The 57,671-nt window shown below is 52.9% G+C and carries 50 protein-coding genes, 7 pseudogenes and 1 riboswitch (2 of these 58 only partly in view); of the genes and pseudogenes, 22 read left to right on the top strand and 35 right to left on the bottom strand.

The window, feature by feature from the left end; genetic code table 11:
- Both GKC68_RS23175 and GKC68_RS23170 read right to left on the bottom strand, forming a co-directional pair.
- Nucleotides 1–86 carry the beginning of an N-acetyltransferase gene (locus GKC68_RS23175; RefSeq protein WP_058707033.1) on the bottom strand. Its footprint begins 415 nt before the window's first position, so only the first 86 of its 501 coding nucleotides appear in the window; its start codon is at nucleotides 84–86; the stop codon falls past the left edge of the window.
- Between the two features lie 39 nt (nucleotides 87–125).
- Nucleotides 126–359 (bottom strand): DUF333 domain-containing protein, encoded by a 234-nt coding sequence (locus GKC68_RS23170; RefSeq protein ID WP_072208328.1) that lies wholly within the window; start codon nucleotides 357–359, stop codon nucleotides 126–128.
- Between the two features lie 87 nt (nucleotides 360–446).
- Between GKC68_RS23170 and GKC68_RS23165 the strand changes: the two genes are divergently transcribed.
- Nucleotides 447–1,019 carry an NADPH-dependent FMN reductase gene (locus GKC68_RS23165; RefSeq protein WP_014598338.1) on the top strand — a complete coding sequence of 191 codons (573 nt, stop codon included), beginning with the start codon at nucleotides 447–449 and terminating at the stop codon, nucleotides 1,017–1,019.
- Nucleotides 1,020–1,080: 61 nt separating this feature from the next.
- On the opposite strand, the gene GKC68_RS23160 is transcribed toward GKC68_RS23165, so the two are convergent.
- The 4 genes from GKC68_RS23160 to GKC68_RS23145 all read right to left on the bottom strand — a co-directional run bounded on the left by GKC68_RS23160 (nucleotide 1,081) and on the right by GKC68_RS23145 (nucleotide 5,645).
- Nucleotides 1,081–2,016 carry a flagellin gene (locus GKC68_RS23160; RefSeq protein ID WP_028722485.1) on the bottom strand — a complete coding sequence of 312 codons (936 nt, stop codon included), beginning with the start codon at nucleotides 2,014–2,016 and terminating at the stop codon, nucleotides 1,081–1,083.
- A 682-nt stretch (nucleotides 2,017–2,698) separates the two neighbouring features.
- Nucleotides 2,699–4,093, bottom strand: a complete 1,395-nt coding sequence (fliD, locus tag GKC68_RS23155) for a flagellar filament capping protein FliD (RefSeq protein ID WP_047713815.1) — start codon at nucleotides 4,091–4,093, stop codon at nucleotides 2,699–2,701.
- Between the two features lie 644 nt (nucleotides 4,094–4,737).
- A complete protein-coding gene (locus GKC68_RS23150) occupies nucleotides 4,738–5,205 on the bottom strand; it encodes an RES family NAD+ phosphorylase (RefSeq protein WP_089528392.1) in 468 nt (155 codons plus the stop codon).
- Complete coding sequence (locus GKC68_RS23145; protein WP_014598335.1) at nucleotides 5,202–5,645, bottom strand: antitoxin Xre/MbcA/ParS toxin-binding domain-containing protein; 444 nt, start codon at nucleotides 5,643–5,645, stop codon at nucleotides 5,202–5,204. The genes GKC68_RS23150 and GKC68_RS23145 overlap by 4 nt, the downstream gene beginning before the upstream one ends.
- Nucleotides 5,646–6,030: 385 nt before the next feature.
- On the opposite strand from GKC68_RS23145, the gene GKC68_RS23140 reads away from it, so the two are divergent.
- Nucleotides 6,031–6,255, top strand: a complete 225-nt coding sequence (locus GKC68_RS23140) for a KTSC domain-containing protein (RefSeq protein WP_013027863.1) — start codon at nucleotides 6,031–6,033, stop codon at nucleotides 6,253–6,255.
- Between the two features lie 184 nt (nucleotides 6,256–6,439).
- The gene (locus GKC68_RS23135) at nucleotides 6,440–7,090 is read left to right on the top strand and encodes a hypothetical protein (RefSeq protein ID WP_241018808.1); all 651 of its coding nucleotides are present in this window, start codon (nucleotides 6,440–6,442) and stop codon (nucleotides 7,088–7,090) included.
- A gap of 75 nt (nucleotides 7,091–7,165) precedes the next feature.
- Here the strand turns inward: GKC68_RS23135 and rutR are convergent, their stop codons facing one another.
- Nucleotides 7,166–7,855 (bottom strand): HTH-type transcriptional regulator RutR, encoded by a 690-nt coding sequence (rutR, locus tag GKC68_RS23130; protein WP_014598333.1) that lies wholly within the window; start codon nucleotides 7,853–7,855, stop codon nucleotides 7,166–7,168.
- Between the two features lie 398 nt (nucleotides 7,856–8,253).
- Here rutR and rutA point away from each other — a divergent pair, with 398 nt between their 5' ends.
- The 8 genes and pseudogenes from rutA to GKC68_RS23090 all read left to right on the top strand — a co-directional run.
- The gene (gene rutA, locus GKC68_RS23125) at nucleotides 8,254–9,345 is read left to right on the top strand and encodes a pyrimidine utilization protein A (protein WP_206116316.1); all 1,092 of its coding nucleotides are present in this window, start codon (nucleotides 8,254–8,256) and stop codon (nucleotides 9,343–9,345) included.
- On the top strand, nucleotides 9,342–10,094 hold the full coding sequence (rutB, locus tag GKC68_RS23120) for a pyrimidine utilization protein B (protein WP_028722713.1): 753 nt from the start codon (nucleotides 9,342–9,344) through the stop codon (nucleotides 10,092–10,094). The genes rutA and rutB overlap by 4 nt, the downstream gene beginning before the upstream one ends.
- Nucleotides 10,095–10,119: 25 nt before the next feature.
- Nucleotides 10,120–10,506, top strand: a complete 387-nt coding sequence (rutC, locus tag GKC68_RS23115) for a pyrimidine utilization protein C (RefSeq protein WP_013027868.1) — start codon at nucleotides 10,120–10,122, stop codon at nucleotides 10,504–10,506.
- Between the two features lie 35 nt (nucleotides 10,507–10,541).
- Entirely contained in the window at nucleotides 10,542–11,369 is an 828-nt protein-coding gene (gene rutD, locus GKC68_RS23110) for a pyrimidine utilization protein D (protein ID WP_206116314.1), read from the top strand.
- The gene (locus GKC68_RS23105; RefSeq protein WP_058707037.1) at nucleotides 11,366–11,956 is read left to right on the top strand and encodes a malonic semialdehyde reductase; all 591 of its coding nucleotides are present in this window, start codon (nucleotides 11,366–11,368) and stop codon (nucleotides 11,954–11,956) included. The genes rutD and GKC68_RS23105 overlap by 4 nt, the downstream gene beginning before the upstream one ends.
- 30 nt (nucleotides 11,957–11,986) lie before the next feature.
- Nucleotides 11,987–12,541, top strand: coding sequence for an NADH-dependent FMN reductase RutF (rutF, locus tag GKC68_RS23100; RefSeq protein ID WP_058707038.1), 555 nt, complete (start codon nucleotides 11,987–11,989; stop codon nucleotides 12,539–12,541).
- Nucleotides 12,542–12,574: 33 nt separating this feature from the next.
- A pseudogene (gene rutG / locus GKC68_RS23095) lies at nucleotides 12,575–13,920 on the top strand (pyrimidine utilization transport protein G).
- Between the two features lie 181 nt (nucleotides 13,921–14,101).
- Nucleotides 14,102–14,518, top strand: a pseudogene (locus GKC68_RS23090) (LysR substrate-binding domain-containing protein); the annotation flags it as partial.
- A 182-nt stretch (nucleotides 14,519–14,700) separates the two neighbouring features.
- Here GKC68_RS23090 and GKC68_RS23085 read toward each other — a convergent pair.
- From GKC68_RS23085 to GKC68_RS23070, 4 genes and pseudogenes are all read right to left on the bottom strand, one after another.
- Entirely contained in the window at nucleotides 14,701–16,758 is a 2,058-nt protein-coding gene (locus GKC68_RS23085; RefSeq protein ID WP_342656929.1) for an EAL domain-containing protein, read from the bottom strand.
- Between the two features lie 862 nt (nucleotides 16,759–17,620).
- Nucleotides 17,621–18,948, bottom strand: a pseudogene (locus GKC68_RS23080) (FAD-binding oxidoreductase).
- A gap of 14 nt (nucleotides 18,949–18,962) precedes the next feature.
- Nucleotides 18,963–19,568 carry a cupin domain-containing protein gene (locus GKC68_RS23075; protein WP_028722706.1) on the bottom strand — a complete coding sequence of 202 codons (606 nt, stop codon included), beginning with the start codon at nucleotides 19,566–19,568 and terminating at the stop codon, nucleotides 18,963–18,965.
- A gap of 45 nt (nucleotides 19,569–19,613) precedes the next feature.
- Nucleotides 19,614–20,365: pseudogene (locus GKC68_RS23070) on the bottom strand (ABC transporter substrate-binding protein).
- Between the two features lie 268 nt (nucleotides 20,366–20,633).
- On the opposite strand from GKC68_RS23070, the gene GKC68_RS23065 reads away from it, so the two are divergent.
- The 3 genes and pseudogenes from GKC68_RS23065 to GKC68_RS23055 all read left to right on the top strand — a co-directional run.
- On the top strand, nucleotides 20,634–21,272 hold the full coding sequence (locus tag GKC68_RS23065; protein ID WP_110982791.1) for an amino acid ABC transporter permease: 639 nt from the start codon (nucleotides 20,634–20,636) through the stop codon (nucleotides 21,270–21,272).
- Nucleotide 21,273: 1 nt separating this feature from the next.
- Nucleotides 21,274–22,020, top strand: a complete 747-nt coding sequence (locus tag GKC68_RS23060; RefSeq protein WP_110982792.1) for an amino acid ABC transporter ATP-binding protein — start codon at nucleotides 21,274–21,276, stop codon at nucleotides 22,018–22,020.
- 547 nt (nucleotides 22,021–22,567) lie between these two features.
- A pseudogene (locus GKC68_RS23055) lies at nucleotides 22,568–23,175 on the top strand (hypothetical protein); the annotation flags it as partial.
- Between the two features lie 163 nt (nucleotides 23,176–23,338).
- Here the strand turns inward: GKC68_RS23055 and GKC68_RS23050 are convergent.
- Both GKC68_RS23050 and GKC68_RS23045 read right to left on the bottom strand, forming a co-directional pair.
- Complete coding sequence (locus GKC68_RS23050) at nucleotides 23,339–23,734, bottom strand: cytoplasmic protein (protein WP_047713690.1); 396 nt, start codon at nucleotides 23,732–23,734, stop codon at nucleotides 23,339–23,341.
- Nucleotides 23,731–25,109, bottom strand: a pseudogene (locus GKC68_RS23045) (MFS transporter). Before GKC68_RS23045 ends, GKC68_RS23050 begins: the two are co-directional and overlap by 4 nt.
- Before the next feature lie 124 nt (nucleotides 25,110–25,233).
- Between GKC68_RS23045 and GKC68_RS23040 the strand changes: the two are divergent.
- Both GKC68_RS23040 and GKC68_RS23035 read left to right on the top strand, forming a co-directional pair.
- Entirely contained in the window at nucleotides 25,234–26,172 is a 939-nt protein-coding gene (locus GKC68_RS23040) for a LysR family transcriptional regulator (protein ID WP_047713688.1), read from the top strand.
- Between the two features lie 922 nt (nucleotides 26,173–27,094).
- A complete protein-coding gene (locus GKC68_RS23035) occupies nucleotides 27,095–28,240 on the top strand; it encodes a lactonase family protein (RefSeq protein ID WP_342656928.1) in 1,146 nt (381 codons plus the stop codon).
- A 157-nt stretch (nucleotides 28,241–28,397) separates the two neighbouring features.
- Here GKC68_RS23035 and uca read toward each other — a convergent pair.
- The 6 genes and pseudogenes from uca to GKC68_RS23005 form a co-directional block, all read right to left on the bottom strand.
- Nucleotides 28,398–32,001, bottom strand: a pseudogene (gene uca / locus GKC68_RS23030) (urea carboxylase).
- Between the two features lie 110 nt (nucleotides 32,002–32,111).
- A complete protein-coding gene (locus GKC68_RS23025) occupies nucleotides 32,112–32,747 on the bottom strand; it encodes an urea amidolyase associated protein UAAP2 (protein WP_342656927.1) in 636 nt (211 codons plus the stop codon).
- 10 nt (nucleotides 32,748–32,757) lie between these two features.
- Nucleotides 32,758–33,486: an urea amidolyase associated protein UAAP1 gene (locus tag GKC68_RS23020; RefSeq protein WP_064367443.1), complete on the bottom strand. Its 729-nt coding sequence runs from the start codon at nucleotides 33,484–33,486 to the stop codon at nucleotides 32,758–32,760.
- Nucleotides 33,483–34,265: an ABC transporter ATP-binding protein gene (locus GKC68_RS23015; RefSeq protein WP_028722696.1), complete on the bottom strand. Its 783-nt coding sequence runs from the start codon at nucleotides 34,263–34,265 to the stop codon at nucleotides 33,483–33,485. The genes GKC68_RS23020 and GKC68_RS23015 overlap by 4 nt, the downstream gene beginning before the upstream one ends.
- Nucleotides 34,262–35,077 (bottom strand): ABC transporter permease, encoded by an 816-nt coding sequence (locus tag GKC68_RS23010; protein ID WP_028722695.1) that lies wholly within the window; start codon nucleotides 35,075–35,077, stop codon nucleotides 34,262–34,264. The genes GKC68_RS23015 and GKC68_RS23010 overlap by 4 nt, the downstream gene beginning before the upstream one ends.
- A 24-nt stretch (nucleotides 35,078–35,101) precedes the next feature.
- On the bottom strand, nucleotides 35,102–36,160 hold the full coding sequence (locus tag GKC68_RS23005) for a putative urea ABC transporter substrate-binding protein (protein ID WP_058706772.1): 1,059 nt from the start codon (nucleotides 36,158–36,160) through the stop codon (nucleotides 35,102–35,104).
- Between the two features lie 55 nt (nucleotides 36,161–36,215).
- Nucleotides 36,216–36,314: riboswitch (guanidine-I (ykkC/yxkD leader) on the bottom strand.
- A 585-nt stretch (nucleotides 36,315–36,899) separates the two neighbouring features.
- Between GKC68_RS23005 and GKC68_RS23000 the strand changes: the two genes are divergently transcribed.
- Nucleotides 36,900–37,559: a DUF1345 domain-containing protein gene (locus tag GKC68_RS23000; RefSeq protein WP_028722693.1), complete on the top strand. Its 660-nt coding sequence runs from the start codon at nucleotides 36,900–36,902 to the stop codon at nucleotides 37,557–37,559.
- Nucleotides 37,560–37,663: 104 nt separating this feature from the next.
- Here the strand turns inward: GKC68_RS23000 and GKC68_RS22995 are convergent, their stop codons facing one another.
- Nucleotides 37,664–37,885: a hypothetical protein gene (locus GKC68_RS22995; RefSeq protein WP_028722692.1), complete on the bottom strand. Its 222-nt coding sequence runs from the start codon at nucleotides 37,883–37,885 to the stop codon at nucleotides 37,664–37,666.
- Nucleotides 37,886–38,914: 1,029 nt separating this feature from the next.
- Between GKC68_RS22995 and GKC68_RS22990 the strand changes: the two genes are divergently transcribed.
- Complete coding sequence (locus tag GKC68_RS22990) at nucleotides 38,915–39,271, top strand: cupin domain-containing protein (RefSeq protein ID WP_110982806.1); 357 nt, start codon at nucleotides 38,915–38,917, stop codon at nucleotides 39,269–39,271.
- Between the two features lie 44 nt (nucleotides 39,272–39,315).
- Here GKC68_RS22990 and GKC68_RS22985 read toward each other — a convergent pair whose 3' ends face one another.
- The 6 genes from GKC68_RS22985 to GKC68_RS22960 form a co-directional block, all read right to left on the bottom strand.
- Entirely contained in the window at nucleotides 39,316–40,008 is a 693-nt protein-coding gene (locus GKC68_RS22985; RefSeq protein ID WP_342656926.1) for an aspartate/glutamate racemase, read from the bottom strand.
- Between the two features lie 124 nt (nucleotides 40,009–40,132).
- Nucleotides 40,133–41,368, bottom strand: a complete 1,236-nt coding sequence (locus GKC68_RS22980) for a thioredoxin family protein (RefSeq protein ID WP_342656925.1) — start codon at nucleotides 41,366–41,368, stop codon at nucleotides 40,133–40,135.
- Between the two features lie 23 nt (nucleotides 41,369–41,391).
- The gene (locus tag GKC68_RS22975) at nucleotides 41,392–41,955 is read right to left on the bottom strand and encodes a peroxiredoxin (RefSeq protein ID WP_342656924.1); all 564 of its coding nucleotides are present in this window, start codon (nucleotides 41,953–41,955) and stop codon (nucleotides 41,392–41,394) included.
- Between the two features lie 213 nt (nucleotides 41,956–42,168).
- Nucleotides 42,169–42,705 carry a DUF4865 family protein gene (locus GKC68_RS22970; RefSeq protein ID WP_028722686.1) on the bottom strand — a complete coding sequence of 179 codons (537 nt, stop codon included), beginning with the start codon at nucleotides 42,703–42,705 and terminating at the stop codon, nucleotides 42,169–42,171.
- Between the two features lie 10 nt (nucleotides 42,706–42,715).
- Nucleotides 42,716–43,123 carry a tautomerase family protein gene (locus tag GKC68_RS22965; protein WP_047713618.1) on the bottom strand — a complete coding sequence of 136 codons (408 nt, stop codon included), beginning with the start codon at nucleotides 43,121–43,123 and terminating at the stop codon, nucleotides 42,716–42,718.
- 9 nt (nucleotides 43,124–43,132) lie between these two features.
- On the bottom strand, nucleotides 43,133–43,447 hold the full coding sequence (locus tag GKC68_RS22960) for a carboxymuconolactone decarboxylase family protein (protein ID WP_263775625.1): 315 nt from the start codon (nucleotides 43,445–43,447) through the stop codon (nucleotides 43,133–43,135).
- A gap of 100 nt (nucleotides 43,448–43,547) precedes the next feature.
- On the opposite strand from GKC68_RS22960, the gene GKC68_RS22955 reads away from it, so the two are divergent.
- Nucleotides 43,548–44,426 (top strand): LysR substrate-binding domain-containing protein, encoded by an 879-nt coding sequence (locus GKC68_RS22955; RefSeq protein ID WP_047713620.1) that lies wholly within the window; start codon nucleotides 43,548–43,550, stop codon nucleotides 44,424–44,426.
- 279 nt (nucleotides 44,427–44,705) lie between these two features.
- Here GKC68_RS22955 and GKC68_RS22950 read toward each other — a convergent pair whose 3' ends face one another.
- From GKC68_RS22950 to GKC68_RS22930, 5 genes are read right to left on the bottom strand one after another with little or no spacing between them, the layout of a single operon-like run.
- Nucleotides 44,706–45,614: a metallophosphoesterase gene (locus tag GKC68_RS22950; RefSeq protein WP_342656923.1), complete on the bottom strand. Its 909-nt coding sequence runs from the start codon at nucleotides 45,612–45,614 to the stop codon at nucleotides 44,706–44,708.
- Nucleotides 45,615–45,625: 11 nt separating this feature from the next.
- Complete coding sequence (locus GKC68_RS22945; protein WP_028722681.1) at nucleotides 45,626–46,444, bottom strand: carbohydrate ABC transporter permease; 819 nt, start codon at nucleotides 46,442–46,444, stop codon at nucleotides 45,626–45,628.
- On the bottom strand, nucleotides 46,441–47,358 hold the full coding sequence (locus tag GKC68_RS22940) for a sugar ABC transporter permease (protein ID WP_028722680.1): 918 nt from the start codon (nucleotides 47,356–47,358) through the stop codon (nucleotides 46,441–46,443). The genes GKC68_RS22945 and GKC68_RS22940 overlap by 4 nt, the downstream gene beginning before the upstream one ends.
- A gap of 4 nt (nucleotides 47,359–47,362) precedes the next feature.
- Nucleotides 47,363–48,640, bottom strand: coding sequence for an ABC transporter substrate-binding protein (locus tag GKC68_RS22935; RefSeq protein ID WP_047713622.1), 1,278 nt, complete (start codon nucleotides 48,638–48,640; stop codon nucleotides 47,363–47,365).
- 24 nt (nucleotides 48,641–48,664) lie between these two features.
- Entirely contained in the window at nucleotides 48,665–49,768 is a 1,104-nt protein-coding gene (locus tag GKC68_RS22930; protein WP_342656922.1) for an ABC transporter ATP-binding protein, read from the bottom strand.
- A 506-nt stretch (nucleotides 49,769–50,274) separates the two neighbouring features.
- Here GKC68_RS22930 and GKC68_RS22925 point away from each other — a divergent pair.
- The 3 genes from GKC68_RS22925 to GKC68_RS22915 all read left to right on the top strand — a co-directional run bounded on the left by GKC68_RS22925 (nucleotide 50,275) and on the right by GKC68_RS22915 (nucleotide 52,794).
- Entirely contained in the window at nucleotides 50,275–50,862 is a 588-nt protein-coding gene (locus GKC68_RS22925) for a TetR/AcrR family transcriptional regulator (RefSeq protein WP_047713632.1), read from the top strand.
- Nucleotides 50,862–51,794 carry an EamA family transporter gene (locus GKC68_RS22920; RefSeq protein WP_342656921.1) on the top strand — a complete coding sequence of 311 codons (933 nt, stop codon included), beginning with the start codon at nucleotides 50,862–50,864 and terminating at the stop codon, nucleotides 51,792–51,794. The genes GKC68_RS22925 and GKC68_RS22920 overlap by 1 nt, the downstream gene beginning before the upstream one ends.
- 259 nt (nucleotides 51,795–52,053) lie before the next feature.
- A complete protein-coding gene (locus GKC68_RS22915; protein WP_028722676.1) occupies nucleotides 52,054–52,794 on the top strand; it encodes a nitroreductase family protein in 741 nt (246 codons plus the stop codon).
- Nucleotides 52,795–52,854: 60 nt separating this feature from the next.
- Here GKC68_RS22915 and GKC68_RS22910 read toward each other — a convergent pair whose 3' ends face one another.
- The 4 genes from GKC68_RS22910 to GKC68_RS22895 form a co-directional block, all read right to left on the bottom strand.
- Nucleotides 52,855–54,396 carry a sensor domain-containing diguanylate cyclase gene (locus GKC68_RS22910; protein ID WP_342656920.1) on the bottom strand — a complete coding sequence of 514 codons (1,542 nt, stop codon included), beginning with the start codon at nucleotides 54,394–54,396 and terminating at the stop codon, nucleotides 52,855–52,857.
- A 263-nt stretch (nucleotides 54,397–54,659) separates the two neighbouring features.
- Nucleotides 54,660–56,018, bottom strand: a complete 1,359-nt coding sequence (locus tag GKC68_RS22905; protein WP_047713626.1) for a cytochrome c — start codon at nucleotides 56,016–56,018, stop codon at nucleotides 54,660–54,662.
- Entirely contained in the window at nucleotides 56,011–57,615 is a 1,605-nt protein-coding gene (locus GKC68_RS22900) for a GMC family oxidoreductase (protein ID WP_342656919.1), read from the bottom strand. The genes GKC68_RS22905 and GKC68_RS22900 overlap by 8 nt, the downstream gene beginning before the upstream one ends.
- A gap of 24 nt (nucleotides 57,616–57,639) precedes the next feature.
- Nucleotides 57,640–57,671: the final stretch of a sugar dehydrogenase complex small subunit gene (locus GKC68_RS22895; RefSeq protein WP_028722672.1), read on the bottom strand. 472 nt of this gene lie beyond the right edge of the window; 32 of the gene's 504 nt are visible here — the last part of the coding sequence; its start codon lies off the right edge, out of view; it ends in the stop codon at nucleotides 57,640–57,642.

The raw sequence follows: 57,671 nt of genomic DNA, 5'->3' as shown, positions 1-57,671 counted from the left end.
GCTGCGTTTTCCTGAAGCAGTGTCGTGATGCCTGCCAGGTCATGCGTTGTTGCTTGCCGGACGAGATAGTTATCCGGGTTAGGCATAATGCGATACTCCCTTAAAGAGGATGCCGCAGTCCGGTTTCACGGGTTATCGCGGCGGTACAATGCCCACTCATCTAGGCGCTCTCCTGAAGGCAAGGTACAGTATCCCGCTTGGCCAGCGGCTGTTTTCACACTGTCAATTTTACCGCCGACAGCAAGGCAATGCCGGGATGCAGGATTAGCCAGCTGTAATGTCGATGTTTCACGCGGTGAGGGTGAGGACAGACAGCCTGAGAGCAGCAAAGAGAGTAAAATCGGTAAAAGGGTTCTCATATAACCTGCTTTTTGTTGAAGAGCGCATTCATATGCTATCCGGATTTATCGGGTAAATTATTATAGCCACGAAAAAGGAGAAGGATGATGTCTGACAAACCGTTAAAAATTGTCACGCTACTGGGAAGCCTGAGACAAGGCTCGTACAATGCAATGATCGCACGTGCACTCCCACAGCTGGCGCCAGAAGGGATGACTATAGATGCGCTGCCATCCATTCGGGATATTCCACTGTACGATGCGGATCTTCAGCAAGAAGAGGGATTTCCGGCCACGGTTGACACGCTGGCTGCACGTATTCGTGAGGCTGATGGCGTCATTATTGTCACACCCGAATATAATTACTCCGTGCCTGGCGGTTTAAAGAATGCCATTGACTGGTTATCTCGCGTGCCGAATCAACCCCTGGCGGGAAAACCGGTGGCGATTCAAACCAGTTCCATGGGCGCTATTGGTGGAGCGCGTTGCCAGTATCACCTGCGTCAGATTCTGGTATTTCTCGATGCTATGGTGCTGAACAAGCCGGAATTTATGGGTGGGGCGATCCAGAATAAAGTCGATGAGCAGGCCGGGAAGGTGATTGAGCAGGGCACGCTGGAACATCTGGCAAAACAGTTAGCCGCGTTCAGTGATTTTATTCGCAGGGTAAGCGAGGGGTGATTTAAGTTAATCCTCTGAGAAGAACCACGCTCTGCAAAAAGCGTGGTTCTTAAAGGGTCGACTAGCGAAGTAAAGACAGCATAGTCTGAGGTACCTGATTGGCCTGGGCCAGTACAGAGGAGCCCGCCTGCTGCAAAATCTGGGCGCGTGACATGTTCGACACTTCTGTCGCATAGTCCGCATCCTGGATGCGGCTTCGTGCTGCAGTCAGGTTAGTCACGGTGTTGTTCAGGTTACTGATTGTTGACTCAAAGCGGTTCTGAGACGCACCCAGCAGGCTACGTTGACTGTCAACGGCTTTGATGGCTTTATCAATATCCGCCAGTGGGGTACTGCCTGTTGCGGAACCGCTGGCCCCCCCGGTTACTGCCCCCTTCAGCACGTCAAAACCAATAGCCGCAGTGCTACGGGCGGTTCCGTTGACTGTCTGGCCAGTGGTCACGCTGGTATTCTGCACGGTGCCTGACGAGGCGTTACCAGCCGCAGCAAGATCGAAGCTGTCACTGGAACTCAGGGTGATACCGATGGTCTGGCCATCCTGCGCACCGACCTGGAAATTGTAAGTGCTGCTACCCGATCCCGTGTTAAGGACTTTCAGACCGTTGAAATCTGTCTGCTTAGTATCGCGGTCAATTTCCTGCATACGCTGGTTAACTTCAGCCTGGATTGAATCGATATCGGATGCTGAGTTAGAGCTGTTCTGAGCCTGAACAGTCAGGTCACGAACGCGCTGCAGGTTGTTGTTTATTTCATCCAGTGCGCCTTCAGCCGTCTGAGACAATGAAATACCGTCATTGGCGTTACGTGCGGCAACCGTCAGGCCGTCAATATTCGATGTGAAGCGGTTAGCAATCGCTTCACCGGCCGCGTCATCTTTGGCGCTGTTGATACGCAGGCCTGATGACAGACGCTCAATAGCCGTACCCAATGATGACTGTGACTTATTCAGGTTGTTTTGAGTAATTAACGACAGAACGTTTGTGTTGATCACTGACATGGTAAATTCCTTCTTATAGAAACGTATTATTTACGCATTATTATTATCGAGCTGACTGCGCCAAACTTTAATGAAAAGACGCCAGTTAAGATTAATTAGTGAATGGTTTTTTTACAGCATGGGGAAGTTGTAAATACAGAAACAAATCAGAAAAAAATTATTATTAGCACACACAAATCTCAATTATAAGAATAACTTTTTTAAGGTTTAAAACCTTTTGTTACAGCATTGCGCAGCTAAAAGCACGGATGATTAAATATTTACATTATTAGCCGCATGGGATGTTGAGTCATGTTTTTTCTGTCACGCAGTCTCTCATTAAGGAAATTACATTAATTCTCCCCAATTGAAAAGTAAGATATATCATTGACTGGTATCACGAAGATAATAATTATTTTTTTCATTTTCCCACAAGAAAGACAAACGTCCGAAATCACGAAAATTGCGGCAAGCGTTAAAACCCGTTTGTCATAAAAAACGACGGGAGTGCAGCCTTGGCTCTCATGCACACAGACATCGGTTAGCGGACGGGTAATAATGTTGAACGGGTTTCTCGTGTTCAGCTTAAGCAGAGAAGGGACTAACGGGTAACCGGTCTGGGAAAAGGCAACATCAAACGCTGTCGCGCTGATGGCACAGTGTACCATCAGCGCGGAAGATAAAAATTTCGGCTAAACCAGAATTACATTTTTGCGAACTGTGCAGAGAGATAATCCCCTGTCTGCGTCATTGAAGACACCAGTGTACTCAGATTGGTGAACTCCGTTTTATACTGCGCCATAACTGCGGTGATCTGATCATTAACGTTGTTATATTGATCAGACAGCTGTTTCAGCGAGGTATTAATTCCTGTTGTCGCGTTTGATACCGTGCCGTTGCTGGCTAACATATCATTAAGTCTGTTGGTCACTTGCGTCGCGAACCCCGTGGTTTTGCCATCACCCGTCAGAAAACTTAAAACATCTGCAGGCTGATTGGTTAAGGCGGCATTCAGCTTGGTGCTGTCGACCGTCAGGTCACCTTTATCGTCCTGGGTAATGCCGAGTTGTGAGAGTACCTGAATGCTTCCGCTACCCTGAGGATCGGAAAACTGGCTGCGCAGGCTGGTCTGGATATTCATTAACGTATTATCCCCCAGCAGATCGCCATTATCGGTACTGGGCGCCTGGCCTTCCTGCACGGGTGTATAATTCGTCTGATCTGCAATGGTTTTTTGCAGGGAATTATAGGCATCAACGTACGTCTGAATCGCCGTTGCCATAGGCGTGGTATCCGTGGCGATAGATAATGTTTCAGGGGAACCGCTGTTAACTTTATTCAGATTCAGTGTGACCCCTTCAGGGGCATCGGTAACGATGTTGCTGCTGCGTGTGATAGACAAGCCGTTTATCTTCAACTGAGCATCCTGAGCAGCAACCTGCTGTGTCATGCCGTTATTACTGCCGCCACTGCTGTAACTGATATATTGCGACAGCGTCGCGTCATTGGTGCTGACGGTCATCGCATTCGCGGTACCGCTATCACGTGCGGTCAGGGACAAATAGTAGGTGTTATCGTTTGCCATAATCACGCTGGCATTAACGCTGCCTTGCTGCTTGTTAATCGCATCACGGATATCTGTCAGGCTGGTCTGATCCTGGTTTAAGGTGACGGTCAGCGGCGATTTCTGCCCAGACTGGCTGATGGTAATCGTACGTGATGCCATGCTGCTGTCACCGAGATCGGTACTTTCGCTGCTGGCAGACTTAGAAAGCAGAGACTGCGCGGCGGCGAGCTGATCGACCTCAACAGAATAGTTTCCGGCTGCGGCACCGCTGGCAAGCGTGGCAGTAAAGGCGGTATTCGAGCTGGTGACTTTGGTTGTGGCAATGTTCGAGGCATTTTCCAGCGCAGAGGCGGCCGTTTGCAATTTCGACATTGAACTCTGAACCACGCCCCAGGCCGTCAGCTGCGCATTATAAGACGCCTGCTGATTAGTAATCGGTGTCAGTTGCGCCTGCTCAGCTGACTGTAAATTATCATATAACGTGTTGAGGTCGAGGTTAGTACCAGCGCCAAGTGTGCTTATGCTTGCCATATTCTTGTCCTGATGAAGTGACACCAGAATTAAAAATACAATGCATTAATCAGGGGTTTTTCTGATTTTAAATGTTGTTGCAAATCGGTTTATTGTTATTACTTGACCATTAATTTTCTGTTAAGGCGGTAAAAAATCATTAACACAATAACAATTTGAAATTCTTCAAGGGCCGTTAATTTGGGTTTGGATTAATCTACATTGGTGCCGTCTGTAAACACATCAGCGATTAATCAGTCATTTAGCCAGCGACATCGGCCTTAAGCCAAATTCATATTTCCTAATCACCATGGCTCAGTTATTCATTCTGCTTATCCTGTTTTAACCACGATCGACAACAAATTGATGCAAAAAACGGAAAAATACTTAATGCAAATTATGCGGTGTCCTGAAAATATCCGTCGCTAATCAATGCGTTTACAGCCTGGCCAGAAAAATGGATGACTGCTTTTTATTGCGTATTCTTCCTTGTTTTCGGTAAAAAAACTTTTCGCTGCGCGTTAACTTTACGATTGTTACATCCATTTACGGCAGCGATCGAAACGTTAACAAAGCTGCACGCTGAAGCACATATCGCCAGGCGGAGCCCGACCCGATGCCAGGGCACAGGTTGACGTGAAGAGGTGCATGGTGATCCGTCGGCCTTATGCCTGTCGGGAGAAGCGTACGTCAAAAAGGAAGGGGATGTTTACCGCCTGTCTGACGATAGCATTGAATTCGGGATGTTCCGGATTGAGAAGATAATTCGACTCTACGGGCGAAAGGGCGCTGGGCACGCGCAGTGCGACCGATCCCCCGCTTTGTATCCAGGCATCACCAAATAAACGCAGCGCTGCAGGCGCTTCCGGTGCGGCCCAGTCGTCAGGAAGTTGCTTGATATCGATCCATTCAATCAGCCTGTCGGGAACGTCAATGCTCATGAGGGTAAAACAGTCCAGCACGCTGGCGCTTTGCAGATGGATAAGCGTCTCCAGCATGGTGAGGGAAGCGGTTTCAGAAGCGTAAACCATTGATACGCCGACGCTGTTCCAGCGCCCGCCGCCTTCGCGGGCACCAAAACCGCTCCAGGCCGACCCCAGATAGCGCGTTTTGGTCATGCGATAGAGCTTCAAGAATACACGCCGTGTTCAAGCCGGGTAATGAGTTTCAGCACTTCGTAAGCCCCGGTTTCTGACGCGACCAGATCGGCCGGTTTTTTATTGCCTAAGGCCCGCGCAGGCTCATTGAGCCACTGCCTTGCCTTTTCTTTGTCGCCTTCAAACAGCTCAACCGCACGATCCATCACGCGAATAAAACGCACCAGCCGTTCGCTCTGCTCCGCAGTAAAGCGGCTCTTAACGCCGCGGGTGAAGGTTGAGCCCGCAATGCCGGTCATACGGCGCAGTTCTGCCTGAGAGATTTGCGCCCAGGTGACAATGCGACTGGCTACCGTGCCATCCAGACCATCATCGATTTGATCCATCAGCATCACGCCGTCAGCACTGCTCAGGCCGGCAAATTGCCACAGACGATCCGGTTCTGCAGCGGATACGGGTAAAGTGAACTGTTTCATCATCACCTCCATTTGGTTATTCTATTATAGCCAAATGGTGATATCGTTCAATCAGCCATTGATGCTCTGTCATCATAAGAAAATAAAGTCGTTTTATCATTTTTCTGGCTGCAGACAGCGCAACGAAGTTATATCGCCTTGACGGTCAGCGCCGAATCTTACAAGAAAAAGTAATAGCGTGACTGAAAACAAAGGAAAAACGGCTTCGAACGACGCATTTGGCTGGACGTCATTACAGGTACATCATGATCAGTGTGGCTTTTACAGACAGGGCCTCATTTTCAACACGGCAAGATTTTTACCCAAGGCAACGCTTATCGATGACTGTGTTATATTGCCGCTCTTAAACGCAGGTACAGGGCTCAACCGATAAGGACTATCCGTTATGAAACGACACGATATTAATTCTTCCTCTCTGTTCCGTAGTGCGGGATTCGACCCGACGTCAGGCGTACTGGAACTTGAATACCGCAATGGCACCTGCCGTCGCTGGCTTGCCGTGCCTGCTCATACCTATCAGGGATTCTGTGCCGCCCTCGATCAGGACGCTTTTTTCCGCGAAAGTATCGACAACCGTTTCTTCTCCATGTATCAGAAAAGTGATGCCTAGCGTGTATTGCTGAGGCCCCGTTTACATTGACCGCCGTCACCGTTTTCAGGGCATTGAGGTGGCAGGGATAACCAGACACATTCGGGTTGCCAGTATTATCCCTGCCGGTTGCTCTTTCTGTCTGTGCAGTGAGGTAACGATGAGAAAATCGCTTATCCGCTTTTTTTTACGTTTAGGCACCCGCATGGCTGTGGTACTCCTTGCACTGACAGGAATAACGGTTGCCGCCGAAAACCTTTCCTTGTCTGCGCGCTCCGCTGAGCAACCCTGCTGTGGCCCCGTCACACCTGCCGCTCAGGCGATCCTCACCGTGCTTGATCGGTCGGACGTTGAGCATTTATGGCTCAATCATCATCACGTCAACTGGGAAACCGGTCAGCCTGACAAGCCGGATAACTATTCAGGCCCCGGCAATCATACTCACTGCAGTGCGTTTGCGGCGGCCATGGGGGCTCGGCTGGGTGTGTATATGCTCAGGCCACCCCAGCACAGCCAGATATTGCTCGCAAGCGCGCAGACGCGTTGGTTTGACAGTCAGGAAGGGCGTCAGGCGGGCTGGATGAGGGCGCCCGATGCACGACATGCACAGCAGCTTGCTAACCAGGGAATGCTGGTGGTGATCTCCTATGAGAGCCCCGACAGGCACAGGCCTGGCCATATCGTTATTGTCCGACCTTCATTAATCACCCTGGAGAGATTGCGCACAGAGGGGCCATACATCACTCAGGCCGGAACCCATAACCTGCTCGTCGGCAATGCAGCCACTGCGTTTGCGGGCCACCCGGGCGCCTGGCCTGACGGCGTGAGGTTTTTTGCGCACGCATTACGGCAATGACGCCGGGAGAGATGCGAGGCCAGTTTAGCCCGTGGTGTAAATGACCGGGAATAGGCGCGTTCTGCCCGCCATTTTTTACGCCCGAATTTGAATCCCTTCGGTAATGATGTGCTGGACACTCTTCACCGTTTGTTCAAAAAACACGGGATCGCTGAGCGTTTTACCGGTAATTGCCTCAACCTGCACCCCGAAATCTGCGTAATGCTGAGTGGTGGCCCACAGCATAAAAATCAACTGCATCGGATCGATGGGTGCGATCAACTCATCTTTAATCCAGCCGCGGATCACATCCGATTTATCTTCCACCAGCGTTTTCAGGCTGCCGCCCAGCTCCTGTTTCAGCAGCGGTGCGCCCTGAACCATCTCCAGACAAAATAATCTTGAGGCCTGGGGATGATCACGGGAGACGCAAAGTTTCAGACGAATATATTCCCGTATTGCTTCCAGAGGATGCTGATCGGACTGCAGTGCTTTAAGCGGTGCCAGCCAGATATCCAGCAGACCTTTGAGCACCGCAATGTATAAATCTTCTTTCGAGGGAAAGTAGTAGAACAGGTTGGTTTTCGAGACATCCGCGCGTTCAGCAACCTGCTCAAGACGAGTGCCGTGAAAGCCATAAAGTGAGAAGAATTCCAGTGCAGCGGCCATGATAGCGCCACGTTTGGCAGCAACCGCTCGCGAACGTCGCGTCACAGATTTCGATGGCGTTTTCGCGGCGAGGTTTTCCCCGGCGTCAGATCCCGGGTTTTCGGACAATGGCTTCACAACATTTTCCTGATACACACAACAAGGTCAAAAGCATAACAAATAGGCATTAAGGCGACTATCGTCATACGCATTATTTATAAACACAACCTGACAACAACCCAGCACAACCAATATTTAACAAAACTGCACCATTTGCGCTCAACTCTGCCTGTTAAACGTGCAGTTATTTTTGAGTAAATGGTCTGTTTTAGACCATTTGCTCCATTAGAAATCCACAAAGTCTTATAACCATCTGTTTTAAATAATTTTTTAAAAACTGGCATCCGCTTTGCACATGTCCCTACGTCAGGAGATTTCAGCACGGTACAACAGGAACCCGCAGGACGCACTTAAGCCGCGCAGAGATTTTCGCAAGCCCTTGTTGTTGTCCCAATTATTTTCAATCGAGGTGAGCTATGAAAATCGGTGTCTTTATTCCTATCGGTAACAACGGATGGCTAATTTCAGAAACTGCGCCGCAGTACAAGCCAACCTTCGAACTGAATAAAACCATTGTGCAGAAAGCAGAGCACTACCATTTCGACTTCGCGCTCTCGATGATCAAACTGCGCGGCTTCGGCGGTAAAACGGAATTCTGGGAACACAACATGGAGTCATTCACGTTGATGGCCGGTCTGGCCGCCGTAACGTCCCGCATTCAGCTCTACGCCACCGCTGCCACCCTGGTCATGCCACCGGCAATCGTTGCGCGCATGGCTGCCACAATTGACTCCATCTCCAACGGCCGGTTCGGCGTGAACGTGGTAACCGGCTGGCAGAAACCGGAATACGAACAAATGGGCATGTGGCCTGGCGATGACTATTTTACCCGCCGCTACGATTACCTGACCGAATATGTCAGCGTACTGCGCGATCTGTGGGGAACGGGGCACTGCACGCTTGACGGCGAATTTTTCAAAATGGATGACTGTCGCGTCAGTCCACGTCCGCAAAGCGAAATGAAAGTCATCTGCGCCGGACAAAGTGACGCAGGCATGGCGTTTTCCGCCAAACACGCCGATTTCAACTTCTGCTTTGGCAAAGGCGTCAACACGCCAACCGCTTTTGCACCTACCGCTGCCCGCATGAAAACAGCGGCTGACGCTGAAAACCGTGACGTGTCCTCTTACGTGTTGTTCATGGTGATTGCTGATGAAACCGACGAGGCCGCGCGCGCCAAATGGGAGCTGTATAAAGCCGGTGCTGATGCGGAAGCCCTGTCATGGCTCACCGATCAGAGCAGTAAAGATACCCGCTCCGGCAGCGATACCAATGTTCGCCAGATGGCCGATCCTACGTCAGCGGTCAACATCAACATGGGGACGCTGGTCGGCTCCTGGGCCAGCGTCGCCAGAATGCTTGATGAGATCGATACGGTTCCCGGTGCGGGCGGCGTATTGCTGACCTTTGACGATTTCGTTGAAGGCATTGAAAACTTTGGTCGTTACATCCAGCCGTTAATGAAAACGCGCCAGCAGATCGGCATTGCGCAGAAAGAGGTCGCATGATGAATATTGTTGAAAATCAAACTGTGGTTCGCCGCGCGCCCAACAATACCGGCGAGGAAAGGGTGCTTGCCGCGCGTCCTGAAGCCATTGGTTTCACCCCGCAGCAGACGGCGCTTATTGTCGTGGATATGCAAAACGCTTATGCCTCGCAGGGCGGTTATCTTGATCTGGCAGGCTTTGACGTGTCCGCCACCGCGCCGGTTATCGCCAATATCAAAGTGGCGATTGCCGCTGCTCGCGCAGCAGGCATTAAAGTGATTTTTTTCCAGAACGGCTGGGACAATCAGTATGTTGAAGCCGGGGGCGCGGGTTCGCCCAATTTTCATAAATCCAATGCGCTGAAAACAATGCGCAAACGTCCCGAGCTGATGGGCAAACTGCTGGCGAAAGGGGACTGGGATTACGATCTGGTCGATGAACTGCAACCTCAACCGGGCGATATTGTGCTGCCAAAACCACGCTACAGCGGCTTCTTTAATACCCAGTTGGATAGCCTGCTGCGCAGCTACGGCATTCATCATCTGGTTTTCACCGGCATCGCCACCAACGTGTGTGTCGAGTCCACCCTGCGTGACGGCTTCTTTTTGGAATATTTTGGCGTCGTGCTGGAAGACGCGACACATCAGGCTGGCCCCGAGTTTGCGCAAAAAGCCGCGATTTATAACATCGAAACGTTTTTTGGTTGGGTCTCCAACGTAAGCCACTTCTGCGACGCGGTGGGTTACAAAACTGAACAAAACGCGGCCTGACCGCTTGTAAAAAGGACAATGAACGATGCCTAAACGCGCCATTATTCCAGCTGGCAGCGGTGTTCCGCTGGCGCCATTTGTTCCCGGTACGCTTGCCGATGGCGTCCTGTACGTTTCCGGTACTTTGCCTTTTGATAAAGACAACAACGTCGTACATGTGGGCGATGCGGCAGCACAAACCCGCCATGTACTGGAGATCATCAAAAGCGTGATCGAAACCGCAGGTGGCAGCATGGATGACGTCACCATGAACTCGATTTTTATCACTGACTGGGCGAATTACGGGGCAGTGAATCAGGTCTATGCGGAGTACTTCCCGGGCGAAAAACCGGCAAGATTTTGCATTCAGTGTGGGCTGGTGAAACCGGATGCGCTGATCGAAATCGCATCAATTGCCCACCTTGGCAAATAATTTGTTCGGTGATGTATTTCATCTGAGGAAACAGTATGTATTACAAGGTATTGGGTCAGCAAAAGGCTGATGCAGAAACCGTTGTGCTCTCCTCGGGTCTGGGCGGTTCCTGGGGATTCTGGCAGCCCCAGTTGGCAATGCTCTCAGCGCATTTTCGGGTGGTGGTTTATGACCAGTACGGCACCGGCGCCAGTCAGGGTAACGTACCCGCCGGGTACCGGATGGAGGATATGGCCGATGAGCTGGCAGGCTTACTTAACGCGCTGGGTATCAGCCGCTGTCATCTGGTCGGTCATGCACTGGGCGGCATTATGGGTCTGCATCTTGCCCTGCGTTATCCCGCGCTGCTGCAAAGTCTGGTGGTGATTAATGGCTGGAGAGTTCTTAACAGCCAGACGCGCCGCTGCTTCGACGTCCGTCGGAACCTGCTGCTAAACAGCGGCGTAGATGCCTACGTGCAGGCGCAGCCGCTGTTTCTGTACCCGGGTGACTGGCTTTCTGAACATGAGGCTCTGCTGCAGGAAGAGCGCCAGCATCAGGTGGCGCATTTTCAGGGGATGGAAAACCTGCTGCATCGCCTGCAGGCGTTGATGGACTCCGATCTGACCACCTCGCTTAAAGGCGTCATCGCGCCGACGCTGGCGTTGAGCGCTAAAGATGATTTGCTGGTGCCCTGGTCCTGTTCAGCCGATCTCGCCTCACGTCTTCCCCATGGCGAGCACCTGCAAATGGGCTACGGCGGACATGCCATGAGCGTGACGGACCCCGATACGTTTAACCCGATTTTACTGGACTGGCTGCAGCGGCAGGCTTCGCATGCATCCGGAACACCGCCTGCTTTCATATCTGTGGAGACGCCATGACCGACGCATTAACCGCCAGCGCGCTGGCCACCTTGTTCACCGAAGCCCGCACCCATAACGGCTGGCTGGATAGACCGGTAACAGGCAAACAACTGAAAACGATTTACGAACTGGCGCGCATGGGGCCGACCTCGGCGAACTGCAGCCCGGTGCGCATCGTATTTATTCAGAGCCAGGAAGCGAAACAGAAACTGGCGCCGGCACTTTCCAGTGGCAATCTGAAGAAAACGATGACCGCTCCTGTGACGGCGATTATTGCCTGGGATCCGGAATTTTATGAGCTGCTACCTGAACTGTTTCCGTCCGGCGATGCCCGCTCATGGTTCACTTCCAGCCCACAGCTGGCACAGGATACCGCGTTCCGCAACAGCAGTTTACAGGCTGCGTATCTGATTATGGCCTGTCGCGCGATCGGCCTGGATACCGGACCGATGTCCGGTTTTGACAATGCCAAAGTTGATGAAACCTTTCTGGCGCAGGAAGGCTGGAAATCGAATTTTCTGATTAACATAGGTTACGGCGACAGCAGCAAAGTCTATCCGCGCGCACCGCGCCTTGACTTTGACCGCGCCTGTCGCGTGCTGTAAGCATCACCGATCATCACTGAGGACACGAGCATGCAATCAACCCTGAACGTCACACTGCCCGCGACCGACATGCCCCTTGCTGAAAAAGAGGCTGCCGTTGAGAAACAGGAATACCGCAATGCCATGGCGCGCCTCGGCTCTGCCGTCAACATTATCACCACTGACGGCCCCGGCGGTCGGGCAGGTTTCACCGCCTCTGCTGTGTGCAGCGTCACCGATACGCCACCGACACTGCTGGTGTGCCTGAACCGTTCTGCATCGGTACATCCGGCGTTTACGCAAAATCAGGTGCTGTGCGTAAACACGCTGGCCGACAGCCACGAATCGCTTTCTAATTTATTCGGCGGAAAAACGCCGATGGAACAACGCTTCGACGCCGCCGAATGGACAGATCTCGCCACCGGCTCCCCGATCCTTACTAACGCGCTGGTGTCATTTGACTGCAAGGTCACGCAGATCACCCCGGTCGGTACCCACGATATTATGTTTTGTGAAGTTGTTGCACTCCGTTGCAACGATGACTGCCACGGACTGGCGTATTTCGACCGACGCTATCATCCGCTGATGCGTCAGATAGCCTGTTAACTCAATCCGCATTCAACTTAGTAAGGATCGTACATGGCACATTCCTGGTTTCCGCAATGGCGTAAAAGAGAAGGTAATCTGGATGGCGCGGTGATCGCGCCGGATGAACGGCTACCGTTTGGCGCGACGGTGATCATGGGACTGCAACATACGGTGGCGATGTTTGGCGCCACGGTACTCATGCCATTACTGATGGGGTTTGACGCCAATATGGCGATTCTGATGTCGGGCATCGGCACGCTGCTGTTCTTCCTGGTCGTGGGCGGGCGCGTGCCGAGTTATCTCGGTTCCAGTGCTGCATTTGTCGGGTTAGTGATTGCCGTGACCGGCTACAGCGGCCACGGCACGAACCCGAATATCGGCGTCGCGCTGGGCGGGATTATCGCCTGTGGCCTGATTTACATGCTGATCGGTTTTGTGGTCATGGCGGTCGGCACGCGCTGGATTGAGCGTCTGATGCCGCCGGTGGTGACCGGCGCGGTGGTGATGGCGATTGGACTCAATCTGGCACCGATTGCGATAAACAGCGTATCCGCTTCATCGTTTGACAGCTGGATGGCGGTGATGACGGTGCTGTGTATCGGATCGGTGGCGGTGTTTACACGCGGTCTGGTACAGCGACTGTTATTGTTGCTGGGTCTGGTGGCGGCGTACCTGATTTATATGGCGATCACCAACGGCCTCGGGCTGGGCACGCCGGTGAATTTCAGCGCCGTGGCGCAGGCGCCCTGGTTCGGCGTACCCACCGTCACTACGCCGGTATTCAGCACGCACGCTATGCTGATGATTGCGCCGGTGGCGGTGATCCTGGTTGCGGAAAACCTTGGCCACATTAAAGCCGTGGCGGGATGACCGGTAAAAATCTCGATCCCTACATGGGCCGCGCCTTTATCGGGGATGGCCTGGCGACCTTGCTGTCGGCTTCGGCGGGCGGCACCGGCGTGACAACCTATGCCGAAAATATCGGCGTCATGGCCGTCACTAAAATTTACTCTACGCTGATTTTTGTCGCCGCCGCAATCATGGCCATTGTGTTGGGTTTTTCACCTAAATTTGGTGCATTGATCCACACCATTCCTGGCCCGGTGCTCGGTGGAGCATCCATCGTGGTATTTGGCTTGATTGCCGTGGCTGGCGCCCGCATCTGGGTACAAAACCACGTTGATTTGGGCCTGAATGGCAATCTCATCATGGTGGCCGTCACGCTGGTACTGGGCGCGGGCAACTTCACACTGAGCCTGGGCGGCTTCAGCATGGGCGGCATTGGCACCGCGACCTTTGGGGCGATTTTACTCAATGCTTTCCTGAGCCGCAGCAAAATGGCAAAGACGCCGCCTGAGATTAAGGCAGCTACAGAAGCTGCGCTGAGAGAGCCCTGACCTTTTATTGCTTCGTCTGTCGTCAGTGGGTGTTAAGGGTGCCTGGTGATCGTTTCATAACACTCACCAGGCATTTTTCACCGCCTTTGCGTGCCTGACATATTATCTTTTCCTGTGCATTCCCCGCAAACTGGGCTGCTTTTCGCCCAGAATCCTTAATTATCGTGGGTGCTGCGGTTATATCCTCCAACTAAATCATCCCCAGCATGAATCCGTTTCGCTGGCGTGGTTATGCAGCAATAATCTGCTGATGATGCAGCCCCAGGATAAGCCTGGGCGCGTATTACACCGCGCGCTGCGTGATCAAAAACTGAACCCCGCCGTGTCACTGTCGATTAAAACCTGTTCGGTGATTGCGGATAGGGTTCTGGCAGGCGGCGGTGTGGGCGTCGTGGATCTGTTCACGGCATGCCGCTATGCCGATCAGTTAAAATTGCTCCCCGTCGCGCAACCGTTGCCGTTTGAAGTGATGCTGATCAGCCGTCGTGATAAACCCCAGTCACAGTCCACTCTGCAACTTAAGCAGGTAATACGTAACAGACTGTGGGAGATTGCCCGACAGTGCGAAGCACAGTTTCTGGTCGAGAAAGCAAGCTAAAAACGGCTTCTGGTGAATCTAATGGCACACCTGCTGTCGGCACAGGTTTGCGTTACTGTTTTGCCTTTTGAAACCAGTTCTGGTCGCCCCTTAGCCGTCAGGGATACTTATTTCTTTTGAAGGCATCCGGCGCTTTTTGTACCCGTCAGTCGTTCCGGCAGGGACTGAAAAGGGCATTCGCGTTACTTCTGAATCCAGCAAGGCCCCGGCCTGCCAAAGAGGTATCCCTGCATTAACGGACATTCATTCGTCTTTAGCCACTCAGCCTGTGCAGGCGTTTCCACGCCCTCTGCGGTGACTTCAACCTGGAGTTGACGGCAGAGTGAAAGAACCGAGCTGACGATGGCAGCCGCACCGGAGCCCAGGTGCAAATCGTTGATAAACGACCTGTCTATTTTTATCCTGCTAAACAGTCCGGAACTGAGGTGGTTCAGTGAAGAAAAGCCCGTACCAAAATCATCCAGTACGATATGAATCCCGGTATCCCTGAACCTGCGAATCATTTCGTAACTGCCTTCGGGGTTGTCGAAAAGCGCCGACTCGGTGATTTCGAGCTCCAGCCGGTTTGGGGGCAGCCCACTCTCAATGAGAACCATTTTCACCCTGCTCGCCAGCTGTGGATCACGAAACTGACGGGGGGAGATATTGACTGCCACGCGTTCGTGTCCTGACCACTCCGCCATATCGTTGCAGGCTCGCTCAAGTGCGAATGCACCAATATCATGAATAAGCCCGGTTTTTTCAGCAAGTGGGATGAACACGTCAGGCGAAACGTTTCCCCTTACAGGATGATTCCAGCGCAGCAGGGCTTCATAGGAAACCACTTCCTCACTGATGCTACAGACGACGGGCTGGTAAAAAATTTGCAGCTCACCGTTCTCCAGCGCACCACGCAAGTCATTTTCAAGGCTAAAGCGCTCTGCCGCCGACCTGGCTAGCTCATCGGTAAAAATTACCCAGCCTTTGCGCCCGGCTGACTTGGCAGCGTAGAGGGCGATATCGGCTGCTGACAACATGCTTTCGGCATCTCGCGCAAAGCCCGGAAAGAGGCAAACCCCGAAGCTGCAACCCGAGGTGACTTTCCGCTCTTTCAGCATGAAGGGCTCCTTTAGGGCCATCGTCAGGCGTGATGCTGTTTCGCTTGCGGCGGCTGCCGAGCTAATCCCGGGCAAAACGGCAACAAATTCGTCCCCGCCCGTCCGGGCCAGAATGTCGCCCGGGCGCAGGACTGACAGCAGCCGTGCTGAAACCTCAATGAGCAAGGTATCGCCCGCAGCGTGACCCAGAACGTCATTGACGCTTTTGAACCTGTCTATGTCAGACACCATGACCGCAAAGGGTTCGTCACCATCCAGAAGGGTTTCAAGCTCAGGCATCAGGCCACGGCGGTTGAGAAGCCCTGTCAGCGGATCATGCAGGGCCAGATGATTCGCGCTGACCGCAGCCTGATACTCTGCCGTGACGTCCAGTATGGTATACAGAAGATAGTCATCGCCACCGCCCGAATTCAGCCTTTCAGCGGAAATTCGTAGTGAAAATTCCGGCTCATTATCGCCCGAAGAGACCGTTTCACTAAACCCCTGGTCGGGGAGGAGGTGAAATGCCTGCCTGAACACAGCCGCGAGATTGTCTGGCAGGCCCGCAGGCAGGGCGGTTCGGGTATTCCCACTGCGTACCCGTTCCTGTAGACAGGACAAATTCATGGCCGTCGGGTTCGCGCGTATGATGTCCCCCGATGCAAAGTCACACAGGATGAGCGCGCAGGGCGTGTGGCTGAATACGGCGTCGAGCACCTTATTTGTGTCTGATAACTCGGTTTCCCTTTTCAGGATAACTTTTTGAGCGATGCGGAGCGCCGCCCTTTCCTGATAGCCTTGTGAAACGTCGCGCACGATTTTGATAAAAGCCGCATTATCTTCATCGGACGGATTAAGAAATTCTATTTCAACTGATGCCCGAAATGCGCTGCCGTTTTTGCGCAGGCGCCAGCCCTCTCCTGTGAACTTACCGTGCTCACGGGCCTCCCTCAGGTTGGCCTCAGGAACATTCCTGGCCTGCTCATCTTCATCATAAAAAACCGAAATATGCTGCCCTCGGATATCGCGGCTATCCCATCCCTTGATCTCACGGCATCCAAGATTCCAGCTCATCACTTCTCCGGTGGAAGACAGCAGATATATCGCACAAAGAGACGTTCTGGCCACGGCGGCCCCCAGTTGGTCATTGGTTACGGATGTCATGTGGCTATCCTTGATGAGTTCATCGACCTGTTCGGAGATGATCTGGCGTTAAAAACGATTATCGGCGCCGTTAGCCAGAAACAGAGACAAAAATTTGTAAAAATTTAGCCAGAGGCAACATGACGCCACCGCGCTGTACCAGCCCAATCATAATGCACAGGAGACTTAACAGCGTTCGCTTTTCGCTGTACAGGCAAACGTTTCACGCACAATTATTTTTTTAAAAGTCTGCCGGAAGTAACTTAATGCAAATCTAAAAAGCGCTATCTGTTGTGCGCATTCCGTCTGCAGAGACCACTTCGCCACCATTCCAGACCTGTGCTTAGGCCAGCGCTGCCTGAAAACCAACCAGTCTGGCACCCGCACTGGTCATAGTTTCAGCCCGCAGGTAGTTTGCTGTGCCACGGGCATCTCAATATGCTCGGCCATTATTCCTTCACACTGGCAGAACAGGTGAAAAGAACATCTGTGGCCATTAAAAGAGGCGTCAGAGGAAGAAAACATTGCTTAACGTGAGTTTTCGTTCCACTGAGCCACAGCCCCTGGAACCGGCAGTAATGAGCACCATTGATGCAGTACAAAGGTCGGGTGCCCCTTTGTCGTACTCACCTGCTCACCGCTGTGTTCATCGATTTTACGCCTTTCTATCCGGTAATGACTGATGACCTTTCTCTCACGCCTCACCACAGAAGACTTAATCAGAATAGGGGAATAAGGGGCTCATTTTTACACCGTGCAAATGAAGCGTGCTCAGAAAGGGGGCAATCGCCCGGTAGATCACTAACAGATCGTGGCTATGTTGACGAGACAGGCCAATGCAGGCCATGCACGTCCGCATAGCCTGTCTCAGTGGTCTGCACCGCTACATCATTTGCGGCTGGCGAATCGCGTTACCTTTCTCAAAGCGTGAGAGCCGATAAGGCGTGAGGTCCGTATAAACGGGCTTATTCGTCAACATCTGTGCACACATCAATCCCGCGCCCGGGCCGATGGCAAAACCATGACCACTAAAGCCAGAGGCAATAAACATGCCGGGTATCTGGCTCACTTCATCGATAACCGGCACCAAATCCGGTGTGGTATCAATCCAGCCCGCCCAGGCATAATCGACTTTTACTCCCTCCAGCGCGGGAACAAGCGGGTCAACTCTGCCAGACCATCATTAACGATGCGTTTATCCGGTGTGGGATCCAGGACCCGGATCTTTTCAAAGGGGGAAGGTTTGTCGGGAGACCAGCGTCCGGACGCTTCAGGGCCAGAAAAGAACGAGCCGTTCAGTCGGATTTTTAGTTTTTTAGCCACCTTGCTGCGGAACATAGGGTAAAACTTTGCGGCATAGCGGATGTTCTGCGGCGCTAAATCAATCTGTCCCAGGCCCGGAACAGCAACCGTATAACTGCCGTCCAGACGGCGGCGAAGACAGAGATTTGGCGTGCTCAGGCAGCCCTGGACGACCTCCGGGGCTACCGTTGTTTTGAATACCGTGCCCAGAATATTGGCCGCGGGGAGTTCAACGCCATATTGTCTGCAAAAACGCGAGCTCCATGCACCGCCGCAACAGATCACCCGGCTGGCTTTGACTAACCCGCGCTCTGTCCAGACGCCAGAAACGCGTCCTGCGCTGATATCCAGTGCACGCACGGCGCAATGCTGGAAAATGCTGGCCCCCAAATTTTGCGCACCTTTTGCGATGGCGGGTACCGCCTGTGACGGTTCTGCGCGTCCATCCGTTGGCGACCACACGCCGCCACGCCAGGCTGTTTTGTCACCAATACGTTCCTGAGCTTCACGCGCGGATAACAACTGGCTGGTAAAGCCAATCTGCTTTGCCTGCTGGCCCCATTTTTCCCAACGCGCCAGGTCAGCGTCATTTAGGGTGCCATACAGAATGCCGCTGCGCCTGAAGCCCAGATCCATTCCGATTTCAGTACTGAGTTCATCCCAGCGCTGCAGGCTTCGCATCGCCATCGGCAGCTCATGCAAATCACGGTTCTGTTGGCGCACCCAGCCCCAGTTTCTGCCTGACTGCTCACCGGCAATCACGCCTTTTTCAAACAGCGCAACAGAAACGCCTTGTTTCGCCAGTTCATAAGCCGTCGACGTACCCACAACGCCGCCCCCTATTACAACAACATCGACAGAGGTGGGGAAGACGGTACTGTTATTGACGCTATCGACCTTAATTCGCATGGGTTAACCTTGTTTCAAATATGATGTCGGGGCGGAATATGCATAATCCACAACACGCGGGCTTCGGTGTCGCTGTCGTTAAAAATGTTATGCGGCAGATGGCTTTTAAACTGAAAGCTGTCGCCCGCTTCGATGAAAGTCGTTTCACCATTCACCTCAAGCGCAAGCCGGCCCTCCATGACCACACCTGCTTTTTCACCTATCCCCGTCAGCATCTCTTCAGAACGCGTACGGGGAGGGATGCTGATATACATGAACTGGATATCGTGTTCGCCGGACGGCGATAACATCTCTTTGCTAATACCCTGCTTGCCGACCTGAAAATGCGGTCGCTCACGCCAGCGGCGAACATAGTGTTCAGCACCTGGCCGCATCACCTCATGTTGTTCAAGAAAAGCGGTCAAGGGGACATTCAAGACCACCCGAAGTTGCTCCAGTACCCGTACCGTCGGGTTAGCCAGATTACGTTCAATCTGGCTAATTGCCCCTGCCGACACATTGGCCTGTTGCGCCAGTGCTTTGATAGTCATATTGCGAGACTTGCGTAGTAATTTTAACCGTACGCCAATATTGATCTCGACGGCACTCAGATCCTCAGAGTGCATTAACGCTGTTTTCATCACCATGTTCCTTAAGGTTTCGTGCCTCCGTGCATGAAAGCGCGATTAGGGCATTCCCCACTTAGCTTTGATTTTTTGCAAAGTGCCATCCGCTTTCATCGCCGTCAGGGCGGTATTGATATCGGCAAGCAGCTTATCGTTGCCTATTTTCACACCAAAGGCCATGGGCGCGATATGCTCAGGCTTATAACCATCCACCACATGCATGCCTTTGTACACACCTGATTTTTCCTGATATTTCATGACAGGGTAATCGTTCATGCCCGCCGCGATACGACCCAGCGACAGATCACGCATCATGTCTGCCGGACTGTCGTACACTTTCACCTCTTTCGGGATACCGCTCTTAATCAGAGCCTGCGTGTAATCGGTGCCTGTCATGGTGCCAACGATGTCACCCTTCAGATCCTGCTGAGAGCGATAGACTTTTTTGTTGTCATCACGCACGACCAACCCGGGTCCAAACGCGGTAACCGGCTGTGAGAACGAGATACGTTTTTCACGCTCGGGTGTGGGTGTCATCCCGGCCACGATCATGTCAATTTTGCCAGCAACACAGACTGAATAAGCGTAGAGAAGGGCACAGCCGTAAAGTTAACATCCAGGTGCTGCCGTTTAGCCACTTCGGCAGCCACATCCGGCATGAAGCCTTCAATCTTACCGGTTTTCGTATCCAGAAATGTCGTTGGCGCACTGGAGGGCGGTGAGCCTGCCGTTAGCGTGTCAGCGTGCGCACTGTAAGTGACGCCGAGGGCAACAGACAATAAAGCCCTAGTAACGTGCGACCGAACAGACATCACTCACTCCTGATTAACATGCAAACAATTAAATTCACTATAATGAAATTAAATCCCCACTTGTCAATCTTTTCTTTCTAAAGATGCAGCGCCTCACAAATTAACATAACACCCTTTTATTTCGGCGAAAATTGAGCTTTCAATCCATTTTTACGTAAATAAGTTAATGCTATGACGTCATCAGATGAAAAGTTTGACAATATTTACGGGTAGCCATATTCATTAAAATGAATTTTAGCCTCACACTCTACACCGGTGGGAGCGCATATTGGACTGGAGCAGTGTTCACGTTTACCTTCCCTTTCTTTTGCAAGGGGCGGAAATGACAATTTATATCACGATCTTGTCCTTGCTCATCAGCACGCCGTTAGGTCTGGTGCTTGCTGCAGCAAAAATGTGTCCTTTTAAAATCATCTCCTGGCCCGTGAGCGTCATCATCAATATCACGCGTGACTTACCGATGATTGTGGTGCTGTTTTATATCTATTTCGTTTTCCCCGATATCGGCATTACCCTGACATCGTTTCAGGCCAGCGTGGTCGGGATCGCTTTCTGCTTTTCCACCTTCCTCGCAGAGATTTTTCGCTCGGGTATTGAATCGGTCGATCGTGGTCAGCTTGAAGCGGCGCGTTCGATGGGCATGAGCTTCTTTAAAGCGATGCGACGCGTCATCCTGCCTCAGGCTTTTCATGTCGCGCTGCCGCCGTACAGCAATACGCTGGTGATGATGCTGAAAGATTCTGCGCTGGCATCAACGATCGCGGTGACCGAAATGACCCGGCAGGCCGCCTCAACCTTTGATAACACCACCGTGTATACGCTGGTGGCGTTACTTTATCTGACGTTGTGCATGCCACTGCTGGCTTTCACTAAGCACCTTGAAAATCGTCAGAAAAAAGGAGCCTGAGATGATTGAAATTCGTGATGTCCATAAGCGGTTTGGTGCTGTTGAAGTGCTCAAAGGGGTCAGTTTCCGCGTCGATGAGGGCGAAGTGGTGTGCCTGGTGGGGCCCTCCGGTTCCGGAAAATCGACTGTGCTGCGTTGTATTAACGGGCTTGAAACCTATGAAAACGGTACCATTCGCGTGCTCGACCAGCATGTTGACAGTAAAAGTAAAAATATCAATGCGCTTCGTCGGCAGATAGGAATGGTTTTTCAACGATTTAACCTCTTTCCGCACCGTAGCGTGCTGGAAAACGTGATGGAAGGTCCGATTTACGTTAACGGTGAATCGCGCAGTAAAGCCGAAAAGATAGCCAAAGAGTTGCTGGAAAGAGTCGGGCTGGCCGACAAAGTCGCCGCCTGGCCGTCGCAGCTTTCCGGTGGTCAGCAGCAGCGCGTGGCCATCGCCCGAACGCTGGCATTGCAGCCGAAAGCCATTCTTTTCGACGAACCAACATCAGCACTCGATCCTGAGTTAGTTGGCGAGGTTCTGCAGGTCATGCGCAACCTGGCACAGCAGGGAATGACCATGATCGTGGTTACGCATGAGATGCAGTTTGCAAGAGAGGTCGCCGATCGCGTCTGTTTCCTGCACAGCGGACAAATTGTGGAGCAGGGCCACGCTGAACAGGTGCTGTTGCGCCCTCAGGGGGCGCGCACGCAAGATTTCCTGCGGCGGGTGCTGGGAACATCTGCGTCCGGAACAGGATGAGACAGGAGCAATCCGGGCTATTCGATTCTGTCACTCCTGAGACTTTTTAGCGCTGAAACTACAGTGCCGAAATCTGTGAAACGGCAGTTTGCGTGCGGATGATGATTCTTATTGTGTTGGTACGATTGCTTATTGATGAGCACGCGCACGAGCAGCCTGAACGACCAAGGCGCATGAGGCGTAGACAACGGAGTATGATGACGCTGCCGTGCAGCTAAAAGTGGGCAGGGGTCAGATCCTGACAGGCAACGCTACGTGAATTCTGCATAACCCTCAGGGGTTGTGTGCGCCAGTTTTCACGAAGCGCGTCCGGTGATCAACGGGCTTCAGACCCGTAGGGGACGCAGGTGAGGTGCCGGTGTGTAACCGGGTACGTGGCGGGATATATTATTTAACATAAGATGTATTATACGCACTATAATTGTAGTCGCAAAGTTGTAGTGTCCGCCTCTGGCTATATTGAGATGTACGCTTTATCGTCCTTTTTTCCAGGGTTTACCGGCTGAGGACGCAACTGATAACGGCTTAGGGTTCGAAGTGCTTTACGATGAATGAAGTTAACCGCCTCAAAATCCTGAAGGATGTCATTGATGGCAGGCTCACCACTTCGCTCGTATCACAACGACCCGGCCTTACGGATCGCCACTGCCGGCGTCTGCTTGCACGTTATCAGTTCACGTTCACCTATTTTGACGCCACGCGCGGCTATCTGGAACTGCACGGTAAGCCGCTGGTATTCTATAGCGACAAAGCCAGCATTTTTCGCAGTATTAACAAAAATGCGGCTGGCGGTGGCGGCCAGACGCAGTTCGGCGCGCGATGAACGAGCTGAACATCACCAGTATCTGTGCTAATACCTGTTCAGCCAGGGGCCGTGTTTAACGTGCACATCTGACGCTTCAGGACAGGCTGGTTAGGGAGATGCGGCTGCGCAAAATCAGCACACCGGAAGCAGCTAATGCCTTTGCCGCTGAGTTCATGACGGACTACAACCGGCGTTTTGTTGAAGAATCGCGACATGATTTTAACGTTCACCGGGCATTTGATGCAGGCGATAATCTGGATCTGATATTCACCTGGCGCGAGCCAAGGCGCGTCTCAAAATCGCTTACAGTCCAGTGTGATAAAACGCTTTATCTACCTGAAAAAAATGATAATTAAGAGGAGTTGATTTTATTATTTATAACCATGAAGCGATTTTATAAATCTCAAGTTAATATCCTTTATTCCCATATTTATGAAGACGTCTCGCTTATTCATACTCGTGTTCGTGTGAGAACAAGCTCTCACACGTCAGAGGACACGATTACAAACGTTGTTAAGACTGCGGTAACGATGTCTCGTGAAGGTGACGCCAGATCACCTGACCATTATTATTCAATTCGAATACAACAGTTGAAAAACGGAGAGTGGGGTTTTGCTCAGGAAGATGTTGCAACTCTTTATAAACAACAGTTGCTCCCTTTTCACTCTCAGCAATAACCTGCATATCGTTGATATCAATCTCTAAACCCGGGCGTGCTCCACGCTGAGTGCGGAAAAATGAGTTTAATGTAGTGAAATCCAGTAAAGTGCCGCTTGGCGTAACCATGGAATATTCAGGGCTAAAGCGCGCTAAGAGATCCTTACAAACCTCATCATTTGCATCTTTATTCCCTAGCCAGCTTCGAATTAATACATGGGCGTCCAAGACTTCTTTAAAATAACGGTTCATTTTTTCTCCTTATTAAGCGTAAAGATCACTTGATCATTTGCAATGCGGAAACAACACAGGACAGGAATGACAGCACTGCATGCTGCCAGCACAAAGCAAAGATGATAAGACTGCTCCATGGGCATACCTGTATTAGCAATGAGGTTAAACAGGAGGCTGATCAGCGTAACACCCAGACAAAAACTGAGCTGGCGATTGATATTCCACAATGCACTGGCATCAGCGAGTTCACTATCTGCGATTTGGATAAAAGCAGAACTTTGAGCGGTGCTGCTACACAAGCTTCCACCAAATCCCATTAATACGAAAGCCAGCACACAAATAATGGCATCCGCTGCCTGGCCGGTTAGCGCCAACATGCCAATACCGTAGCCTGAACCAGGCACCCGGTTATAAATAGCGGGCGTGGCCCCCAGAGGTTGAATTTCTTACCTGTCAAACTGATGGCAGCAAATGAAGCCAGTGACCATGGCAGCATGAGCGCTCCAACAAAGCTTGCATGCATGCCCAATTGGTTTTGTAGATAAAGCGTGGTGATCATACTGACGCCGGTGAACACACCCGGTATGAACTGATAAATCAGCATGGCAGTTTGTAAGAGTGGATCTTTAATCAGATGAAGATTAATCAGTGGACGGTTTTTATTTAGCGCGTTCCATACATAGCCAACTAATGCAAAGACACCAACAAGAAGCATCAACGCCCCCTGGTCAAGTCTGCCTGCTTCGCCCAAATTTGTCAGTCCGAGGAGGATCAGTGTGAGCGCTGCACAACCGCTTATCAAACCCACAAAATCCAAAGGATCTGATTCCTTCACCTGGCTTTCAGCTTTGAGCCAGAAAGCGGCTAATACAAATGCGATTATCGCCAGTGGCAGGCTGACAAGAAATACCCACCGCCAGCTAAGGTTTTCTACCAACACGCCTCCAATAGCTGGCGATAAGGCTGGTGCCAGTAATGCCACCAACATCACAACTGAGGATAACTTCGCGCGTTCATTACTCGTGTATAAGGCATAGGTCATCGTCTGTCCGATGGGGATCAATAACCCGCCTCCAATGCCCTGCATCCCGCGCCACGCGATAAGCTGAGTAACCGATGTTGATGCACCGACGCCGCAGGTACCTAAGATAAAAATAAGCAAGGAGAGCATAAAAAGGCGTTTGGCCCCCATACGTCTTGCCAGCCAGCGGCTAAGCGGTATGACCAACGTCAGGCCCAGGATGTAGCCATTACTTATCCATGCCAACTGGCTAACGGGTGCATCAAAACGTCGGCCAATTTCAGGATAAGCAACGTTAGCGATAAACATGTTCACCAAATCGATAAAGAATCCCAGCAAATACACACTGGCTACGCGCACTCGATAAGTCATATTTTTCTCGGAAAAGACTGCATATGGCGCGCAGTATAGGGTCATAAATAATCATGATAAATTCATTTTGCGTTGTTACACTGTCAAAAAATTTTTGACAGTTAGCTTTGAGGAAGTTGCCCTAATGATCAATATGCAACGGCTGGGAATCTTTGTAGCAGTGGTAGAGGCAGGCAGTTTTACCGGCGCAGCCCATACGCTCGGATTAACCAAAGCGGTGGTGAGTTTTAATATTAAACATCTCGAAGAAGAACTCGGTGTATCGCTACTCACCAGAAGTACCCGCCGAGTTTCAGCAACTGACACCGGTGAAAGATTTTACCATCGCTGTCTTCAGTTGCTTCAGGATGCGGAAAGCCTGCTGGAGGATGTCCGGCGCGATCACTCGGGACTAAACGGTTTACTCAGAATAACAACAACACCAGAATATGGTGCCCGCGTCATAGTGCCTGCACTGTCTGCCTTTGCTGCTAAACACCCTCAGTTGCGCATCCAGCACGAGTCATCATCAAAAAATGACGATCTGATTGCTGGCCGCTTTGATGTAGCCATCCGACTTGGCCATCTTTCCGACTCAAATCATCACGCACGCCTCATCGATCAATTTGAAATTCTGGCGGTAGCGGCTCCCGGGTATCTGAATAACTTGGGTAAAGAGCCAGTCCAGGACCTTGAACAACTTGCGTCGGCAAAATGGATTGGGCATAGCCGATTATCGACGCCATTAAGATGGCAGGTGACCACTCCAAAGGGAGAAAACGTACTTCTGAACGTACATAATCCGGCCATGATCACGGCTGACAGTGCATCTTCGTTGCTGGCTTTCGTTTTGGCAGGCACCGGTGTTGCGCTTTTGCCAGCCTGGTTGGTGCAGGATGAAGTAGCTAAAGGGAAATTAACTCAACTGCTGCCAGATCATCACTTCCCCCGACAGGGCATTTATGCGCTTTACCCAAATACACGTCATGTACCAGAGAAAGTACGGACGTTTATAGAATTCCTGCATGATCGCTTAGGAGGCATCAACACTACAGGGCCCTCTGTTAAAATTCAAAAAAACTAATAGTTGCATCTGATGATTAGCGCTTTATTTAGCCAATTTAAAACCTGTCAACTCGATTATCTCACCTCAAATGACGTAATATCCTTAATTTATTTAATGATCTTTCCTCATCTGTCGGTGATTGAATGGCATACCGTTCTGCTTTTAAAATTTTTGCTTGAAGCATCTAGAAAATAACAAAAGACATGGCAAAAAATATATCTAGATTATAACTTTAAAAAATATGAAGTTAAATATTTTTGACTGTTACTTATCAAGTATCAAGTCAATCCGACCACGTGCACATAAATTATCCAAAAATGATTATTGAGACTATTTTGGATTGAAAATTTTATAGAACGGCATTCGTAAATATTAAATTTTTTATTGACATCGAAAGTATACCTATTGATTCTTGTCGCCGATTTTAGAGGAGAAAAGCCGGAAACCGATCTCTGGCGGATCCGGCGCGGATCGATTAATTCTCATTGAAAACCCTTTAAAAATGCGCGAAATACTGTCCACACCCGCAGATAACGGAGAGTAAAAGTTGGAGTACTTGCCTCTCCTGTGACATCTCTCACTCCCTGCCAAAACATTTCCGTTTAGTTCTGGAAAAACACTCGCTGTATCCGGCCAGACATTGCTGATAATTTGTCCAGACTCTGGTTTAACATAGCTGACACAACGCTTAACGGACGCATCAGAAAACCAACAACATCAACGTAAGGTTTTGTGCCACGTGGGCCGTTTCTGACATTCCAAAAAGCGACATGACAAACAGCAAACGAATATCGCTCATCTCCCTTTTCTGGCAACCGTTTCGATATGAAGACAGAACATATTACTGAAACGCGACGCTCTGCCCTTTTGCTTACTAAGCATTCATTACCCGGATGTTCAGGCGACCGTAAAAATTAACGACACTGGCGAGTAGGAAAAAATGATGAATAAAACGATTCTGGCTGTAGCCGCCGTTGCAAGTATTTCGGCCATTGTGCCGCTGATGGCTCAGGCATCTTACGCGTATGTGGGAACCTATAATCCCAATGGCGAAGGGGTTTATCGATTTATCCTCAATGCGCAGGGTGAACTGTCGGGAAAAACATTGGTGAGTCAACTGCCCAACCAGGCACAGATGGTGGCGTCAACCGATGGTAAACATCTTTATGTGGCGAGTGAGACTGAGAAAGGCAGCATCACTGCTTATCAGATTGGTACGGACGGTTCGCTCACGGCATTAAATCAGGTCGACACGCAAGGCAAAGGACCGGTATACCTGTCCCTGTCACCCGATCAGCGTTACCTGATGGTCGCCAATTATGTCAGCGGCAGTATTACAGTGTTTGCGGTGACGCCAGAAGGCAAGCTGAGTGAGGCTGTCGATCATCATCAGGACAGCGGCCCAGCTGGCGCAAGCAAACCGGCCGCAGCGGTAGAAGGCAGCTTTGCCATCAGCGATCACAATGGTCCGCATGCACATATGGTCGCCAGCGACCCTACGGGCAAGTTTGTTTACTCGACGGATTTGGGGCTGGACCGCATTTACCAATACCACCTGAATAAAGACGGTACGCTGACGCCCGGCAAACCCGCATGGATAAACGCCTCGTCTACCGGTGCAGGCCCCCGCCATTTCGTTTTTAGCGCTGAGGGTCATGCGCTCTGGTTAGTGAACGAAGAAGCCTCCACGCTCACGCATTACCTCATTAATCCGCAAAGCGGTGCTTTGCAGGAAAAGGCCACGGTGTCTACGCTGCCTGCCGGTTATAAAGGTACCAGTTTTGCAGCCGGGTTAGTCATTGATAAGGCAGGGAAAAATCTTTACGTGGCCAATCGTCTGCATGACAGCATTGCACACTTTGAGGTCAATGCTAATGGCACACTGACGCATAAAGATGATGTGTGGACGCGCGGAGATTACCCGCGAACGCTGACATTATCCCCTGACGGCAGCATGATTTACGTGATGAATCAGCGTAGCGATAACATCACCAGCTTTAGGGTGGATAAAGCGAGTGGCGCAATCAATTTTACCGGGAACTATGTTGCCGTAGGCGCGCCTTCACAGATGGTTATTGTTCCCTGAAAAAAACATGCACCTCACGCTGTGGTGCGTGTTACCGACGCAGCGTGCAGGTGCACGAGGAAGTCAGCCTCGCGCACCTGCACGTTCAAGATCACTAACGGGCGTGACCGATAAGCACTCAGGCCCAGCGATTATCGCTGCCAGAGCCAACGCAAAATCAGGTGTTATCCTCCACAATCACCGCAACCCGCTGTCCGGCGCGCACGGCACTGCCGGGCTGTACGTTAACCTGCTGGATGATCCCATCGCAGGGTGCCAGCAGCGGAATCTCCATTTTCATGGATTCCAGCACCACCAGAACATCTCCCGCCTGAACCCGACTTCCTGCCGTGGTGTGCACTTGCCAAAGGTTGCCGGAAACCGGACTTTCAACACCCTGCTCGCCCTGCTGTAGCGGTGCGTCACCGCCCTCTTCTGCCACGTTCTCCTGGCTGTCGAAATGGGCCTGACCGCTGGCGATCCAGCGATCGCGTTCCGCACTGAACGCCTGCTGCTGGTGGTCACGAAACGCCGCGATGCTTTGCGCCTCGATAGCGAGAAACTGCTGATAATCACGCAACCGCAGCGTACTGGGCTCAATGCGCAGCGGATAACGTCCCAGCGGGAAATCGCGGCGGATTTGCACCAGTTCCTCGGCGGATACGGGATAAAACTGCAGTTGATCAAAGAAGCGCAGCAGCCAGGGTTTACCTGCAAAATCAGCAACCTCTCGATAGCGATTCCACATCTGAAGCGTGCGCCCCACAAACTGATAGCCGCCAGGCCCTTCCATGCCGTAAACGCACAGGTAAGCGCCGCCGATACCGACCGAGTTCTCTGCCGTCCAGGTGCGCGCCGGGTTGTATTTTGTGGTGACCAGGCGATGGCGCGGATCCAGCGGTGTCGCAACCGGCGCCCCCAGATAGACATCGCCCAGCCCCATAACCAGATAGCTGGCCTCAAACACCGTCTTCCAGACCGCCTGTTCGTCAGGCAGATCGTTAATGCGGCGAATGAATTCAAGGTTACTGGGGCACCACGGCGCATCAGGGCGTACCGTCGTCATGTACTTTTCAATCGCCTGGCGACAGGCGGGATCGTCCCAGGAAAGCGGCAGATGCACTACGCGGGTTGGCACCTGCAGATCATCACTCAGGCAAACCCTGAGCCACTCGCCACGTACCCAGTCCAGCAGCGCGTCATGGGTGAGGATTTCAGGCTGAAAATGGATCTGCAACGAACGAATCCCAGGTGTGATATCAATCACCCCGTCTTTTGCATGCGCTTCCAGCGCCTGCATCAGGGCATGAATGCGAAAACGCAGAACCAGATCCAGCTCCGGCTCCCCGGCTTCGAGTAGCAGATGCGTATCGCCAGAAAGTCGCGCGACCAGGCGCTTATCGGCCTCACCGCAGGTCATCACGATCGGCGAGGTCAGCGGCGCAGGTTGCCAGGCTGTCGCCTGGCCACAGAGTGTTACCAGTTCCTGGCCTCGCGCTTTAGCCAACTGGCGCGCGGTGGGCAAATCCACCGAGGTAAAGCGCACTTTATCACCGGCTTTTAACTGCCCTAACTGCCAGAGATCGGCTTCGATGACTGTGACCGGACAAACGAATCCCCCGAGGCTGGGTCCATCCGGGCCCAGAATCACCGGCATATCGCCGGTAAAATCAACCGCACCTACCGCGTACGGATTGTCGTGAATGTTTGACGGATGCAGTCCGGCTTCGCCCCCGCTATCTCGGCTCCAGATGGGCTTGGGCCCAATCAGGCGGACGCCCGTGCGGCTGGAGTTAAAATGCACTTCCCAGTCCGTGGCAAAAAAAGTGGTGATATAGTCCGGCGCGAAGAACTCCGGCGCACCGTGTGGACCATAAATTACCCGCAGGGTGCGGATTTGCGGAAGATCCGTGCGCAATGCCTCAGGAAGTGCCGCGCCAGCTTCCGTTGCCGCCTGTGGGGCCAGGTGCAGCACATCGCCGCTACGCAGTGCGCGTCCGGCGTGGCCGCCAAACTGACCAAGCGTAAAGGTGCTTTTACTGCCTAAATACGTTGGCACCTGAATGCCGCCGCTCAGGCAGAGATAGCTTCGCACGCCCGCTCCACTCACAGCACCCAGCTTTAACGTCGCCCCGGCGGAGATAGTAAAAACACAATCCATCGGCACGGGCTGGCCATCCAGGGTAGCGCTTAGTGGTGCACCGCAGATGACGGCCTGGATGGCGGTATTGAATTTCAGAGTGGGTCCGGTGAGGGTCATTTCCAGTGCGGCTTCCCCTCGTCATTGCCCAGCAGCCGATTGCCTGAACGCAGGGCGCGGTCGTCCATCGGCCCCGATGGCGGTACGCCGACCGCCCAGTAGCCCAGACGGCCCGGATAATCCTGCACGCTGGTTTGCGTACCGGCGCTCAGCACCTCAACGGTCGCTGCCTGATAGCTCAGCTGTTCCAGACAACGGGTCCAGGGTTCTCCCTGAACAAAGGGCGCAAATGCCAAAATTTGCTGCAGATAGAGGCGGTTGGTTTCAACACCGTACAAACGCGTTTCTGCCAACGCCTGCGCCAGTGCGGCAATGGCCTCCGGGCGGCTGGGCCGCCAGGCGATCGTTTTCGCCAGCAGCGGATCAAAAAAGGGCGGCACTTCGCAACCGGCTTCAATCCAGTGATCAATGCGCAGGCGAGCATCCTGTTGGTCGGGAAAGGCAACGTCTGTCAGCAGGCCCGGGGAAGGCTGAAACTGCCGTCCCGGATCTTCCGCATAAATGCGTGCCTGGATAGCATGGCCTTGTGGCGCAAGCCCGGCAGCCAGCTCGCGCAGGGGCGGCAAGGTATCTGCAGCCAGTTCAATCATCCATTTCACCAGGTCAACGCCCCAGACCTGCTCTGTTACGCCATGCTCGACCTGAAGGCGAGTGTTAACCTCCAGGAAGTAGAATTGTTGGTTCAGGCTGTCATAGACAAACTCCACGGTGCCCGCGCTGCGATAGTTCACTGCTTTACCCAGCGCAACGGCCGCCTCGCAGAGCGCCTGTGCCATGCCTTCAGGCAAGTTGGGGGCAGGTGTTTCCTCGATGACCTTCTGGTTACGCCGCTGCACCGAGCAGTCACGCACGCCCAGCGCGATAACGTCTCCCCGCCCGTCACCAAAGATTTGCACCTCAAGATGACGTGCGCGTTCGATATAGTTCTCGAGAAACACGCCGGCATCACTAAAGTTGTTCTGCCCCAGCCGCTGCACGGTATCAAACGCTTCCGTCAGTTCATGCGCATCGCGACAAACGCGCATGCCAATCCCGCCGCCTCCCGCCGTACTTTTCAGCATCACCGGATAACCCACGGTCTCGGCGACGCGGCAGGCTTCAGCTGCATCGGCCAGTAATTCGCTCCCTTCCAGCAAGGGCACCCCTCGGCTTTTGCCAGAGCACGGGCCGTGTGCTTCAGGCCAAAAGTCCGCAACTGCTGTGGCGTTGGGCCAACAAAAACGAGCCCTGCGGCCTCGCAGGCCTCAGCGAACCCGGCGTTTTCAGAGAGAAAACCGTAGCCCGGATGAATCGCCTGTGCACCACTTTGCTGCGCTGCGGCAATAATTTTTTCAGTGACCAGATACGTTTGTGCCGCCGGGCCGTCGCCAAGGGATAACGCTTCATCAGCATCACGAATATGCAGGCTGCCCAGATCGGCCTCGGCATAGACAGCCACCCCCTTTACCTGCATGGCGCGCAGGGTGCGCAAGATGCGGCAGGCGATCGCACCGCGGTTAGCAATCAGTAAGGTATCAAACATAAGCGGAACTCTCAGAAAAGCGGGTCGTCCCGCAGAAAGTCGACATGTCCCCTGGGGCCGTCCCCGGGCTTCTCCTGTTCAGGCGTGCGTATTGTTCAGTCGCACCAGGCTCAGTTCCATACCAATACCTCGGCGGGCGTGGGATTCCAGCCGTTACAGGGGTTATTCAGCTGCGGACAGTTTGAGATCAAGACCACCGCATTACACTCGGCGCGCAGTTCAACATATTTGCCGGCGGCGGAAATACCGTCTTCAAAGGTCAGTCCACCCTGCGGCGTGACGGGAACGTTCATAAAAAAGTTGATGTTGGCGCCGATATCGCGTTTATGCAGACGACCGTCATGCAGGCAGGCACAAAGAAAATTATCCCGGCAGCTGTGCATATAGCGCTTGTCGTGAGCATAACGTACGGTGTTACTTTCCTGCGCACAGGCACCGCCCAATGTATCGTGGCGGCCACAGGTATCGGCGACAATCGTCAGCAGCGGATTGCCCATATTCGAGTAAAGTACGCTGCCGGTGGTCAGGTAAGCATTACCCTGACGGCGCAGCGTACGCTGGGGATCGTAACGTTCGCGCGGATTATCTGCGTTGTAGAACAGCGTATCGATCGCCTGATTCCCTTCCAGGTCGAGCAGACGCAATGTTTGCCCTTGTTTGACCTCAAACAGCCAGGGTTCGCCCGCCGGGATCACATGACGGTAAACCGAATCCTCTGGGCGGCGATCACTGGGAATAATCATCATCACTGACTCCTTACAGGGCAAAAAGTTGGGTGTTATGTATCGCGCGCTGATTTTCATCGCGGATGAACAGCGCTTCTGTGGCAGCCTGTACGTCATCGGCCTGATACCAGCTCAGCTGGATGGGCCGCGGTGCATAGTCAGGGGCAGGATCCATTGGATGAGGGAGCGCGGTCAGGACGATCAGCACGTCCATTGGGGCAAACAGCTCAACAATATCCCCTGCGCGGCTGTGTTCGGTATCGAAGCGAAAGCGGCCATCTTCATCGACGGTGACCTTGCTAAAGAAGTTAACGACCATGAGCAGATCTTCAAGACCCAAGTCCCATTTGCCCATCTCGACCAGCAGATTATCGACACCATTGCGGTAGAACCCATTTCGCAACTCCTGATAGCGCCCTGCGCCATATTTTTCGCGCGTTTCCGCCGCGTTAAGTACGCCACCAAACGGGTCGTGCCAGCCACAACTGTCCGCCACGATCCCGGCGAGTACGCGGCCCATATCGGAATAAAAACAGTGGCCGGTAGTGAGCCGGGCCGTATGCTGGCCCTTCAGCGTATCCGGTAGATTCAGGCGTTCACTTTTCTCATGCGGATTGAGCATCATCATGCTGACGTTCGCGCCGCCATCAATATCGGTCAGGCGCAGGATGTGCCCTTTGCGCAGAATGAATGAAGTATGCGCTCCGCCGGGAAGCCGCTCTTCGCGCAGGCTGGGCGCTGAGTGAAAACGTGCCGTCATTGCTGTCTCCTTAATGCATAAACGTTGTCTTTACTGTCTGTCATCAGCTGTGCCATTCGCGCCTCATTCAGCGGAATGTCATAGGTAATACGCGCGCCCCAGGCATGAGGGGCCTGGGGATCGTGGCGGACTTTGTCAAAGACCAGTAGCCGGGTACCCAGGTTGAAGCCTTCGGTAAGATCGTGGGTGACCATAAAGACCGTCATTCGGGTTTCACTCCACAGTTGAAGCAGCAGCGCGTGCATGTCTTTGCGGATACCGGGATCCAGTGCGCCAAAGGGCTCATCCAACAACAGCACGCGCGGTTGCATGATAAAAGCCTGGGCAATTGCCAGCCTTTGCTGCATTCCGCCGGAGAGCTGTGCCGGATACTTATCCAGCGCATTTCCCAGTCCCACTTTGTCCAGCATCTGTCGTGCCTGCTGCCGGGCCGCGCGTTTTCGGGCGCCGAACAGGCGACCAGACAAGGGCGAAGCAGGCAGTTCGAGCCCTATCGCGACGTTATCCAGTACATTGAGATGGGGAAACACGGAATAGCGTTGAAATACGACGCCGCGGCTGCGGTCGGGTTCTGTCGCCAGTGCCTTACCCTCCAGGGTGATCTCTCCCCGGGTGGGTTTTTCCTGACCCAGCAGCAGGCGCAAAAACGTCGACTTCCCGCAGCCTGATGCACCGACCATAGAGCAGAACTCGCCCGCCTTAACCTGCAAATTGATGCGTTCCAGCACCACGTGGTCGCCGTACTCCTGCCAGATATTGTTGATACTGATAAAACTCATTCCCGGCCTCCTTCCGCCCAAGGGAAACAGGCGTTGTGCAGCTTGCGCAGGCCCAGATCCATCAGCCAGGCCAGCAGCGTGATCCAGATGACATAAGGAATAATCACATCCATCGCCATGTAGCGACGCACCAGGAAAATGCGATAGCCCAGCCCGGCGGTCGCCGAAATCGCTTCGGAGGAAATTAAAAACAGCCAGGCCGATCCCAGCAGCAGCCGTACCGAGGTGATAAGCCGTGATAACAGCTGCGGCAGCACGACCCGCAGCACGACCGTCCAGCTATTTGCCCCCAGGGTTTGCGCTTTGATTAACAGTTCCGCCGGAATTTCCCGTGCCCGTTGTTCAAGGTCGCGTGCCAGCATCGGCGTAATGCCAATGACGATGAGCATGACCTTCGACAGCTCATCCAGGCCGAAAACAATAAACAGCACGGGCAGAATCGCCAGCGGCGGCACCATTGAGACAACCGTCATCAGGGGTGACAGTGCGGCGCGGGACGTCGGAAAAACGCCCGCGGCAATGCCGAGGCACAGACCAATCAGCGAGGATAACGCCAGCCCCATGAGCAGACGGCTCAGGCTGATAAACGTGTCGGCCCACAGCAGGTATTCACCACTGCGCTTATCTGGCGTGAAGGCCATCCGGTCAATCGCCTCAATCATCTGCGACAGTCCGGGTAGCAGTTTGTCCTGCGGATTGGCCTCCAGCCGCACCGCTGATCCGATAAACCAGGCGGCGATGATCAGCACGAAGGGCAACAGCATCAGCGTCAGTCGCATGCCCTGGCGGGGATAGCGGTTGATGTAGCGCATGACATGAACTCCCGTGGTCAGTGGTTACAACTTGCCCGCAGCGGCCAGCTTGAGATAGCTGTCGTCAAAGCGCAGTTTGCTGTTAGCACTATCGCCAACGGTAACGTTGCCCGGGAACGTCATGCCGATAAAATCAGCGCTCTGTGCGCCCTGACCCAGCAGACCTTTGTCAAACGAGAAGTTCGCCACGCGTTGCATGGTCTTTGGCAGATCGGGCGAGGAAATAAAGGCCAATGTCTCAGCAGGGGTCCAGAACAGATGCGTTGTTTTAAGCTGAGCCTGATAGCCCGCGAGGTCGGTACCGGAATCTGCCGCCATCGCACTCAGTGCTTGTTTATCACCCGCCTGCATTTTTGCCATCATTTCAAACCACGCACCGGTCAGCGCTTTGCCAAGGGCGGGATTATCTTTCAGCGTTTGGGTGTTCACGACCATCATATCGATGAGTTCGCCGGGCACCTGGGTGGAGCTAAACACTTCGGTGGTTTGTGGCGTCTTTTTAATGACGGACAACTGCGGGTTCCAGGCTACCGCTGCCCGCACATTGCTGGTGCCAAAGGCCGAGACGATGTCCGCATCGGATGTGTTAACCACTTTCACATCTTTTTCCTGCAGTCCGGCTTTTTCCAGCCCGCGAACCAGGAGATAGTGCGATACCGAGAGTTCGGGCAGATAAACCGACATCCCTTTCAGATCGCTGAGTTTTTTATTCACCCCTTTTAGCACGACGCCGTCGTTGCCATCGGAATAGCTGCCGGTGATGAGTGCTGTCGAATCTACCCCACCTGCTGCCGGGATAGTCAGCGCATCCATGTTGGTCATGGTGCAGCCGTCAAACTGCCCTGCCGTGTACTGGTTGATGGATTCGATGTAGTCGTTGAGTTGAACAATATTGATTTTGATGCCGTATTTGCTGGCCCATTTATCAATAATTTTTTCATTGCTGATGGTGCCCCACGGCATCCAGCCCGCATAAATCGTCCAGCAGATGTTGAATTCTTTTTTAACCGTGGCGAAGGAAGAAAAGCTGATCAGCAAGGTGAGTGACAGCAAAAGCGTGCGGATGAACGGCGTTGTTTTCATGGTTAACCTCTGGTTGGCACAAAAAAGGAGCAGCGCGACACCTGACGGTGCTGCTGTCTCCCGGGCTTTTGTCCCGCCGTGTAACCTCACAGAGGTCGCCAGCTCTCGGACCAGACATTCACCTGCGTGAACCGGAACCCTAGCCAGCTATTTATTTCAGATTATGTGTTGCGCTGCTTACCGATCAGGTTTTTGCAATTGGCGTGCCAGAATTTCTCACGATAAAAATCAGTGAGTTAGCATTATTTCCGGTGACGAAGCACCAGAATGATGAGTGACGGAGGGGCATTGCACATAATCAGTGCTGACGGGCACACCAAAGACGCTGTGCAGTCCTCACATCTCTCTGCGCGGTTTCCTGGGCGACGTTGTAGCGGTAATGTCCAGCCTGGATAATACGTGACAGTGTAACGTATGACGCACCGCAGCTGACCGCGCGAGGTCCTTTAACCTGAACATGTCGCGCGGCCAAAGGGGATCCACCATTGCGCAATAGCCATCCTTGTGGCTTAAGGGATCCTAAACGCTTTTAATGGTGACCCTCCGCACTTCTGGTTTGTTGACCCTTCATTGCTGCTGTTGATGCTCGCACGCGGGTATGGCAATGGCGTGCGACACAGAGACTGGCTTTGCGTTCTGCCGGTTCTTTAACCCGCCATAAACGTCGCGCGTTTTTTGCAGCAGGGTCATCCGGCCTGCACTACAGTTAACTGACTCAGTAACCAGTAAAAACACGACCATGTCCTCTTCTCTTCGCTCAAATCTGTTTGCCCGGTTTCGCCTGCTGATCTCAGTGATGGCTGGTCTCGTTTGCTATGTTTTACTGCCTGAGCATCTGGGACAAATGCAGAGATTGTTAATCAGTTGGAACGTGCTGGCATGGCTCTATCTGTGGTTTATCTGGTTTCGCATGTTACGTACCGCGCCTGATGAAATTAAACGAATCGCCCAGATGCAGGATCAAAGTGCCGGGCTGGTACTGGGGCTGGTCATCGTGGCCTGTATGATCAGTATGGTGGCGATCATGAGCGAGCTTCCCACGTTAAAAAGCCTGACGGGCTCGTCGCGGGCTCTGCATTTACTTTTGACTGCCATGACGCTCATCGGCTCATGGGCCTTACTGCCCAGCGCATTTGCGATGCATTATGCGCATCAGCATTACCTGCATCACAACAACAGTATGACGCCGATGATCTTTCCGGAGAAACCGACGCATCCGGCTTACTGGGATTTCCTCTATTTCTCTTTCACCATCGCGGTGGCATCCCAGACCGCAGATGTGGCGACGGGCACGACAGAAATGCGCAAGATCGCCCTGTTGCAGTCGGTTATCTCTTTTATTTTTAATCTGGCGATTCTGGGTTTATCCGTAAACGTAGCCGCCAGCCTGTTAAGTTAACGCCTGGCAACACTGAAAAGAGAGGGATTATTCCTGCGCAGAAATGACAGCCTGATTTGTTCAACTTCGCCCGTCAGGAGACGGGCGATGTCGAAACGCGTTGATTATTGCTGCCCCTGCTGCTGTGCATCAGCCTGCTTTTGTTTTTTCTTCGCCATGTGGTGTCCAACGGCACAACCTGCTGCTGCACCGGCAACGCCGTGATTTTTCATGTGTCCGGCCACACCGCCCACCGCTGCGCCTTTCAGGCACCCTTTCGCTTCCACCTGAGCACTCATTGCCATGAGCAGCCCTGCAGTAATAACAACAAGAGAAAGTTTATGCATCTTTTGACTCCCTGAATATTATCAATAATGGTCAACCCTTATTAAGCATAGCTACATTGCACGTATTTTCCGTTCAGGTTTTATTGTGTTTATAAGACGTTTAGTTTTCGTTAAGATTGTTATTTTGGCGCAGTGATAAACGCGCGAACGGTCAGCATCAGGCAGTAAAATTTGCCAGTAGCATTCTGAATGCCCTGTTTTTTATTATGCCATCCGGGAAAACTATTTCTGCGCATATCAAAATTTAAAATGTTTTTCTGCGTGGTTATTTTTTAATAAAATAATAAGGTAAAAGTAAAAAAATTGACGATGCCCTGACAGGCTTGCGCATGTCAACCCACTCTCATCATCACCCGTTTTTCACAACGCCAGTCCATCTGATCAGCATGGTCTTACTGCGCATCGTGACTACTGCATGTAATGCCCCACTTCTGCATCGGAAAATGAATCAGCGAGATCGGGATGTCCTGCTACTGGCACTTTTTTAAACCTGTATTCATTAGCATATTTTTGATATGCAAACCCGTTTACCGATAAGCGGTTATTCCGCCTCACTGCATGAAAAGAAGTAGTGGACGATTCTGCGCAACGCCTGTGTTGAGCCCTCATATCCTCATTACCTTTTATATGAAGAGTGAATTTTCAGTGGCATTTTTAAATAACGCCCTCGTAAATTAATGCTCAACATCGTTAAACATCATAATGTTGTTCTGTTGACAGAGCCCTGCTCCTGGCACCATTTGCAAACGCGTTAATTTTCTTTGTAATAAACGCAGGTGCTTTTTCCACGCAACCGGTCGCGTGCAGAAAACGGGCCGTGCAAATAGCAGCATCCCTCTGCCTCTCATCTGGGTGAGCCGTCATGCTGTGACAGACCTTATCAGGCATTTCCTGCTTTTAGAACGACGGCGACTGAGCAGAAGTTTTTTACACGACAAGTTAAAGCGCGCTTTGTTTTTCTGCTTTTGTTTAAGCTGAGGGTAACGCCCAATGTTTGCCATAACCATGACACTCGCTCAGGAAAAAAAAATGAAAGTCCAAAAATTTGAACAGTCCGCGTCGATCACCGCTCTCGAATCCTGGGGAACCGTAGAGGGTTTGCCCGGTTCACCGGAGATCGTGCTCGCCGGGCTGCAGACGGTGATCCCCGGCCACGAGAGTATTGATATGGGCATTTTTGAATGTACGGCGGGCAGTTATCGTCGCGGCGTTAAGCAGGCCGAAATGATGCACTTCCTCTCTGGAACAGGGTCATTTACCGCTGATGGCGAAGCGCCACAGCATTTCAAACCCGGTGACACGTTATTTTTTGAAGCAAACACGCAAGGTACCTGGGTGATGGATACCACGATGCGCAAGCTCTATGTGATTTTTGACACGCCCTGATCATCGCGCCAGATGTGCGTCCTGACTGGCTGGACAACGGACGATCAGGACAGCATAAAGTCGACGGCATCGCTGGCATGGAGCCGGGTGGTGTCAAAGACCGGTAAAACGCTTTTCTCCTCCGGCACCAGTAGGCCAATTTCGGTACAGCCAAAAATTACCGCCTGTGCCCCCTGGTCGCGCAATTGTGCGATCACTCCAAGGTAATACTGGCGCGCGCTTTCGGTAAATTTCCCGACGCAAAGTTCATCAAAAATAATGTGGTTGACGGCAGCGCGCTGTTCTGCCTCGGGGACAATCGTGTCAATTGAAAAGTGCTGCTGCAGTCGTCCCAGATAAAAATCCTGTTCCATCGTATAGCGGGTTCCCAGCAACGCGGCCCGCGTTATCCCTTTGGCTCTTATCGCCCTGCCCGTCGCATCCGCGATATGTAAAAAAGGCAAATGACAGCGAGATTCAATCGCCCCGGCAACCTTGTGCATCGTGTTGGTACATAAGACGATGGCGTCAGCACCGGCGCCCGCCAGACCCACGGCCGCCTCCGCCAGTAGTTCACCAGCCCGATCCCAGTCGCCACTGCGCTGGCAGGCTTCAATTTCATGAAAATCCACGCTGTGCAGAAGCAGTTTTGCAGAGTGTAGCCCGCCGAGCCTGTCCCGAATGCCTTCATTGATTAAGCGATAGTAGGGGACGGTGGATTCCCAGCTCATCCCGCCGATCAGTCCAATGGTTTTCATTTTCATCCTTTTACATGCCGTGCTGAATCTGGATGACATTGCCCAGCAGCGCGGGTCTCCCGGCAGGTGTAAAGGCCACATCGCGCATCTCACGCAGGTATCCGAACACCCAGTGCTTATGTCATCAGGTTTTTTTACCCTGTTCACTGGCCTGCTGCAATGCCGTGATGACAATACCTGGCGTTAACACCTGAGGCAGGACAACGGGTTTTCCGCCATCTGCCGGGTACACGACGTACAACGGTAGACCGCCACGGCCAAAATCACTGAGTGCCTGCTCAACATCCGGATTGTATTTGGTGGAGTCCGCAATCATATAAATGGTGTTGGTACGCGCCATCGCTTGCTTTACGGCCTGGGTGGACAGTGACGTCCGTTCATTAACCTGACAGGTAATGCACCATGAGGCCGTAAAATTCACCAGCACGGGTTTGCCCTGACCTTTTATCGCGTCCACATTTTGTGGTGACCATGCCACCGCAGCCGCGGCGACAGTTTCAGGTGAATCCGGTGTGGCCGTGGCGGTTTTCAATGTCAAGAGCGGCGGAACCAACAGAACGACCATCGCGGCAGTAGCACTATGCAATGCCCAATGCCGTTTTCCCATCATCTGTCGCTTCTGCGCCATGCCGTATAACCAGCCTGCAAAACTTAACATCAGGCAGCACGTCAGGATAGCGGCCAGCGCTGTCGAACCGGCCTGACGCTCCAAAACCCAAATCAACCACCCCGCCGCGCCCAGCATCGGAAAAGCCAGTCCGTGTTTGAGCGTGATCATCCAGGCACCCGGCGCAGGTAAGCGGCGGGCAAACACAGGGAAAAAGGAGATCAGCGTGAACGGTGCAGCAAACCCGAGCGCCAGTGAAAGGAAAATAACCACGCTAATAGCGGGTGGCTGCGTAAAGGCATAGCCGATAGCACTGGCCATAAAGGGCGCGCTGCATGGCGTCGCCACGATGATGGCCAGGGCTCCCGTTAATGCCGAGCCCGTTAACCCGCCTCGTTCGCCGCCGACTTCGCCGGCCCGCTGGAGAGACAAGCCAACTTCAAACAGACCGAACAGATTCAGGGCCGATGCCACCATGATCAGCACCAGCAGCGCTATCACCAACGGCGATTGCAACTGGAAACCCCAGCCGACGGAAGCGCCGCCCATCCTTGCCAACAGCAGCACGCTGACCAGTAACACCATCGTAACGACCACGCCCGCCAGAAAGGTCAGCCCTTCGGCCCGCGCATGTGCCGGGTGGGCATTGTGGCGCAACAGACTCAGGGCTTTCAGCGAGATTACCGGAAACACACAGGGCATAAGATTAAGTATGATGCCGCCCAGAAAAGCGGCGGCGATTGCAGTCAACATGATAGCGCTGTCCAGATTTGAGATTAGGCCGGATTGGCCTGACGGTATTTTTTCACGGCATCCAGCGTTTTCTGGATATGCGCTTCTGGGTTTTTGTCCGTATAACTCAACAGAATTTTGCCATCCGGTGCAATCACATAAGACGTACGATCGGAAAGCGTTTTACCTTTCATCTCCATCGTACTTTTGTATTCTGCAGCCACTTTTGCGCCCGGATCGGCAGCAACGGTGAATTTATCGCGGCATTCAAGTTTAGAGAATTTCTCAATCTGATCAGTATTACCTGCGGTAACGCCGATTACTGTTGCGCCCTCTTTTTTGAAGTCATCTGTCGCTTCTGCAAAGGCATGCGCCTCTAATGTACAGCCTGCACTAAACGCCGCCGGGAAAAAATAAAGAACGACCAGGCCTTTTTGCAGTGCCTGCTGTAAAGAGAAGGTGGTTTCTTTACCTGCCAATGCGGCTTCCAGTTTGAAATCCGGCGCCTGTGCACCCACCGGCAGTGCTGCGAACGCGGAGGTCATCGGAAGGCTCAGTGACAGTAATGTTGCAGCCGTAAGCATTTTCAGGTGATTCTTAATACGCATTCTCTTTTCTCCGTCGACAAGCAGGCCTAAGTGCCTCTTGCACGTTAATACTAGTTTCATTCACTAAAAATGAAAAAGTGTGCGTCATGGAATAACGCGTTACCGTTACCAGAGCGTTCATGCAAACCTGTCTGGCCTCTACAGTAAGATAGTCTTACAACCGCTCATTTAGATATGCGGTTGAGCGGTAATTTTGTGTCAGACGGTAAATATTCAGGGAACAGAGAGATGCCCAACCTGATAACGCTGAAAATGGCCCGAATCTTGCGCAGGCGCCGTCGCCCAGAGGCAAAAATCTATGTGGCGCCAGTGAAAGGTATCCAGAGCTGATACGCGTGCTAACACCACGGCTTCTTTTGGGGGCTGCATCAATCCGGCGAGATCGGCGTAAGCAGGAACGGTGCTGACGTCCAGGGAAGCAAAACCGGCTTGAACGAACTCTGGCGACAGCCTGGCCGATAATACCGGGAAGGTATGCACCTGCGGCCAGCCAAAATCCTCAGTAAGCTTTTTAAAACCTGCCCCAGACAAAAAACCGTGCATGCTCTCTGCGTCCTGCCATAGATAAAAGGGCGCATAGACATTTTCATCCGTGTTTATGGGGTCTTTGGCTTTGCACGCATAAAGCCAGGCTTTGAATATGAGACCCGGAAATCCCGCCATCTTATATCCGTTGTCATCAATCCGGCGCTGAATAATCGTCATGTCGTAATCAGCGGGAAGAACAAAACGGTATTGCATAGCAAGCATGGTTTTCTCCTTAAAGTTTGGGAATATCCGCCAGGTCAAACATCTTCCCGTGACTAAAAGACCAGTCTTCTGGCTGAGTGAAATGAAGAACGATCATGACATCATGGGGTTTTATGCCCATCGATTGTTCAAGACGCCGGGTGAGATCCTCATAAAAGGCCTGTTTCTGTTGCCTGTTACGCGCTTTACCTGCGGTAATGGTAAAAAGAAGAAAGTCATTGCTGCGGCCCGCCTCAGCACCACAAAGATAATGCCGATCAAAAATCCGGCTGTGCGCGTCATAACAATTAAAAAACTGAAAACAGTCTCCGTGCGGAACGGAAAATGAAGCTTCAAGCGATTGTTGCAACGCAGCAGAAATTTTCTCTCGCCACTGCTGAAAACGCCGTGCTGAGATGGCTATATGGCTTACAGGCATCGGTATCCCTCACTCAGGCTGTGTGTTTTTGAAGACGGTCAACGCGGAAACCGCGTTGGGCCAGCCGCAATAAAAGGCAAGATGCGTTATCACTTCGATAATTTCATCGTCTGAAATGCCATTTTGGCGAGCAAATTCCAGATGCCAGCCCAGCTGTTCATTTCGATACAGGGCAATGAGGGCGCTGACCGTGATCAGACTTCTGTCCCGTGGCGACAGCCCGTCCCGCTGCCAGATATCGCCAAACAAGACCTCTTCACTGAGACGTGCCAGCTTGGGTGCTATCCCGGCCATATTTTCCCGACTCACCTTTGTCGTGTTCATTTTTGTTTCTCCTTGAGGATGTGGTAGAAAGATAGAATGCTTTGACGATCTATAAAATCAGAAATATTGGGACTCTTAATCCCATAAAACGGGATGAAAAATGGCGAAAAGACCCGTTACCTTTGATGCTGAAACATTACGAACCTTTGTCACCGGTATTGAGCTGGGAAGCTTTGCTGCTGCTGCAGAGCGCCTGGGGCGTTCAACATCGGCGGTAAGCGCTCAGCTTAAAAAGCTTGAGCAGCAGGCAGGCGCCGCGCTGGTGCAAAAGTCAGGACGACATCTGGTCCTGACTGCCCAGGGTGAAATGATGCTTGCCTATGCGCGCAGGCTGATGAGTCTCAACGACGAAGCTTACCAGGCGGTGAAATCGGTGGGCATCCGTGGCGAGGTTCGGCTGGGATTGCAGGAAGATTTTGGAGAATCACTTCTCCCTTCTCTTCTAGGGCAATTTTCACGTGCGCACCCCGACGTACAGGTCTCCGCGACCGTGACCCGCAACAAGCCTCTGCTGGATGCAATAGGTCGCAATGAACTTGATGTTGCCCTGAGCTGGCAGGGTGACGAGGACACCGCTTACAGCGAGTCGCTCGGGTCATTACCACTCTGCTGGATTGGCGCAAAAGATTTCGATATCGGCGCATTTATCGGTCGGAACCGACCTCTGCCGTTACTGGTTTTTGACGCACCCTGTCTGATGCGTAGCGCGGCGACAGCCGCCCTGGACAGCATGAATATCCCCTGGCGCATTGCGTTTACCAGCAGAAGCCTGAGTGGGATATGGGCGGCCGCGGCGGCCGGGCTCGGAATGACGTTGCGAACACAAACGGGCATGCCGTCATCACTCGCAATATTTGAACAGCAAAAATTGCCAGATACAGGCGCGATTGGCGTTCGTCTGCACCAGTCTGAAAAAAACCTATCAGCCGCAGCAGCCTCGCTTTGCCAGATGATAAAAACGCACTTTCATGGCACATAAGCCCACTACCGCGCCTGATGAAATCCAGCCTACAGACAGCATCAATCGATGACCGGGCAGGCAGGTATTTTTGGCGGTTGAGGCTGAGCACAGGGCTGTCAGATTGTGGTCGTTTAAACAACGCCCTGCCTTTTGTCCGGCCTGGCCTGGCACCTGTCCTGCTTGCTGCACTAATCCTGACGTGGGCACCTGAGTAAGGTCGCTTACAGTATGATGTAACTAAAATCGTTACAGAAAATATTGTGCTCACACTTTTGTGACACTCATCGCCAATGCTGTTTACCCCCGGCTTATCTCTCCACCATAGCCTTCTACTCTGAGCATCTCACCGTCTGCTTCCACCCACGCAAAGGGCACGTCCAGAGGGCCGTCGAGCATGCCCTTCATGATAAAAAAGTCGGTGTCCAGAATACGGGCATAGCCTCCGCGATGATCGTGTCCGGCAAAACAGGCGCGCACCCGGTATCGGGTGAATAAATCCACCAGCGCGTCGGCGTTCATTAACATATGCGTGTTCCCGGGAGCCAGCGGATAATGCCCGAATACCACGATGCTTTCTCCGCACTGCTGTGCCGCCTGTAACTGCTGCTCAATCCACACCAACTGTTGCGCACCCACGGCACCGTTCCAGGGCTGTGCGTGGGGCAGATGCTCATGTTGCAGCCGGGTCAGCAAGGCTGCAGCCTGTTGGCGATCGGTGCCGTTGAGCGCATTGCAGTAAAGACTCATATCATTGCCATCGTAGACAATGAAGCGCCAGCCGTTAAAACGGAAAGCGTAATAGCTCTTGGGTAATGCAACCTTCCCTTCAAGTCGTGTGGCAATCGTCTGCGCATCATGATTACCCAGCACCACAGCATGAGGATGCTTTAATTCTTGATATACCGGCAGTACCGCAGCATAGCTGTGCCAGTCGCGATCGACGAGATCGCCCAGCGTCACCACAAAATCGAGCGGCTGAGCGTTGAGCGCCGTGATGGCCTGGTGCAGTTTTAGCAGGCCGTTGCGATAGTAAAGATGGTTGTCAACATCCGGTGCGATATCCGCGTATTGCGGATCGGCCATCAAACCAAAACGAACACCGTTGTCCCGCGCAGGCAAGGGACGCAGCAACGGCGGTTGATACAGCGCTGCGACATCCGCCAGCAGTTCGCGCTGCTGCAGACTAAGTGAGTGAGGCGTTAACATTGGCGTTCACCTTAACGTATACCGGCACGCATGAAAGACTGAATAAACTGACGCTGAAATAGCAGAAAGAGCAGCAAAAGCGGCAGCGTTGTCATCAATGTTGCTGCACCAATAAGCGCCCACTGCACGCCCTGCTCTGGCGCGGAAAATAGCTGCAGCCCGACGGTTAAGGGCCGTACCTTAACCGAGTCGGTAATCACCAGCGGCCAGAGAAAATCATTCCAGTGAAAGCTGACAGAGACTAACGCAAAGGCGATATAAATCGGTCTGGCCAGCGGGATGTAGATCTTACGTAAGATATAAAACCGGCTGGCGCCTTCCACGATCGCCGCCTCTTCCAGCACTAAGGGGATGCTTTTAAATGTCTGGCGCAGCAGGAAGATAGCAAAGGCAGACGCAAAATACGGTAAGGCAATGCCGGTCAATGTATCGCGCAGGCCCAGCGCGCCAATGGTTTTATAGTTATTCAGGATCAGCACATCGGGGCTGATCATGAGCTGCAACAGAATAAGGGCAAACAACATGCCCGAATACTTCAGGCGAAAACGGACCAGTGCGTAAGCCGCCATTGTGGCCAATACCAGCTGGACTGTAACGATCATCAATACCAGCAAAATCGTATTCATGAAGTAACGGGCAAAGGGCGCAGCATGCCAGGCGTTAATAAAATTTTGCAGCGTCAGCGGCGCAAAAAGCCTGAAGCTGCCCTGCTCGGCCGCAGGATGCACCGCAACCCACAGCGCCACCAGGATAGGAAGCAGCCATAGCAGCGCCGCCAACCAGATAATCAGATTCAGGCCGAGGCGGCCAACAGAAAAGGGAGGTTTCATTGATAATGGGCTCGTTTATCCATCAACTTAAATTTAACTAGCGCAATCGCCGCCAAAATCAGCAGCAACACCACGGTCATGGCCGCGGCTGCCGGTAAATCCCAGTAACTGAATGCTGTGCGATAGATGTAAAACAGCAGCAGGCTACTGCTGTTGTCCGGGCCGCCGTTCGTCATCGCAATAACCTGATCGACGATGCGAAACGCATTCATGGATGCATTGATCAAGACAAATAACGTGGTCGGCATCAGCAATGGCCACTGGACGCGCCGGAAGAAATAGCCCTTTGATGCCCCTTCGATTTCCGCCGCTTCACGCAGGCGCGGATCAATCTGCTGCAGGGCAGCCAGATAGAAAATCATAAAGAAACCGGCCTCACGCCACACGGAGACCGCCATCAGGCACCACAGGGAGGTGCCCGGCTCGCCAAGCCAGTTAACCGGGGCAATGGAAAACAGCGACAGAAGTTTGTTCAGCAAGCCCAACTGTGGCGTGTAAAAAAACAGCCACAGATTAGCAATGGCAATCATTGGCAGAAGAGAGGGAATAAAAAAAGCCGCACGTATCACGGCGTTAGCCGCCAGTCGTCGGTTAACGGCCAATGCCATGAGCAGCGCCAGCATCACCGCCAAAGGGATAGTGACCAGGGCATAGAGCAGATTGTTCCACAACGACCGGATAAACACATCGTCATCCAGCAGCGCAGCGTAGTTATCCAGCCCAACAAACTGGGCCGGATGACCGTTACGTGAGGCGCTGAACAGACTTTCCCACACCGTTGCCAGAGCAGGATAATGAGTAAACAGCAATAAAAAACCCAGTGCCGGTAAGATCAGCAAATAGCCGCAAAGCTGTAATGACCTGACGCCTGAGCGCAAAGCAGGAGATGCTGTTGCAAGTGTGTTCATCGCCATCGTATTACTGGTAAGCCTTCAGCAAACGATCGGCCTGCTTCTGGGCGGCTTCCAGTGCTTCTGCCGGTGTTTTCGTCTGGGTTATCGCGGCTTCAATGGCGTGGTTCAGCGCCTCCTGAATTTGCACGCTGTTATAGGTCGAGAGTTCTGGCTGGGCATAATTAAGTTGCTCACGTGCCACCAGCGCCTGCGGGACCTGTTTCACATAGTCTTTCATGGCTGGCGTTTCCCAGGCGGCGGGTGAAGTTGCGACATAACCGGTGGCAATACTCCAGCGGGCAGCCTGTTCAGGGGCGGTGACCCAACGGATAAACGCCATGGCGGCTTTCTGCTGTGCCGGGGATGCATTTTTGAAGACATACAGATTACCGCCACCGGTCGGGCTTCCGCGCTGTGTCTTTTCAGGAAGCATCGCGACACCAAACGGGAATGTAGCATTTTTGCGCACCACGCTCAGGTTACCCGTGGTGGTCACCATCATCGCGGTTTTGCCACTCAAAAAATCTTGTGGCGTGGTGCCCCATGCAACGGCGCCTTTAGGTGAAACGCCCTCTTTCTGACCGAGATCGGTTAACCACTGCAACGTTTCAATGTTCCCGGGCGTATTAAAATACACGGCCGTGCCCTTGCCATTATCAAGATGCGCGCCATTGGTCGCAGCAAACCCCTGAAACACCCAATAACCATTTGGCGTAGTCGGGATTTCGATGCCCCACTGGCTGACGTTTTGCCCGTCTTTCACGACCAGCTTTTTGCCAAAGTCCACCACCTGCTGCCAGTTCGCAGGCGGCGTATCAGCATCCAGACCCGCTTTTTCAAACGCCTGCTTATTCCAGTACAGCACCACGGTCGAGCGCTGAAAAGGCACGCCCCAGACTTTTCCGTTGATATGGCGCAAGAAAGCAGGATAGAAACTGTCGATCCATTTCTTACCCTCATCGTCTTTGGCCAGATCGCTGGCCGCGACAATCGCCCCCGCATCCATCAGTGAATAAGCTTCGATATCGCCAATAACGGCCATTTGTGGCGCATTACCGCCGCGAAAAGCGGTCAACGCTTTGGTCACCGTTGTGGCGTAGTCACCGGTATAGACCGGCTGAATACTGACTTCGGGATGAATTTTTTCGAAATCGGCAACCAGTGCTTCAACGGTGTGGCTGATCTCGCCTCCCACTGCGATGGGATAATACATCTGCAGTTTTACCGGATCGGCAGCAAAAACTGACGCGCTGGTTGCGATAAGCAATGCAGGAAGCAGATGTGACAGACGAATAGCAGGCATGATTTTCCCTTAGGTAAAAGATCGTTAAACCGCGTATTTTTTGGACGAAACAGACATCAGCTGTTCTGCATGCAAACAGCGTTTACCGCTATCGGTGGAAAACAGGTATTGCTTATCAGCAGGCCATTGCAGCCCCACCAGGCTTCCCTCACTGAACCGTTTCATTCCCGCTACCGTCACCGTTAATGTTTCGTGGCTGTGAGCAAGCTGGCACAGTAATAAGGTATCAGCCCCCATATATTCGTAACTCACCACGCTGGCCGTCAGCACTGCGCCCGCAGCATTAATAAGCTGAATATCTTCAGCCCGAATGCCCAGACTGAGTGCGCCGTCGGTGAAGCCTTCGACGACAGGCGCCCTGAGCGGACTCAGATAGTGGTTCGCGTTGTGGCAGGCGAGCGGCAGGATGTTCATGGGCGGTGCGCCAATAAACTGTGCCGCGAACACGCTGGCAGGGTTGTTGTAGAGATTATCAGGTGTGTCGTGCTGCTCAATTCGCCCTGCGTTCAGCAAAATAATGCTGTCCGCCATGCTCATGGCTTCCGTCTGATCGTGGGTGACATAGATCATTGTCAGACCCAGCTTCTTCTGTAAGGCACGGATCTCACGGCGCATGCTTTGGCGTAGCTTGGCATCGAGGTTAGAAAGGGGTTCATCCATCAGGCAGAGCGTATTGTTGGCGATAACGGCCCGCCCCAGTGCCACCCGCTGTTGTTGACCACCGGACAGCTGGGACGGCAAACGATCCAGCAACGCCTCCAGTTCCATCAGTTTACTGACCCGACTCAGGCGATCGGCAAACGTAAGCTTATCTTCACCGCGGGCTTTTAAGCCAAATAACAAATTTTCTTTAACGCTCAGGTGAGGAAAAAGCGCATAAGACTGAAACACCATGGAGAGCTTGCGTTGGGAGGGGGGCAAATGGGTGATATCCACATGATTGAAACTCACTGAACCTGTGTCGGCCGTCTCCAGGCCGGCAATAGTGCGCAGCAGCGTCGATTTACCACAGCCGGAAGGCCCCAACAGCGCAACGAACGTTCCTTCGGCGGCGTCAAAATGGATATTATCCAGTGCGATTTTCTCGCCCCAGCTTTTGGTAATGTGATGAAGCGCCAGATGGCTCATACATGCGCCGCTTTGCAAATAAGAATTGCAGTAAGCTAGCCGAGAAAAATGAACGATTTATGGCTGAAAAATGACAGAAAAAAGATCCACCCGTTGATTAATCATGCGGGCTTACCCTTCCTTACCCGTTCGCCGTCGCGACCGCGCTTTTCCTCTTGTTCCTGACCGTGAATGAACGCCGCAAGCGGCATTCTGACAACCTGTCGTGCCCATGAGTGACGTTGAACGTCTTGATGGTATGTTGACCAGCCGATGTTGACTACATGCGGCTCTGCTGCACGACAGGGCCAGGGCTAACGTAATACGTTCGGCGGCATCCTGAATGCATAAGAAATGATCAGACGCACGCGAAGCGCCAGAGACTCACACAACGTCTCGCAATCCTCGCTGTAACCACTGAGAAAGGGCTGCAACGACGGTTCACTGCCGGAAACAGGCGCAGGTTGATTACTTTCGCTGAGTAGGTAGACTGGTATACATACATGTTGCTAACAAAGGTTATCGTCATGCCAGCTCAATCTCCCAGCGCAGAAACTGCTTATGATAAGTTGCTCAGTGCGGCGCGGGTGCTGTTTTACCACCACGGCATCAACGGGACAGGTATCGATGCCATCGTAAAGCGGGCCGGCGTTGCCAAAAAAAGCCTGTATAACAACTTTGCCTCTAAAGATGAGCTGGTTGCGATTTATCTCAGGGTTCGTCACGAGGAATGGCTTGCTTTGTACAAACATCGTCTGGACCTTGCCATGACGCCGAAAGAACGGGTCCTTGCCGTGTTCGCGGCTTATGAGGACCATGCTGAATTGGCCTATGAAAACGGGTTTCGCGGATGTGGGCTGCTGAACGCAGCGGCAGAGTTGCCTGCCAGCGCGCCGGGACGACAGGCCGTTCGTGAGCACAAGGAGGAAGTGGAGTCGATTCTGACCGTGCATCTGACAGACCTGATGAAGGGAGACGCAGAAAGCGCGCGCAAAATGGCACGGCACTTTGCTTTTCTACTGGAAGGCAGCATTTCACGAGCCGGGCTGGAAGGTAACAGCGACTGCGTGATCCAGGCCGGTATGATTGCTGAGCAACTGATGGAGGCATACTGATGCCTGCATCTGGACACCAAACGGGTGGCGCAACGGCCGTCATTATCGCGGCTGTGCTCTGGGGAACGACGGGAACAGCTGCCACCTTTGCTCCGGCTTTAAGCCCGCTGGCCGTAGGGTCAGTGGCAATGGGTATCGGTGGACTGTTGCAGGGACTTATCGCTGCAGCCCCGCTTATTCGGCAGCGGCAACTGATTTTTCGGCATTGGCCGTTTCTGCTGACGGGTGTTCTCGCAGTGGCGATTTATCCGCTCGCTTTTTATGCGTCTATGCGCTATGCCGGCGTCACTGTTGGCACCGTCGTTTCCATCGGCTCCGCCCCGCTACTGTCAGCACTCATTGAGCACCGTCTTGAAGGCGTACGCCTGACAAAGCAGTGGGCAGGCGGTGCCGCTATAGGGCTTGGCGGGATGATCCTGCTTTGCCTTGCGGAAAGGGGTGGGCACAGTACTGGACAAGGTTCTGCAATGACGGGCATTACGCTGGGGCTGCTGGCTGGTTTTACCTATGCCCTTTATTCGTGGTCTGCGCGGCGATTAATGCAGGGCGGCGTGGCGCCACGCGCGGCAATGGGGGCGACCTTTGGGGCGGGCGGTATCCTGCTTGTCCCTGTCCTTCTGATGACCGGCGCACCGCTTCTGGAAACCTGGAATAATGCTGCCGTCGGGATATATATGGCGCTGGTTCCAATGTTTCTGGGCTATCTCTGCTATGGCTACGGACTGGCGCGCATCCCGGCCAGCATGGCAACCACGATCACGCTGCTGGAGCCGGTCGTCGCCGCTCTGCTGGCCGTACTGCTTGTCGGGGAAAGGCTGCCGCTCTCAGGTTGGGCCGGTGCAGGGCTCATTATTGCCTGCCTGGGTGTGATCACCTTTCCGGCGAGCAAGCGCGCCTCTCCTATAACCCAGCACCGGGCTGATAACCATTAATCCAGGGACAGGAAAAAAGAAGGAAAAAGCGGTCTTTAATGCATGCTTTTCTCTCGGCAGATGCACGGACACTCTCATCAGGCCTGAGAAAAGCAAAATCCGCTCCTTAATACCTTTGCTGGTTATCCACGAACTGCCTGACTCACCTGTTAAATTTATTATTAATCGGCAGCTTAAGGCCAGTGCGGTTAAACAGGTGCCCGTCTGTATTTGCTATCCTTGGGAAACGAATTCTTGGGTTACCCTTTTTGGAGTAATAATGAGCGATATTATTAATCTGTTCACCAGCCATAAAAGTGAGCGCAGCTTCACCGATAAACCTGTTGACGATGCCATCCTTGATCGCATTATCAGCACCGCCTATCGCGCCCCTACCTCCGTTAACTCACAACAGGTTTCACTGGTCGTTACGCGGGATGCCGCTCAACGTCAGGCCATTTCTGAGATTGCCGGTGGACAGCCCTGGATTGCCAAAGCGCCTGTGTTTATCACCGTCGTTCTGGATATGCATAAATCCCGGGTCGCCATGGCGGCTGTGGGCAAAGAGCAGGTTGCTCAGGACAGCATTGAAAGTATCGTTTCTGGCGCGACGGACGTAGGCATTGCACTAGGCAGTATTATGGCCGCTGCGCGGGCAGAAGGTTTAGGCATCGTGCCCATCGGGGGAATCCGCCGCGATCCTGACGCGATGATCGAACTGCTTAATTTGCCGGAATATACTTTCCCTGTCGCAGGCGTCGTTATCGGTTACGTCGATCAGCCTGCTTTCCAGAAGCCGCGCCTGCCTCTGCAGACCTTCCGTCACGAAGAAAGCTATCACACCGAAGGTCTGGAACAACAGATCGCCGCTTACAATGCCGAAATGGTGCAGCACTGGAAAAACACGGGACGCACCGACGGCGAAAGCTGGAGCGACAGCGTGAGCGGATATTATCAGCACATCTATTTCCCAAAAGTCCTGCCAGCCCTGCACAAGCAAGGATTTGGTAGCGACAAATAACCATCATCCGTCCGGGCAATGCCCGGGCGATGTCTTCCCGTCTGGCTCAACGCTCACAGGCTACCCCCTTGCCCCGTTTCGCCCCTCGTGTTTGGCACGATAAAGCGCTTCATCCGCCCGTTTAATTAATCGTTCCGCCCTGTCTGGTCCTTCCCCTGCCACCGTTGTTGCTACGCCGGCACTCAGCGTGACGCACCCGGTTTTCAGCCCTGTCGAGCTGTGCGGTATCGCTAACATCCTGACGGCCTCAACCACGTCTGAGGCTATTTTTAACGCATCCGCGGCGCAGGTGTCGGCTAACACGATGGCAAATTCTTCTCCGCCATAGCGTGCGGCGATATCGGTGCGGCGCTGGGCAAACGTCTTCAGTAAGCGTGCTACTTGTTGTAAACAGGCGTCACCCGCGACATGACCGTAGGTATCGTTGTAGCGTTTGAAATAATCGATATCGAAAAGGATTAATGATACCGGCCCACCGCTACTGCGGCCGTGCAGCAGGCTTTTTACCAGAAAGTGGTCAAAGTGCCGGCGGTTAGCCAGCCCGGTGAGCCCGTCGCCGTTTGCCAGGTTCTCCAGTGAATGGTTCGCTTCTGTCAGTTCATCCCTGAGATGGGTTAATTCTATCTGATAGCGTAAGCTACGTCTGGCCTCATGCCGTATCAACATCCATAGCAGAATGATCGCCATCAGAAGCACCAGGCTCAATACTACGCCCTGAACCCGGCTTTCGGCCCAGCTAATGAAAAGCCCTTCTTTATCAAAGCCTGCAGCGACAACTAAAGGGTAACGGCTTGAACTGGCGAAACCAAAAATGCGCGTTACGCCGTCAACCTTCGCTTTCCACTCTCCGCTGCCGCGTTCGGCATTGGCTAACAGCTGGTGAAAAAGCGGGCTGGCGGCGAGATTTTTACCGATGTAGCTGTCCGACAAAGGACGCGCATAGAGCACGGTGCTGTCTGCCAGCATTAGCGCCAGTAAGTCCTTGGGACCAATAACAAAATAATCGTAGTAGTGACGAAAGTAATCGACGCTCACCGTGGCAAGGAGTACACCACGAAATCCCTGGTAGTGATCGCTGACGCGCAGCGAAACAGGAATGACGTAGCGGCCCGAACTGCGGCTTCGTAATGCAGGCCCCACGTGCAGGCTGTTGCGTGGATTATTGCGATGATAGCTGAAATACTCCCTGTCGGCGTTATTTGCTGAAAACGACTGCATTAACGAACTGGCGACCCATCGCCCCTGCGCATCGTAATAGAAGATACCGTCCAGCTGCGGCAGGCGGTGCTGTAACGTCCGCATGATGTCGTTGAGGGTTGAGACATCTTCGCCCGTCTCTGCCTGAGACTCGATTTCACGCTGGACTTCACGCAGCGACAGTTCCGTTTGCAGAAAGGTATCTTCGGCCTGACGGGCCTGAGCCAAAGAAAGATCAATTGCGCGTTCTTCAGTGATACGAACCGTTCTTTGCCAGTCCTGGTAAAGCGTCCAGACATTGATAACAATAACGCCAATCGTCAATAAACTTCCCGCCAGGGTAATGCTTCTGAGCAGTGGTGAAAGGCGCATCATTGCCGCATCTTTTTTTCGACGTAATTCCATGCCGGTTAACCCTTCTCTCGCTACGGGAGGATGTAACATATCAGAAACAACGTGTTATCAATAACATCCTGACAGGCCATTTATATCTGCTGTTTTCAGTTTAGATTAAGACAGGAACGCCAGCATCGCTTACGCCTCTTCAGAGTACAGGCAGCAGGCTTTGCTAGCAGGCTGGTGGGCCAGCCTCACCGGGCGGACGTATCGGGGAAAGGGCAGATGTCGCGGCAGCGCTCCACGTCATCCATGACGTGGAGAAGGAGAGGTTAACGTCGGCGGCGCCACCACCAAAACAGCAGCAGTCCGATCGTCAGCACAGCGACTGCCAACCCTGCCCTGGCTATCGGTAAAAGCAGTGACGGCTCGCCGCCCTGACGCAGTGCTTTCACCCGCTCCGGAGTGATGCGCACGGCACTGTTGCCAATATCCTGCATGACATAATTCGTGACGTCGGCAATTTGCGTATTATCCAGCGTGTGGGCAAAACCAATCATGCCCTGACCGTTTGCGGGCCAGACACCTTCAAGCACGGCCATAGCTACGTTATCGGCCGTAGGCTTTTCCAGGATCGGATGTTTACTCAGGGCAGGTAAACCATTCAGGCCCTGTCCCTCAAGGTTATGGCAGGCGGCACAGTTGTTGCGGTATACGCGCTCGCCATCCGTTAAGTCGGACAGCATGTCTGGCGTATCATCTCCGGTCACCGGTGTGAGTCCGCTAGCCGGTTCCTGAACATCTGAATCCGCGTCAGCCTCGCCTTCCTCCTGGTCGGCGGCAGGCATCAGGTAGGTTGCTATGGCCGCCCGATCTTCCGGCGTCATACGCGAAAAACTCTTGTCTATCGCTTCAAGCATCGGCCCCGCCGCCGTCGCACCGTTATCGGCGTGACCACTGGCCAGATAAGCTGCCAGGGATTCACGTGACCACTGATCGTCACTCTGTAAGGTATCGGCGGTGATGTCAGGCGCAAACCACGTCCCTAAAGAGGCGCCCTGTAACGATTTGCTCTGCTGCTCAGCCATCAAAAAATTGCGCGGCGTGTGGCAGGTGCTGCAGTGCGTTAGCCCTTCGACCAGGTAAGCCCCCCGGTTCCATTCCGCGGACTGGCTGGGATCGGGCTTGAAGGGTTTCGTGTCCAGGAAGAGGAAATTCCACGCCGCCATACTAAAGCGAAGATTAAACGGAAACGGCAAATCGGTTTTTTCTGGCTGGCTATCGACCGCTTTCACACCATGCATAAAGTATGCATAAAGCGCAGACACATCGCTGTCGGTCACTTTGGCATAGGCAGTGTAAGGCATCGCCGGGTAGAGATGGCTGCCATCGGCGCGGATCCCCTTACGCAGCGCATCAGCAAATTGCTTTTCAGTGTAGTGACCAATACCGGCCGTTTTCGATGGCGTAATATTGGTGCTAAAAATAATCCCTAACGGACTCCCTATGGCATGGCCACCGCTAAACGGCGCCTTGCCTTCCTCTGTGTGGCAGGCCGCACAATCCCCAGCCACAGCAAGATATTCGCCTCGTTTTATGAGGTCAGTCTGGCTTTCCGCCCACGCGCTACTCTGAGTTGCAGCCAGCATGAGCAGCGTGGCGGGCAGCAATCGGCTCAATCGCTTACCCATGCTGTGTCTCCTGCAGAATCTTATCAGCGGTACGTAGCGCAAGCGCCATGGCGGTGAGCGTCACGTTACAGGTGCCGACCGTCGGCATCACCCCAGTGCCGACCATAAACAGATTGTCGTGATCGTGTGCCCGTCCCCAGGGATCAGTTACGCTGGTTGCCGGATCGCGCCCCATCGACAGCGTACCGATAATGTGTTGCCGGTTAGAGAATTTGCCACTTTTGCTGTGCCGGATATTGGTCGCCCCCAGTTTTGCTGCGATTGCATCGTAGCACTCACGCGTTTTTTCCGTGCCCTTCTGCACATAGTCATCCACATCCCAGAACAGCGCAGGCGTGGGTAATCCTAATGCATCTTTATTGCTGCTCAGGGTCACGCGGTTATCGGGATTGGGCAGCTGTTCCAGCGCATTTTTAATGCTCAGACGGCGGGCCGCACGAAAACGAACCTGCTCCTGGAGTTTTTTGCCAAAGTACCCCTCTTCCAGCACTTCCTTCGTCACCGCCGCCACCTGTGATGCATTGGAGATATCCAGACGGAATGGCGCATGTTCGCGACGGAATTCGCCGTCTCTGAACTGCCCTATTGAACAGGGACTGACAGGCCCCCGTCCGGGCCAAATCTCTTCATCCACGTCGAAGGTGACACCAATGGCCGGATGGTCGCAGAGATTACGACCCACATTGTCACGGGCATTGCCGATCCCTTGCGGAAATTTATCGCTGGTCGACATCAGTAAAAGCTTTGGCGTTTCAATCGCATTGGCCGCCAGAACAAATGTCTGTGCCGTAATGCGATGGTTGGTTTTGTTCCAGTCATAATAGTGGGCGGCAACAATCCTGCCCTGCGCGTCATGCTCAAGCTTATACACGACCGCCTCGGTGATCACCTGAACGCCTGTGTTCTCAGCCTGCTGAGCGGCCAGACCGCCGTGGTACTGAGCATCAATCGGACACACCGGCATACAGTTGTTGTTACCGCAGCAGGCCGGGCGACCATCGTAACTGCGACTGTTGCGTCCCGTGCTGTCGTCCAGCACGGTGAAATCGGGTGCCAGTCTGGCCGTGACGCGTTGCTGAAGCCACGAAGCCGGCACGCGCGCCATCGGAAACGGTTTACTGCGTGGCGAGCCGTTATCAGGCGAACCGCCGACGCCGGCAATCACCTCCGCCTCATAGTAATAGGGCTCCAAATCCTGATAGCTGATAGGCCAGTCTTTGCCCACGCCATAAAGGGTGTGTTGTTGAAAATCATTTGGCACAAAGCGCCACAGCTGAGCAGCCCAGTGCCAGCTGGTGCCGCCAAAAATACGGATATACTGCGCATTAAACGCCTGCGGACCGAGCTGTTGCAGATAATCATTAGGCTCAGGCGTATAACGTGGCTGAGGGGCCATGGGAGAAAAGGGATAAGGTGACATAAAGTCAGACTTAAAGGCGGAACTGCGAAAGCGCTCGACCAGTTCATCGCGCCCAATTTTCGGCCCCGACTCAAGTAATACAACGGATTTACCCGCTTTGGCCAGTCGGGTAGCCAGCAAAGCGCCATTTACGCCCGCGCCTATCACAACGACATCCGCCGACTCATTCTTCTTCATTGATGACATTACTCATAAAAAGTTTCAGGGTTGACTCGCCCAGCTACCGCAGACGC

The sequence above is a fragment of the Pantoea sp. RSPAM1 genome (assembly GCF_038816185.1).
Lineage (GTDB): Bacteria > Pseudomonadota > Gammaproteobacteria > Enterobacterales > Enterobacteriaceae > Pantoea > Pantoea ananatis.
This window is presented reverse-complemented; position numbering and strand designations above follow the sequence as displayed.

Coding starts and splice junctions, on each gene's coding strand:
- GKC68_RS23085 (WP_342656929.1), bottom strand. CDS start 16,758: ATGACATCCGTAACCAATGACCAACTGGGGGCCGCCGTGGCCAGAACG.
- GKC68_RS23140 (WP_013027863.1), top strand. CDS start 6,031: ATGAAACGACACGATATTAATTCTTCCTCTCTGTTCCGTAGTGCGGGA.
- GKC68_RS22990 (WP_110982806.1), top strand. CDS start 38,915: ATGAAAGTCCAAAAATTTGAACAGTCCGCGTCGATCACCGCTCTCGAA.
- GKC68_RS23005 (WP_058706772.1), bottom strand. CDS start 36,160: ATGAAAACAACGCCGTTCATCCGCACGCTTTTGCTGTCACTCACCTTG.
- GKC68_RS23035 (WP_342656928.1), top strand. CDS start 27,095: ATGATGAATAAAACGATTCTGGCTGTAGCCGCCGTTGCAAGTATTTCG.
- GKC68_RS22905 (WP_047713626.1), bottom strand. CDS start 56,018: ATGGGTAAGCGATTGAGCCGATTGCTGCCCGCCACGCTGCTCATGCTG.
- GKC68_RS22950 (WP_342656923.1), bottom strand. CDS start 45,614: ATGTTAACGCCTCACTCACTTAGTCTGCAGCAGCGCGAACTGCTGGCG.
- GKC68_RS23060 (WP_110982792.1), top strand. CDS start 21,274: ATGATTGAAATTCGTGATGTCCATAAGCGGTTTGGTGCTGTTGAAGTG.
- GKC68_RS23170 (WP_072208328.1), bottom strand. CDS start 359: ATGAGAACCCTTTTACCGATTTTACTCTCTTTGCTGCTCTCAGGCTGT.
- rutA (WP_206116316.1), top strand. CDS start 8,254: ATGAAAATCGGTGTCTTTATTCCTATCGGTAACAACGGATGGCTAATT.
- GKC68_RS23105 (WP_058707037.1), top strand. CDS start 11,366: ATGACCGACGCATTAACCGCCAGCGCGCTGGCCACCTTGTTCACCGAA.
- GKC68_RS22985 (WP_342656926.1), bottom strand. CDS start 40,008: ATGAAAACCATTGGACTGATCGGCGGGATGAGCTGGGAATCCACCGTC.
- GKC68_RS22955 (WP_047713620.1), top strand. CDS start 43,548: ATGGCGAAAAGACCCGTTACCTTTGATGCTGAAACATTACGAACCTTT.
- GKC68_RS23165 (WP_014598338.1), top strand. CDS start 447: ATGTCTGACAAACCGTTAAAAATTGTCACGCTACTGGGAAGCCTGAGA.
- GKC68_RS23020 (WP_064367443.1), bottom strand. CDS start 33,486: ATGACGGCACGTTTTCACTCAGCGCCCAGCCTGCGCGAAGAGCGGCTT.
- GKC68_RS22940 (WP_028722680.1), bottom strand. CDS start 47,358: ATGGCGATGAACACACTTGCAACAGCATCTCCTGCTTTGCGCTCAGGC.
- GKC68_RS23135 (WP_241018808.1), top strand. CDS start 6,440: ATGGCTGTGGTACTCCTTGCACTGACAGGAATAACGGTTGCCGCCGAA.
- GKC68_RS22980 (WP_342656925.1), bottom strand. CDS start 41,368: ATGTTGACTGCAATCGCCGCCGCTTTTCTGGGCGGCATCATACTTAAT.
- GKC68_RS22960 (WP_263775625.1), bottom strand. CDS start 43,447: ATGAACACGACAAAGGTGAGTCGGGAAAATATGGCCGGGATAGCACCC.
- GKC68_RS22900 (WP_342656919.1), bottom strand. CDS start 57,615: ATGAAGAAGAATGAGTCGGCGGATGTCGTTGTGATAGGCGCGGGCGTA.
- fliD (WP_047713815.1), bottom strand. CDS start 4,093: ATGGCAAGCATAAGCACACTTGGCGCTGGTACTAACCTCGACCTCAAC.
- GKC68_RS23025 (WP_342656927.1), bottom strand. CDS start 32,747: ATGATGATTATTCCCAGTGATCGCCGCCCAGAGGATTCGGTTTACCGT.
- GKC68_RS22945 (WP_028722681.1), bottom strand. CDS start 46,444: ATGAAACCTCCCTTTTCTGTTGGCCGCCTCGGCCTGAATCTGATTATC.
- GKC68_RS23010 (WP_028722695.1), bottom strand. CDS start 35,077: ATGCGCTACATCAACCGCTATCCCCGCCAGGGCATGCGACTGACGCTG.
- GKC68_RS22915 (WP_028722676.1), top strand. CDS start 52,054: ATGAGCGATATTATTAATCTGTTCACCAGCCATAAAAGTGAGCGCAGC.
- rutF (WP_058707038.1), top strand. CDS start 11,987: ATGCAATCAACCCTGAACGTCACACTGCCCGCGACCGACATGCCCCTT.
- GKC68_RS22970 (WP_028722686.1), bottom strand. CDS start 42,705: ATGCTTGCTATGCAATACCGTTTTGTTCTTCCCGCTGATTACGACATG.
- GKC68_RS22910 (WP_342656920.1), bottom strand. CDS start 54,396: ATGGAATTACGTCGAAAAAAAGATGCGGCAATGATGCGCCTTTCACCA.
- GKC68_RS22925 (WP_047713632.1), top strand. CDS start 50,275: ATGCCAGCTCAATCTCCCAGCGCAGAAACTGCTTATGATAAGTTGCTC.
- GKC68_RS22975 (WP_342656924.1), bottom strand. CDS start 41,955: ATGCGTATTAAGAATCACCTGAAAATGCTTACGGCTGCAACATTACTG.
- GKC68_RS23050 (WP_047713690.1), bottom strand. CDS start 23,734: ATGAACCGTTATTTTAAAGAAGTCTTGGACGCCCATGTATTAATTCGA.
- rutC (WP_013027868.1), top strand. CDS start 10,120: ATGCCTAAACGCGCCATTATTCCAGCTGGCAGCGGTGTTCCGCTGGCG.
- GKC68_RS22965 (WP_047713618.1), bottom strand. CDS start 43,123: ATGCCTGTAAGCCATATAGCCATCTCAGCACGGCGTTTTCAGCAGTGG.
- GKC68_RS23015 (WP_028722696.1), bottom strand. CDS start 34,265: ATGAGTTTTATCAGTATCAACAATATCTGGCAGGAGTACGGCGACCAC.
- rutD (WP_206116314.1), top strand. CDS start 10,542: ATGTATTACAAGGTATTGGGTCAGCAAAAGGCTGATGCAGAAACCGTT.
- GKC68_RS22995 (WP_028722692.1), bottom strand. CDS start 37,885: ATGCATAAACTTTCTCTTGTTGTTATTACTGCAGGGCTGCTCATGGCA.
- GKC68_RS23160 (WP_028722485.1), bottom strand. CDS start 2,016: ATGTCAGTGATCAACACAAACGTTCTGTCGTTAATTACTCAAAACAAC.
- rutB (WP_028722713.1), top strand. CDS start 9,342: ATGATGAATATTGTTGAAAATCAAACTGTGGTTCGCCGCGCGCCCAAC.
- GKC68_RS23000 (WP_028722693.1), top strand. CDS start 36,900: ATGTCCTCTTCTCTTCGCTCAAATCTGTTTGCCCGGTTTCGCCTGCTG.
- GKC68_RS23145 (WP_014598335.1), bottom strand. CDS start 5,645: ATGAAACAGTTCACTTTACCCGTATCCGCTGCAGAACCGGATCGTCTG.
- GKC68_RS22920 (WP_342656921.1), top strand. CDS start 50,862: ATGCCTGCATCTGGACACCAAACGGGTGGCGCAACGGCCGTCATTATC.
- GKC68_RS23075 (WP_028722706.1), bottom strand. CDS start 19,568: ATGAAAACAGCGTTAATGCACTCTGAGGATCTGAGTGCCGTCGAGATC.
- GKC68_RS22930 (WP_342656922.1), bottom strand. CDS start 49,768: ATGAGCCATCTGGCGCTTCATCACATTACCAAAAGCTGGGGCGAGAAA.
- GKC68_RS23040 (WP_047713688.1), top strand. CDS start 25,234: ATGATCAATATGCAACGGCTGGGAATCTTTGTAGCAGTGGTAGAGGCA.
- GKC68_RS22935 (WP_047713622.1), bottom strand. CDS start 48,640: ATGCCTGCTATTCGTCTGTCACATCTGCTTCCTGCATTGCTTATCGCA.